The organism is Streptococcaceae bacterium ESL0729 (genome assembly GCA_029391995.1).
In the GTDB taxonomy this organism is placed as follows: domain Bacteria; phylum Bacillota; class Bacilli; order Lactobacillales; family Streptococcaceae; genus Floricoccus.
Window position 1 is genome coordinate 350,515 of sequence record CP113924.1, and the last position, 57,671, is coordinate 408,185.

Consider the following 57,671-nt stretch of genomic DNA (forward strand, 5'->3'; position numbering starts at 1 on the left):
TTCTCTCTTAACTATTAGAAGGGATCAAGCCCCAAAAAATTCACAACAAGCTAGTAAAAATCACCAAAAACCTGAGAATAAGGACCAAAGAAAGTCAGCTTATTCTTATGAGCACCAAAAAGATTTAAGAGAGCAGGGTAAATCTACTAAGGGGCAGGCCACAAGCTCAGCTAAATCTAGCAGCCAAAAAATCCAAGCAGGTGACTTTAAAACAAATAAAATGGAAGAAAAAGGTCGCTTTCACGGAATGAGTCGGGAAGAAAAATTTTCAAAAATTGCCATTAGAGAACCACGTGTTTACGGGGACATCATGGATATTGCAAGTCTTGTAAGAGATGATGAAAGTGTCGTAGTAAACTTCAAACTTATGGATGATGCTCAAGCTAGACGAAGCATCGACTTCTTTACAGGGGTGGTTTATACCCTGGACGGGGACATCCAAAACGTTGGTGGCCAAATCTTCCTTCTAACTCCAGCCAGTGTTTCAGTTGAAGCAAGTGCTGAATTAAGTTTACTGGCTCGCCAAAACTATGATGAGTTCAATTTATAGGAGTTCTGAATGATTATAAATTTATTGTACAGACTAATAAGCATTTATTCGCTGATTTTAGTAATTTATGCTATCATGAGCTGGATTCCAGGTCTTCGTGACAGCAAGCTTGGAGAGGTCATTGCTGATCTTTCTATGCCTTATTTGAATCTTTTTAAAAACTTGGATTTAACCTTTGGGAATTTTGACTTTACGGTCTGGGTTGCTGTCTTCTCCCTTCAGATTCTTCAAAGACTACTTATCTTTCTTTTTTAGATGAAGGATGTATACCAGCATTTTAAGCCTGAGGAAAGAGAATTCATTGATCGAAGTCAAGACAAGATAGACCGGGTTAATTTCAACTATGAGATTATAAGCAGTGATTTTTTAAATCCTAGGGAGTATATGATCTTGGAAAGTTTGGCTAAGGCTAGTAACGTTTGCATTTACTCAAGTGCTGGCCTGGCTGACACGGAGATGGTTAAGGCCATCTTGGCCCCTGATTTTTATGTCCTTGATGTCTCTGATTTTGATTTGGCCTTGGTTGACATAAGATTTCCTAGTAAATTTGCTAAAATTAGTCATTCGCAGATTCTTGGTACCCTTTTGGGTCAAACAGGCTTAAATAGGTCTAAAATTGGTGATATTATCGTTACTGATGACCGGGCTCAATTTTATGTTGATTCTAAGTTGCTTTCTTTTTTAGAGGAAAATATTAGTAAAATTGGCAAATTAGGTGTAAAATTACGGGGCATACCCCTTGATCAAGCAATAGGACTTGAGCAGGTTAGTGAGCCTTCGAAAATTAAGCTTTTGTCGGTTTCTAGCTTGCGTCTTGATAAACTTGTGGCCAGTAGCTTCAATCTTTCAAGGAAGATAGCTTCTGATTTGATTGAAAAAGGACTAGTAAAATTAAATTATTCAGTGGAAGATAAGAAGGAAAAACTTCTTGAGCTTGGTGATTTAATAAGCGTTAGGGGATATGGGAGATTCACTTTAATAAATGAACTTTCTTTGAGTAAAAAGGATAAGTTAAGGGTTGAGGTTGCAATTACAAAAAATAAATAATATCCTAGGGAGGTCGTATGGTTTTAAATAGTTTAGATATTCAGAATAAAGATTTTTCAACGCAGATGAGGGGTTATAATAAAAAAGAGGTTGAAGACTTCTTTGATATTATCGTACGCGACTATGATTATTATGCCCAAAAGGTTAAGGAATTAGAACGTGAGAACAAGAATCTTGCTGAGAAGGTTGAATACTTCGAAGAGATGAAAGATTCCCTCAACAAGTCGCTTATCATTGCCCAAGATACATCAGACAATGTTCGAGCTCAGGCTGATACGGAGGCTGAAAATATTTTAACAGATGCCCGTCAAAAGGCTAATGCAATCATTACAGCTTCTAAGAGTGAAGGACAAATCATTCTTGATACAGCTCGTGATGACGCTGTTCGCCTGGTCAGGGAAACTGATGAGTTGAAACGAAATCTTCGTTCATACCACCAAAGAATCCAAATGACTGTACAAGCTCAGCTTGATAGCATTAATGATGCTGAATGGGATGAAATCTTCAGGCCAGTTTCAACCTATATTCCTAACCAGGATGAGGTTCTTAGAAGGATTGTTGAAGAAACATTTGAAGGGGAGCAGTATACATCAAGAGTTCCACTTGCTGAGATTGCTGATGCAATTGATCAAGCTTCAAAGGAAGAAGAATAATAAAAAATTAAGGACAGGAAGATACATTCATATTTATAGCGACTGGGAGATGGTGGAAGCCCTGGAATCACTGAATGTATTTTTATCACCTACTTTATCTTTTACTGAAGGATGGGTCAGATCATCTGTTAAGTTGAGACGTTACTCGCGTTAAGAGATTAAGATGCAGCAGTTTTGCTGTAAATTAGGGTGGTACCACGGCTTTTCGTCCCTTGACGAGGAGCCTTTTTATATTTTTAAGAAAAGGATAAATAAAATGAAAGTAAAAGATACATTAAATCTTGGAAAAACTGCTTTTCCAATGCGTGCTGGTCTTCCAACCAAGGAGCCAATTTGGCAAGAAGGCTGGTACCAGGCTGACCTTTACAGTGCCCGTCTAAAACAAAATGAAGACAAACCATCATTCATGCTTCATGATGGCCCTCCCTACGCTAATGGAAACATCCACGTAGGACACGCCCTCAACAAGATTTCAAAAGATATCATTGTTCGCTATAAGAATATGACGGGCTTTCGTGCACCACTTGTTCCAGGTTGGGACACTCACGGTCTACCAATCGAGCAGGTTCTTGCTAAAAAAGGAATCAAGCGTAAGGAAATGGATCTTCTTGACTATCTTGAAGAGTGCCGCAAGTATGCCCTAAGTCAGGTTGATACACAACGTGAAGACTTCAAACGCCTTGGTGTTATGGCTGACTGGGAGCATCCATATGTAACCCTTGACCCGTCATATGAGGCAGCTCAAATTAAGGTCTTTGGGAAAATGGCTGAAAAAGGCTATATCTACAAGGGACAAAAACCAATCTACTGGTCACCATCAAGTGAATCAAGTCTAGCGGAAGCTGAGATTGAATACCAAGACGTTCGTTCTGCATCAATCTTTGTTGCCTTCAAGGCTGTTGATACTCGCGGTCTTCTTCCAGAAGATACTGAGTTCGTTATCTGGACAACTACACCTTGGACAATTCCTTCAAACCTTGGAATCTTTGCCCATCCAGATTATGACTATGTCCTAGTTTCAACGAATAACCGTAAGTTCCTAGTAGCAAGTGAGCTTGTTGATTCAGTAGCAAGTGAGCTTGGTTGGGAAGAATTCGAAATCATCCAAACAATCAAGGGTTCTGAACTTGACAACATGGTTGCCCGTCACCCATTCTACGACCGCGATACCCTTGTTATGAACGCTGAATACGTAACCCTTGATTCAGGTACAGGACTAGTACATGTGGCACCAGGACACGGGGAAGACGACTACTTCTTCAGCCGTAAGTACAAGCTTGATGTATTAAGCCCAATCGATGACCGTGGTTACTATACAGAAGAAGCACCAGGATTTGAAGGACTTTTCTACGACGAAGGTAACAAAAAAGTTTCTCAAATGCTTGAAGAATCAGGTGCCCTCCTAAAACTTAACTTCTTCACCCACAGCTACCCACACGACTGGCGTACTAAAAAACCAGTTATCTTCCGTGCGACACCACAATGGTTTGCCTCAATCGACAAGTTCCGTGGCGACATTTTAGATGCAATCGAAGGTGTTAACTGGATTATGCCTTGGGGTAAAACACGTCTTTACAACATGGTTCGCGACCGTGGTGACTGGGTAATCTCCCGCCAACGTGCCTGGGGTGTGCCACTTCCAATCTTCTATACGGAAAATGGGGAAGCGATTATTACACCAGAAACAACCAACCACATCTCTGATCTTTTCCGTGAACACGGATCTAAAATTTGGTGGGAACGTGATGCCAAAGACTTATTGCCAGTTGGATTCACTCACCCAGGTTCACCTAATGGGGTCTTCACTAAAGAGAGTGACATCATGGACGTTTGGTTTGACTCAGGATCTTCTCACGAAGCAGTCCTAAGACAACGCCCTGACCTAACATTTCCTGCTGACCTCTACCTTGAAGGTTCTGACCAATACCGTGGATGGTTCAACTCAAGTATCACAACAAGTGTTGCCATCAACGAAGAGTCACCTTACCGCGCTGTTCTTTCACAAGGTTTCGTCCTTGACGGAGAAGGCCGCAAGATGAGTAAGTCACTCGGAAACGTCATCACACCAGGTACTGTTGTTAAGCAGTACGGAGCTGACATCCTCCGCCTTTGGGTAGCAAGCGTTGACACTGAAAGCGACGTTCGTGTATCAATGGACATCCTTGGACAGGTTTCTGAAACCTACCGTAAGATCCGTAACACCCTTCGCTTTTTAATCGCAAACTCAAGCGACTACAAGAAGGCAGAAAATGAAGTGGCCTACACAGACCTTCACCCTTCAGACAAGTACATCCTTAACCGCCTAAATGAGGTTGTTGAAGCGTCACTTAAGTCTTACGAAGACTACGACTTTATGAACGTTTATAAGACAGTCTTCAACTTCCTAACAAACGATTTGTCTTCATTCTACCTTGACTTCGCTAAAGACGTAGTCTACATCGAAGCAGCTGATAGCCTTGCTCGCCGCAGCATGCAAACAGTCTTCTACGAAATCCTTGTAAAACTTACAAAACTTCTTGTTCCAATCATCCCGCACACTGCTGAGGAAATCTGGACCTACCTTGAAGACGAGGAAGCAGAATATGCCTACCTTGCTGAAATGCCAGAAGTAGAGTCTTACACAAATGTCGAAGAACTTACTGACACATGGGCTGCCTTCATGGACTTCCGTGACAAGGTCCTTAAGGCCCTTGAGGTAGCCCGTGACGAAAAAGTAATCGGTAAATCGCTTGAGGCAAAAGTTACTGTTCACCCAGACCAAGTGACACGTACCCTCCTTGCTTCAATGAACGAAGATATCGCAAAACTTCTTATCGTTTCAGACTTTGTCATTGCAGATCAAGAACTTGCTGGAGCTCAAGAGTTCGAAGGAGTATCAATCCTTGTTGAGCATGCACCAGGCCAAGTATGTGATCGCTGCCGTCGTTTGGATGAAACAGTTGGAACAAACGAAAATGAAAACCTACAAAATCTATGTGACCGTTGTGCTGCAATTGTAAGTGAGGAATTTCCTGAGGTTCTAGCCGAAGGTTTTGAAGCTAAATAAGTAAAAGCCAAGCTGATGCTTGGCTTTTTTTAATCCAAAATTCTTCTTATCTTCTTTCTAATTTCATCTTATCTTGCTTTTTTGGGAAAAATCCGATATTCTATAAAGAAAATCTTTTTTGGAGGCCAATGTGTTAACACCTGAAATAATCGAAAACTTACCCAAAACAGAACTTCACTGTCATCTGGATGGTTCCCTGTCCATGGATTTAATCAGACAGTTGGCAAGGAGTGAACAAATTGAAATTCCCCAGGAAGATGATGTTCTTAAGGGAAAAATTCATGCCTCAAAGGAGGTTAATTCTTTAGCCGATTACTTGCTTTGCTTTGATTTTGTTCTTCCCTTTTTACAGACCGCAGAAAATCTATCCCTGGCTGCCTATGATCTGGCTAGGCAGGCCAAGCTAGATAGGGTCAAATACATGGAAGTCCGCTTTGCTCCAAGACTCCATACCAAAAAAGGATTGAGTCTTAAGCAGGTAGTTGAAGCTGTTTGTCTTGGCTTTGAAAGGGCAGAAGCTGATTTTGACATCAAGATGGGTGGGATTATATGTGGCCTTCGCCATGAAAGGGAGGCTGATCTTATTAGTCTCTTAGATCTTTTTACAAGAAGGGGACTTTCGTCCAAGTATATTAACGGCTTTGATTTGGCAGGGGATGAAAAGAATTTTCCACCTAGCATGTTTACAAATCTTTTAAGGCGGATAAGGGAAGCGGGAATTAATTTGACCCTTCATGCAGGAGAATGTGGTTGCGGTCAAAATGTTCTTGAATCAATTGAGCTTGGGGCCAAAAGAATTGGCCACGGGGTAGCGATTGGAAGTTTTCCGCAAGAATTTGCTAGGCTAAAAGATCAGGGAATTGTTTTCGAAATGGCACCAACCAGTAATTTTCAGACCAGAGCCATTGATAGCCTTGAAAATTATCCCTTTAAAGATTTATATGATGCAGGTGTCTTAGTGACCATTAATACTGACAATCGAACAGTAAGTGATACTGATTTAAACCAGGAGTATCAAAAAATTGCTGACTGGTATGATTTTGAGCCCAAGGATTTTTTAAGGGTTAATTTGAATGCCCTTGAAGGAGCCTTTATTAGCGAAGAAGATAAAAAATGCTTAAAGGATGAGTTTATCAAAGATTATCAAGCCTTCCTCTAGTCACGGTCATCAGGGAAAATTTTTTCGAAATATGTTAGAATGCTTAACATATATAAGCTGAAAATTATTTTATGGATGGATTGGAAGAGTGAGCGTTTGATGAAAATATCGGTGGTTGTCCCTTGTTACAATGAGGAGGAAGTTCTTCCTCTTTTCTTTAAAGAGATGGAAAAGACTAGAAGGAATAGTGGTCTTGATTTTGAATATATCTTTGTAAATGATGGCAGTCGTGATTCCACCCTGAATATCTTGCGGGACCTGTCTAGGAGACATGAAAATGTCAGGTACTTGTCCTTTTCAAGGAATTTTGGTAAGGAATCGGCCCTTTATGCAGGCCTCAAGGCCTCTTCAGGAAATTATGTGACTGTGATGGATGCAGACCTCCAAGATCCACCAGCCCTTCTTTTGGATATGTATGACAGGATTCAAGATCCAGATATTGATTGTGTAGGTTGCAGGAGGACGACCAGAAAGGGTGAACCTCTCATTCGGTCAATCTTTGCCCATCTTTTTTATAAGCTAATAAATATGATTGGAGAAACTGAGATTGTTGATGGAGCCCGTGATTTTCGTCTGATGACCAGGCAGATGGTTGATGCCATCCTTGAACTCCATGAGTACAACCGTTTTTCCAAGGGAATTTTTACCTGGGTGGGATTTAATACCATCTATTTGGAATATGAAAATAGGGAACGGGTAGCTGGAAAAAGTAGTTGGAATTTTTGGAGCCTCCTTAGTTATTCACTAAAAGGCATTGTTAATTTTTCCGAAGTACCCCTAAATATTGCTACCTACGGGGGGATTCTATCAGTTTTTATATCTTTGATTGGGGCTATTTTTATCATTATAAGAACCCTGATTCTTGGGGATAAAACCCAAGGCTGGCCATCTCTGGTGGTAATCATTTTATTTTGCAGTGGGGTAAATCTCCTCATGCTTGGAATTATTGGTAAGTATATAAGTAAAATTTTTATGGAAACAAAAAAAAGACCCATCTATATTGTCAGGGAAACTGATGCTGATTTGAAGATAAAATAAAAGGAAGACCCAGGGGTCTTCTTTTTATTTGCTATAAGGGATTGAAAGAGAAGATTTTTCCAAATCAATCTCATAGCTAACGGGCCGATTGTCTCTTACAGTTAGCTCAAAGTCAGTGGAATAGAGGGCAATCCTTATGGTATCTCCTGCCTTCAATTGATAGATGGTTGGTTGTAAATCAACTTTTACATCCATCCAAGAATCCTTAGGAACTTGAGAAATTGTCATAAGTCCCTTCCTATTTTGCAAGTTGACCAGTGATTTACTGATTAGTTTATAGGGGCTGTCAGCTAGTTTAAGCTCCTTTAAGTCATCGTAGGTAAAATTGTGTCCTAAGTCAATGGCCTTGGGTTCAATCATACTAGCCAGGCTGTTCAATCTTTTTTTCTGACCAAATTCAATAACCTGGGCACAAAGAAGTCCCTTGCTATCATTAAGTTTGACCTTAAGATTTAGGGTCATTTTGCCATTGATAAGAAGGTCTTGATCAATTTGAAGGTCAATGTAGCTGGCGTGAGCCTTACCTTCATAGAGGTCTTTGATAAAAAGCTTATAGTCTTTGCTGTAACTTGTAAACTTGTCTTTTGGATAGCTGTTTTCAAATGTGCTGATATCATGACCCAGTTTAAAATCTTTTTGATTCTTGTCACCAAAAGTTTCAAGTTCTTTAAAGTGTCCTTCAAGATTATTTTCCTGCCAGATAACCTTTGGAAGTTTTAGATTAAGTTTGCGATTCAATAATTTGGCCGTAAAGTAGGTGTTGATGGTCTCAGAGAAGTCGAAACTTTGGAAATTATTGATATAGATATGTTCTCCCTGATGAAGGAAGCTGTGGCTTACGACATGTTCAGGCAGGCCATTTACATATTCATAGGCATGCTTGGGTTTAACATTCCAGTCTTGGAGACCGTGGACAGCTAAGATATCTGCACGAACCTTATCCAGATGGGGCAGATAATTCCTATCATGCCAGTACTGGTTGTAGTCACCAGATTTTCGGTCAATCTCAGCGGTCATCTTATCAAGTTCACGCTCGTAGAAGCTATTATTTTTAAGGTAGTCAGCTCCGTCCAAATTTTTAGAGTAAGTAAGGGCTGCAAGAACATCCAAATCTTCTCCAGGAAAACCACCGGGACTTGAAATGGCTCCGTTGTCCCTATAATAGTCATACCAGCTAGAAATTCCAGCCTCAGCAAGAATTACCTCAAGGCCTTCTACTCCAGTTGTTGCGGCCCCGTAGGCCAAGGTTCCCAGATAAGATTTACCAGTCATGGCAACCTTGCCATTTGCCCAGCTGGCTTCAACAAGCTCCTTTCTTGCGTGGCTTGCGTAAGCTGGTCTTCGTCCGTTTAGCCAGTCAATGACTGCTGTAACACTTGCCACCTGCTGGTAGTCGCCTGAGGTCATGAAACCTTCTGAACCACGCGTCCCAATTCCAGCCACGTAGATTGAAGCAAAACCACGAGCTAACAGGTAGTCATTTAAGGTGTAGGTCCAGCCATGGGTAAATTTTTCAGTTTCTTCAGTCCTTGTAAGGTCTGTTGGATAAGAATCTATTTCTAAAAACTTAGAAAAGTCCTGATTATAAACCTCAATTGTACCTTCTTCCTTCTCCAGTAGATCTATTTCCATGTTGTGTAAGCGGGCGTCATTTGCCTTGGTGTTTATGCCTAGATGATACGGACTTGCTGTCATAACACTAGGAAGTTTTCCTTCATAGTTTGGCCTAATAATCTCAACTTTCACCAAATCATTTTGGCCATCAAAGTTGCTGTCGACTGAACTTTCAACATAGACCACCTCTTTGATTAAATTTCTTGTATCAAAGGTCGCTAAACTTTTATCATTGAAGAAGTGATACTTATTATCCATGGGAAGAAAATCTTCAGCCACGAATTTTTCAATCAATATTGCTCCAAGCTTAGTCCTAGTGAGAAGAAGGGCATACCAGGCCTCAACCAAGCTTTCAGTAGACAACACCCCTTGGCTAATGCTTATTCCAAGCTCCTTGGCAAAATCTAAGGGCTTTTCAGGAGAAAAGTCAAAGAAGGCAGTAAATTCAAGTAATTGTAGCCCGATATTATAAAAGATATCCCAAGAAAGCTTTATCTGCTCATCAAGGAAGTCAAGATAGCCTTCCTTGTCACTGGCTAATAACCTTGATAGGTCATAGGGGATTTTTTCTAAAAAGGAGCTGAAAACTTCCTTACTGTCTGCTTGAAGATTGATTTCAAAGCCTAATTTTTCTAGTTCTGTGATTTTTTCTTCCATGCTTTTTTCAACAATGGAAAATTGGTTAAATTTCATTTACTCACCTTTCTTTTATAAAGTTTAAGACGATTATAACATAGCTAAAAATAATTAGTTCAATTAAGCGTTTACAATTCTGATAATGCTTTACAAATGGATGTTAACTTGTTAGAATAACTTGAATTTAAAAATTTTTGGAGGTTTTTTTTTATGGATGTAACATGGACAGTCAAGTACATCACTGAGTTCATTGGTACCGCTTTACTTATCATCTTAGGTAATGGAGCTGTAGCTAACGTGGACCTTAAAGGTACTAAAGGTTTTGCTTCAGGTTGGATGACTATCGCTTGGGGATATGGTATGGGTGTAATGATTCCAGCACTTATGTTTGGGAACGTTTCAGGTAACCACATTAACCCAGCTTTCACACTTGGTTTAGCAGTATCTGGCTTCTTCCCATGGGCACACGTTTTACCATATATCGTAGCTCAAGTTTTTGGAGCAATGTTTGGACAACTTGTACTAGTTTCAGTATACCGTCCTTACTTCCTTAAGACTGAAAACTCAAACCACGTTCTAGGAACTTTCTCAACTATTGACAACCTAGACAACGGTACAGTTGAATCTCGTCGTCCAGCACTTATCAACGGTTTCCTAAATGAGTTTGTTGGATCATTTGTTCTTTTCTTTGGAGCAATGGGTCTTACTAAAAACTTCTTTGGAGCTGAGGTTACTAAATCAGTAACTAACCTAATCGAAAGCCAAGGTCAAAAATTAAGTGAGATGAGCATTGACCAACAAGTACAATCAGGTATCGCAACTATCTTAGGTGGCGGACATGGTTCTGTAGCAGTAGCTCACATGGGACTTGGATTCCTAGTTATGGCACTTGTTGCAGCTCTTGGAGGACCTACTGGACCTGGACTTAACCCAGCACGTGACTTCGGACCTCGTTTGGTTCACTTCCTACTACCAAAATCAATCCTTGGTGAAGCTAAGGCTGATAGCAAATGGTGGTATGCATGGGCTCCAGTTGTAGCACCAATCCTTGCAAGTATTGCAGCAGTAGCACTATTCAAAATTCTATACATCTAATATCGAATTTTAACCAATCGCAAGATTGGTTTTTTTGTAGCAAAAAAACTCCTAAGAATCTAGGAGTTTTTGCCTAATTAATATAAAGGAGGGTTAAAAGGGTAACCATGGTGTTCCACAGGGCGTGAACACTCGCGTTAACGTAGAAATTACGATATTCATAGTAAAGCATGGTTAGGACAATCGACATTGAAAGATAGATAAGAAGACTTCCAAGGTCAGTTGGCCCGTGCATGAGGGTAAAGACGATGATTGCTAAAAGGGCAGCATGCTTAGAATTTTTAGGTGATAAAAGTTCAAAGAAGCCAACCCTGAAAACTAACTCTTCAAAGAAGCCAGCTGAAATAGTACAGATAGCAAAAATAAGGGCAGGTGAGCCTGCAAGAAGGGAATTTAGGTCAGCCTGGTTGGCAGTTTCTTGGGTCCCAAGAAGGCCAGCAAGATTATTAACAACCATGGAAACGAGGAAGAGGCAGATAAAGCCAATCCCAATTTTTTTGAAATCCAAGTAGGATTTGGAGAATTTTGGAATAATTTTAAGCCCCCTTGCATACAGATAGGTCGCCAAAAATAAAAGTCCAAAGATTACAAAAAAGATTAGGTAGTCAAGACCATCATAGCTAACATGACCACGGATTTTAGGGATTAAAATCATAAGTGGTAGTGGAACCTGACTTAGGATAAATAAGGGTATCCAATTTAATTTTTTCAAAAATATTTTCATTGTCCTATTCTATCAGAGATTAATTTTTTTGTATATGAAAAAGGTAATTGGATGAAAAAATAGGGGTAAATTATTATATTATCTAAATTTACTGATAATAGAAATATTTAGAAATATAATGTAAAACAAAAAATACATTAATTTCTTTGACAAAATGATTATTTATACATACAATGTATAAGGTATTTGTGTGCTTGTGCACATTCAATAGGATTTAACCTAACAATAAGGGGACATGATGAATAAGATAATAGATGAAATTAAGAATTTTATCCCAAGTGTGCGGGTAAATGATCGTGACTTAAATATTGACTTCTACCGTCAAATTTTGGGTCTAAAGAATCTTTATGAAGAAAATTCCATTGCTGTGTTCGGTGGATATGCTAATAAGAGCGAAAAATTAATCCTTGAAGAATCACCAAAAACACGGACAAGGGCAGTTTCAGATGGCGTAAAAAAATTAAAGAGATTAGTAATCAAGGCAGATCCTTGTGAAATTTCAGAACTTATAAAATTAAATTCCAATAAAATCTCAAAAATTTTTGCTGGTGACAAGGGTTATGCCTTTGAAGCTATTTCACCTGAAGATGACCTTGTTTTAATCCACGGGGAAGATAACCTAGCAAGCCTAAAGGAAGTTAGCTTGCAGGCTGAGGACTTTGGTAGGGTAAGCCCTGATTTTAAGGGACTTTCTGATTTTGAAATCAGTGAGATTGATTTGAATGTTCCAAACCTAGCTGAGGCTATGGCTTTTTATGGTAGCATCTTTGGAATTTGTAGTGAGGAAAATAGGATTGTTCTTCCTTTTGTAACCCTTAATTTCTTTGAAGCTAAAGGCAAGGACTTGCAGGCTGAATTTGATCAAACATGGGATTTAGAAATATTTGAATTCAAGGTCCCAACTGACTTTGATTTGAAGGAAGCTAGCAAGCGTTTTGAAGAGATGGGCTATGATTGCCACGTCAACAAGCAAGAAAGAATCCTTACCATGACTGACAAATCAGGGATTGAAAACTGGTTCATGAAGAACAAGGTAAAGGCCTAGATGAAGGAATCTATTAAATTAATTAAAGAATATATGGCGTCTGGCGTTTTTCCAGGCGCTTCTTTTGCAACTATAGATAGGGGAGAGGTCCACAGGTACTACTTGGGACACCAGCAATTTTTTCCTTATCCCAAGCTGACCAGAAAGAACCTTCTTTATGACCTAGCAAGCGTTAGTAAGGTTTTAGGAGTAGGTACCCTGATTATTAGAGATTATCTGGCAGGCTCTTTGAATATTGACAGGCCCTTAAAATTCTATTATCCAGACTTTCATGAGGAAAGTCTTACGGTTAGAGAATTTTTGACCCACACAACAGGAGTCGACCCCTTCATTAAGAATCGGAATCAGCTGGATGCAGAAGAGCTTAAAGAGGCCATGAATAAAATCAGGCTTACAGGGGATAAAAGCTTCAAGTATACCGATGTAAATTTCCTCCTTCTTGGTTTCATGCTTGAAGAAATTTATGGTGCTAGGTTGGCTGACTTAATTACTAGTCAGGTCTTTGAAAAGTTTTCCATGCCCACTGCAACTTTTTTCCCAGCTGATGAAAATCAGATAGTAATTACTGATAAGGATACACCAAGAGGGCTTGTCCATGACCCCAAGGCCAGGCTTTTAAGGGGTCACGCAGGAAGTGCTGGTATCTTTGCAAGTCTTCTTGATTTAGAAGCATTCTGTAAAAATTACTTCTATAACCAGGAATATTTTTCAAATCAGGCTAAAAGTTTGGATAAAAATTTTGCCCTAAATTCAGCCAACCGTAGTTTGGCTTGGGATTTACTGGGTGATTGGCTGATTCATACAGGCTATACGGGAACCTTTATCCTGCTCAATCTTAAAGAAGAGAAGGCCATTATTTTTTTAAGTAACCGAGTTCATGAAAAAGATGAAAGAAGTCAATGGATTAAGGACCGTAATCTTTTGATTGACCTCATGATTAGGGAGTTTTCATGAAAACAAGCAAAAAAGCTAGATTGACTAATCTAGCTTTTTAATATTCTCCTTGCAGGTGGAGATTGTTTTTTTTAGTCGCTCCTGGCTATCTTTTATGCCCTTCAAGTCTTCCTCGATGGCAGCTTGATAGTCCTTGTAGTCCCTTTTAAGTTGGAGACCAGCCACCTGAGCTTCAAAAATTTCCCTTTTAATCTTTTTCTTATTACGGCGGAGATCCTTTTGATCCTTAAAGAGATCTTGGCTGTCCTTAGACATCTTTAGTAGGTCATAAGTGAAATTTTCAAGTATTTTTTTCAAGCCTAGATCCATAAGCTTCCCTCCAATCCTTAAGCTTTAGATTACTGTATCTTCTTCACTATAGATGAGTTTTTCAGCAAGTTCCCCAAGGTCATAGACATCCATATTATTGGTAAATGAAATGGCCAAGCCATCGTCTTCCTTATAGCGAGGAATCAAATGAACATGGGTGTGAAAGACTGTTTGACCGGCAACTTCTTCATTATTTTGAAGGATATTCATCCCGCTTGCACTAAGTTTATCCTTCAAGTGCCTTGCAAGCCTTGGAATCCTTCTAAAGAGCCTTGCTGCATCCTCTTCTTCCATGGCAAGGAGGTTGCGGCTATGCTTTTTGGGAACAATCAAAGTATGCCCCTTGGTTGTTTGGGTAATATCCAAGAAGGCTAAAACCTCTTCATCCTCGTAAACCTTAAATGAGGGAATGTCACCACTAATTATCTTACAGAAAATACAATCATTCATATCTTTCTCCCCGAATTTGTTATAATTACATTATAGCAGAAGCCCTGAAATAAGTCTTGTTGGGGAGGGTATTTGCCCTATTTGTCATAAATAAGGGTCGACTAAAAATTTTAACCCAGCAAGATACTTATTAGAAAAGGTAGTAACTAGTAAAAGAGAGGATTATGTATGACTTTAAAAGTTGATAAGGTGTCAGGAGGATATTTTGGATCCAAGGTCCTAAAGGACATAAGTTTTCAGGTGGCAAGTGGTCAATTGGTTGGGCTGATCGGCCTAAATGGGGCAGGAAAATCAACAACCATCCAGGAGATTATGGGTCTTTTAACTCCCTATGAGGGAGTCATTAAAATAAACGATAAAAGTATCCGTGAGGGAGTCGATAGCTACCGCAAGCAAATTGGCTTTATTCCAGAAAGTCCAGCCCTCTATGAGGAGTTGACCTTAAGGGAACATATCGAGATTACGGCCATGGCCTATGATATTCCGCTTGATTTAGCCATGGAACGGGCAGGAAAATTACTGGAAACCTTTCGTCTTAAGGATAAGCTTGAGTGGTTTCCTAAGAATTTTTCCAAGGGGATGAAGCAGAAGGTTATGATTATTTGTGCCTTTTTAACCAAGCCCAGTCTTTATATTATTGATGAGCCCTTTCTAGGACTTGACCCCTTGGCCATCCAGGACTTGATTGAACTCATGTTTGAGATGAAGAGGCAGGGAGCTGCCATTCTTATGAGTACCCATATTCTTTCAACGGCAGAAAAATTTTGCGACAAGTTTGTCGTCCTTCATGATGGGCGTCTGGTAGCTGATGGAACCATCGATGATTTAAGGGACAAGTTTAAGATGCCCCAGGCAAGCCTTGATGATATTTACATAGCCTTGACGAAAGGTGATGAAAATTATGAATAACATAAGTCAAGTTTTTGAAAATCGCAGGCGTGATTTTCATAAAAAAAACATTAAGTACCTCAGGTATGTTTTCAATGACCACTTTGTTATTGTTATCTTCCTCCTCTTGGGATTTTTGATGATTCAATATGCCCAATTGGTTAAAAATATGCCTGACCACTGGAATTTAGGGAAAGTTCTTGTTGTCCTCCTATCTTTAATTAGTCTTTTTGCAGGACGGCTGGCAACATTTTTTGAAGAAGCAGACAGGCTCTTTCTCCTAGCCAAGGAAGAACAAATCAAAGATCAATTGATTGTTTCCATGAAAAAATCAATGATTTTTCCAAGCTTTCTTTTCATTTTACTTGCCCTAATCCTCTATCCTCTAACAGCCAAATCCTTCATGCTAGGCCTGTGGATACTTCCTGTTCAGGTCCTTAGCCTTATTTTCCTTAAAGTTCTACTGATGAAAAGGGAAATCAAATCCTACTATGATAAAGATGGGAATACCAGTGGGCAGGGTATTTTTTCCTGGGACCTAGCCATATCAAGAGAGGAGAAGAGGCAGGCCAGTATCTTGAAGCTTTATAGCCAATTTGTTGACATTCCTGGTATCAAACCAGCTGTTAAAAGGCGGAAATACTTGGATGGCCTACTTAAGCTTGTCAAAAAAGAGCACAAATATACCTATGCAAATCTTTATCTGAGACATTTTTTGAGAACGGGTGACTATCTGGGTCTTTACATGCGACTTGGCCTTCTCTCTCTTGCCCTTCTTGCTTTCGTTGACGGTCAAAGTCTAATTATTCCCCTGATCATTCTTTTGAACTTTATTTTAATCTTCCAGCTGATGACCCTCAAAAGTTCTTATGACTATCAGCTTTTAAGCAGGATTTATCCGGTTAGCCCTAGGATGCGTCAAAAAAATCTTTATGACCTTTTAAAGGGACTTCTTGTGGTTATTACTTGCCTCCAAACCCTACTTGCCTTTCTTGTCTTTTCTAATAAATTATTAGTCCTTCTAATTCCTCTTGGAAGCCTCCTTATTTTGACCCTTTATGTAAGAGCTAAGGTTGACTCAAGGGATTTAAAAAGGTAGAATAGTAAGAACTAGGTTAATTTTTAAATTGACCATATCATGAGAATCTAGGAAGTTTTTGTATGTTACAAACTGATGAAAATTGGCAGTTGACACCCATAAAAGGATCGACTGGTAATACTTTTTACGGCACTCTTGGATCTCAAAGGGCCTTTATAAAACGGAATTCAACCCCTCTTTTAGTGGCCGTAGCAAAAGAGGAGATTGCACCAAGACTTTTGTGGAGCAGAAGAACTCCCACAGGGGACACAATGAGTGCCCAGGAATGGATTAATGGTGGCGTTTTGACTGCTAAAGAGATGACCGATGGACAGATTAATCTTGTCCTAAGTAATCTTCATAGCAACAAAAGCCTGGTTGATACCTTTTTTAAGATGGGAAAAGTTGCCTATGGGCCAGAGGAATTATTAGATGAATGTTTGAATCTAACTTTAGCTGATGAGTCTTCTAATCAGTTTTTAGGGGAGGTTCTTGGGCAGATGAAGGACTCTATTCCAGCCTTTGATAAGGCTTTGGCCTTTGTGGTTCACGGAGATATCAACCATAAAAATTGGGTCAAATCAGATACTGGTAAAATCTATCTGGTTGACTGGGAGACCGCCATGTTGACCAATCCCTTGGTTGATGTAGCCCATATCTTATCCCATTATATTCCTGTTTCTGATTGGGAAGCTTGGTTAAATCATTCAGGTTATGTGCCGAGTCCTGATTTATTCAAGGAAATTCTATGGTATGGTCAATTATCCTTCTTACGTCAAATAGTCATTTATGAGGCAGATGGTCTTGATAAGAGGGTTGACCGAGAAATTTACGGCTTAAGGGAATTTATTAAAATTTTCAATAATTAAAGTTAAGAGGAAGTAAACATGCGTGTACGTAACCGTAAAGGTAGTGCAGAATATATCGAAAATAACCCCCAGTTTGTGGTAGCAGATCCCAAGTCTTTTAAAGGTCGTTGGCATGAGCGTTTTGGTAATGATAATCCCATCCACATTGAAGTGGGTTCTGGTAAGGGTGCCTTTGTTACTGGTATGGCAGCACAAAACCCTGATATCAACTATATCGGAATTGACATTCAGTTGAGCGTTTTAAGCTATGCCCTTGATAAGGTACTTGAGGCTAATCTGCCAAATGTTCAATTATTGCGAGTTGATGGAAGTGATTTGACTGATTATTTTGAAGATGGTGAGATTGATCTTCTTTACCTGAACTTCTCAGATCCATGGCCAAAAACTCGCCATGAAAAAAGAAGGTTGACCTACAAGTCATTTATTAAAACCTTTGAGCAAATCCTTGTTGACCAAGGTCAAATTCACTTTAAGACTGACAACCGTGGACTTTTTGAATATAGCCTATCAAGCATGAGCCAGTACGGTATGGTTTTAAATCAGGTTTGGCTTGACCTTCATGCTTCAGATTATGAGGGCAATGTCATGACCGAATATGAGGCAAAATTTTCTTCTAAGGGGCAGGTTATCTACCGCTTGGAAGCTCAGTTTAAGTAATAAGTAAAGCAAATAAGATGGAAAAGGTTGTGCTTGTCACGTAAAAGGTTAACTAATATGCGTTGTCCAAGATGCCAACATGAAAGCTCTAAAGTTATCGATTCTAGGCAGGCTGAGGATGGTAGAGCCATCCGCCGCCGCAGGGAATGTGAGAATTGTGGTAATCGTTTTACCACCTTTGAAAGAATTGAAGAGATGCCTCTTTTGGTTGTTAAAAAAGATAACAGCCGGGAGGTCTTTAATCGTGATAAGATTTTAACGGGGATTATCCGGAGTGCCCAGAAACGTCCCGTCTCAATTGAGGACATGGAAAATGCGGTTGAGCGTGTGGAACAAAAAGTTCGTTTGCTGGGTGAAAATGAGGTTAAGACTGACGTCATTGGAGCTTATGTAATGGATGAACTTGCAGACCTTGATGAAATAACCTATGTCCGCTTTGCTAGTGTTTATAGGAGCTTTAAGGATGTAAGTGAACTTGAAGAGTTACTTAGAAACATAACCAATAAGGGACTTGGGTCCGACAAACTTTAGGAGGAGAGGCATGCATCTTAGACCAGTTGAGCAATTTACTTTGATTAATAAAAATCGATTGTCTTGGTCAGCAGACTCTTTGGTCCGCTTTTACCTGCCCATAGTTGGCCATACGGCCATTGTCCTTTATCAATACTTGACAACATCTGACTCCAACCGCGTTTCAGATGTTTTAAATCACTTGAATATAGGCCTTGTCGACTTCAATAACTCCCTAGACAAACTTTCTGCCATGGGTTTACTGGATATCTTTACCGATAAAAAAACCTACCAGTTTGAGTTAAAAAGTCCAAAATCCCCTGCGGATTTCTTGGCAGATGATTTTTACTCTCGCCTGCTTTTAAGTAAGCTTGGAGATCAGGCCTTCAATCGGCTGGCCAAGTTAGAGGATCGATTTGAACACAAGCTATCTAAAAAATTTTCTGAGGTCTTTAAGGTTAATTTTTCAGGAAGTTTTGAATCTCTAGCCGAGCAAGTTCCATCAGAGCAGTTTGATCTGGCAAGCTTTAAAAATATCATGAAGCAGCAGCAAATATCTTTCACCAATGAAAGTGCTGAGGTTTTAAGGCTTTATGAGATAGCTGAAAAGTACAGCTACAATTGGTATGAACTTTTTAAGCTGGCTGAAAAAACCATGAATGCCAATCGCACCTTGAATCTTGAGGGCTTAATTGCAAGCCTTAATTCCCAAAATCAGGATCAGATTGACATGGATTCCTTTACCAGTGATGAAAAAAGCTTGGTCCTAATTGCCAAGACCATGACTTCCTTGGAGTTTTTGACGGCCCTAAAAAATCAAGAGAATCTTTTCATTACTAATGATGAAAGAAAGCTTTTGATTGACCTATCTCGTAATGGACTAGCTGATGAGGTACAAAATATCCTCATTCATTATTCCCTCATTCAAAGCGGCATGGCCAGTCTGAATGAAAAATTCTTAGAAAAGGTTGTAGCCGATTGGAACAAACATCGAGTTATTAGTGCCGAAGGTGCCATGAGGCGAATTATTGACTTTAGAAATGAGATGGGCGAAAGGGCAAATGGCCCCAAGGGCCCTGATCAGACCAAGTCAAGTGCCAAGGTGCCTGACTGGCATGAGGGAGTCCAGGATAAGACTTCTGAAAAAGTTTATAGTGACGAGCAGGTCGAAAAACTTAAAAAATTAGAAGAATTGCGACAGGAAGCTTTAAAAAGGAAGAGGGAGGCCAGTAACTGATGGAAAAAATCGGCAATATCATAGATGAAAATCCAAAGATGCGAGCCAATTATGACCGTTTGGTCGAAGGTCTCATGGAAAATGAGGAGATTAAATCCTTTATTTTAGAGCACAAGATGACTCCCCAGGAAGTTTCTAGGTCTTATTCAAATTTTTACAAGTACCTTAAGGAGGTTCATGACTTTAAAACAGGTGCTTCAAGCTATGCCTCAAAGGGCTATGAGCCCATATTAATCATGAATTATGGCTATGCTGATATTTCCTACAAACCTACGGCTGAACTTGAAAGTAAAAAAAAGGAAGTTGGCCGCAGAAGACGGGTGAGACTTGTTGGCTTACCCAAGTCATTTAAGGACTTGGAGTGGGATGATGTAAGTCTTGATATTGAGCGTGTCGACTGTCTCATGGTTCTCAATGATTTTATTAGTAATTTTACCCTTCATTCAAAGGGCTATTACATCTATGGGGACTTTGGAGTTGGTAAGTCCTACCTCATGGCAGCTATGGCTTGTGAGTTGGCTAAAAAGGGAGTAGCTACAACAATCATCCATTATCCAACCTTTGCCATTGATATTAGAAATTCCATCAAAACCGATGGGGTCAAGGCCATGCTTGATGAGACTAAGAAGGTTGATGTCCTAGTAATTGATGATATCGGGGCAGAACAAGCAAGCTCTTGGCTAAGAGATGAGGTCTTACAGGTCATTCTTCAGTACAGGATGCAGGAGGATTTACCAACCTTCTTTACCTCAAATCTTGATTATTTAGGCCTTGAAAAACATCTAGCTGAAACGAAGAATGCCAATGAAGTTTGGCCAGCTAAGAGGGTGATGGAGCGGGTTCGCTATCTAACTCAGGAATTGAGACTTGAGGGAGAAAATAGGCGGTACTAAAAAATTTGCCTATACAAATTAGTAATGACAAGTGTAGTTGGCTAACAACTGTGCATAAATTTTATTTCAGAGATGAAATACTTAGTAGATATAAGGAGGGTAAGCATGTCTTTACCTACAGTAGCCATCGTTGGGCGTCCAAATGTTGGAAAATCAACGATTTTCAACCGTATCGCAAGAGAACGTATCTCAATTGTTGAGGATACTCCTGGAGTAACCCGTGACCGTATTTATGCAGTCAGCGAGTGGCTCAATAAAAAATTCTCCCTAATCGATACAGGGGGGATTGAACTTTCAAATGAACCTTTCATGACTCAGATTAAGGCTCAAGCTGAAATCGCTATGGACGAAGCAGATGTTATCATTCATGTTGTGGACGGAGAAGCTGGTGTGACTGACGCTGATGAATATGTGGCTCAGATTCTTTACCGAACTGATAAACCAGTCATTCTTGTCGTAAACAAGGTTGACAACCCAGAACGTCGTCTTGATATCTTTGACTTTTACTCACTTGGTTTGGGTGAGCCTTATCCAGTATCAGCTGCCCACGGGATTGGTACAGGGGATGTTCTTGATGCCATCGTTGAAAACCTTCCAGTCGAAGAAGAGGAAGAAAATGAAGATGTGATTAAATTCTCTCTTATTGGACGTCCAAATGTTGGTAAATCAAGTCTGATTAATGCTATTCTAGGTGAAGAGCGTGTTATCGCAAGCCCTGTAGCAGGAACAACTCGTGACGCTATTGATACTCATTTTGTTGATCCAGAAGGTCAAGAGTACTTAATGATTGATACTGCGGGAATGCGTAAGAGTGGTAAGGTTTATGAGTCAACTGAGAAATATTCAGTCATGCGTGCCATGCGTGCCATTGACCGCTCTGATATCGTTCTTATGGTATTAAATGCTGAAGAGGGAATCCGTGAGTATGACAAACGTATTGCAGGATTTGCCCATGAGGCTGGAAAAGGTGTGATTATTGTTGTTAACAAGTGGGATACCCTTGAAAAAGACAACAAGACCCTGCAAAATTTTGAGGCAGATATTAGGGATCAATTCCAATACCTATCATATGCTCCGATTGTTTTTGTATCAGCTAAGACCAAGCAACGTCTTCATAAGCTGCCTGAGATGATTAAGGAAGTTTCAGCTTCACAAAACTTACGTATCCCGTCATCAGTTTTAAATGATGTAATCATGGATGCGATAGCAATCAATCCAACTCCTACAGACAAGGGACGTCGTCTTAAAATCTTCTACGGAACCCAGGTGGCCGTTAAGCCACCAACATTTGTAATCTTTGTAAACGAAGAAGAACTCATGCACTTCTCATATGTTCGTTTCCTAGAAAATCAGATTCGTAAGGCCTTTGTCTTTGAGGGAACTCCAATTAAGATTATTGCCCGCAAACGTAAATAATCATCCATTAATAAAAAAGGTTGATTAAAGATATTAAGTAGCCAGCTAGTCACTATCAGGAACAATTTGCTTCCTGATAGTGGTCTGGCTATTTATGTGGAAAAAAATAAAGGATTAAATATTATGGAAAATAAAAAATGGCTGGGTTTACTGTTGGTCATCAGTGGAGCAATTCTTTGGGGGACGTCAGGCCCTGTTGCCGAATACATGTTCGCAAGTCAAGATGTTTCACCCTTATGGATAGTCTGTGTCCGCCTTATGGTAGCAGGAGTCTTATTACTAGCTAGCTATAAGGTAATCAATAAGGGTTCCATCTTGTCCATCTGGTCTGACCGACATTTTAGAAAAGAGTTACTCTTATTCAGCTTTTTGGGGATGATGCCCATGCAGCTGCTCTATTTTTTGGCCATTAAGTTTTCAAATGCCTCAACGGCTACGGTCTTACAATTTACAAGCCCTGTTTTTATTATCTTATATCTGGCCATGAAAAATCATAAGTTACCCGGTCGATTTGCGATTTTCTCGGTAGCTCTTGCCATGCTTGGCACCTTTCTTTTGGCTACGGGAGGCAATATTAACAATCTTTCACTTTCACTAGTGGGTCTTCTTTTGGGTCTCTCTTGTGGATTGGTTAATGCCCTTTATACCTTGCTTCCCGTTCGACTTCTCAAGCACTATGACGCTAAATTAGTCTGTGGCTGGGCCATGCTTATTGGTAGTCTTCCTTTAACGCCTGCTCTAGTTTTAGCTCATCCGCAAACCATAAATTCTAGTTTTATGATGGAGCTTGGTTATGTTGTCATTGTCGGCACCATGCTTGCCCACTTGTTTTATGTTACTAGCCTAAGCTATCTAAGTCCCTATGTTACTAATGTTTTGGGCTCCTTTGAGCCAGTGACTGCAACCCTTTTGTCCCTTATTTTTCTAAACCTAAGATTAAATCTGCCACAAGCACTTGGTATCATCTTGATTTTACTTATGGCAGGTCTACAATCTCTTCCTCAAAAATATAAGGGAGAAGACAGCTAGCTAGGGCAAAAGTAAGCCAAAGTGAATTAAGGGTGTACATTATGCCTGGAATATTTGCTAAAAAAAATATTTTGTGGTACTATGTAATAAAATACGTGAAGGGAGCGAACTTGTTTCGCTCTTTGTGTTTATTTTTTCACTTTTTAAAGAAAAGGAGGTCTTATGTTAGAAATTATTGATATTGTGAGTAACCATATCACGCCCCTTCTTCCTGAACCTTATGAACTTGTAGATGTCGAGTGGGAAAAACTTGGAGCAGACTTTGTTCTACGTATCCTGATTGATAAACCTGGAGGGATTGCCCTACAAGACACGGTTGATATGACGGAGATTATTAGTCCAGCCCTTGATGAAATCAAGCCAGATCCTTTCCCAAGTGAATACATGCTTGAGGTGGCAAGTCCTGGAGCCGAGCGTCCACTTAAGAAAGCTTCTGATTTTGAAGGAGCTGTTGGCAAGTACATTTTTGTAAGTCTTTATGCCAAAGTTGACAAGGAAAAAGAATTTGTTGGTGATTTAGTAGCCTTTGACGGTGAAAAATTAACAATTGATTACCTAAACAAGGGTCAACACAAAACTGTAGAAATTGATGTGAAAAATATCGCTAAAGCTCGTACTTCTGTAAAGTTTTAGGATACCAGAAAGGAAAAAAAGTTGAGCAAGGAAATGCTAAGTGCCCTGACTATTCTTGAAGAAGAAAAGGGAATTAAAAGAGAAGTAGTCGTTGAGGCCATTGAACAGGCTTTGACAGCTGCCTACAAAAAACAATTTGGACAGTCACAAAGTGTCGAAGTTGATTTTGATGAGAAAAAAGGAGACTTCCAAGTCTTTACAGTTCGTGAAGTGGTCGATGAGGTTTTTGACAGCCGCCTTGAAATTTCACTAGAAGATGCCTTACTTCTAAACCCCCACTATGAGATTGGTGACCGTCTTCGTTTTGAAGAAAAGACAGCTGATTTCGCCCGTACTGCTGCAGGAGCTGCCAAACAGGTAATCATGCAAAAGATGCGTGAAGAAGAGCGAACAATCATCTACAACGAGTACTCACGTTATGAAAATGAGATCATGACTGGTACTGTAGAGCGTTTTGACAACCGTTTCATCTTCGTAAACCTTGGTAAAATTGAAGCACAGCTTTCAAAGCGTGATCAAATTCCAGGGGAAAAATACGAGGCTCACGACCGGATTAAAGTTTATGTCTACAAGGTTGAGATGACTTCTAAGGGAACTCAGGTCTTTGTAAGCCGTAGCCACCCAGAGCTCCTTAAACGCCTCTTTGAACAAGAGATTCCTGAAGTTTATGATGGAACTGTTGAAATCATGGGCATCGCCCGTGAAGCTGGCGACCGTGCAAAAGTTGTTGTTCGCAGCAACAAGGAAAATGTTGACGCCATTGGTACTATCGTCGGTGTGGGCGGAGCCCGCATTCAAGAAGTTGTTAAGGAACTTCACGGAGAAAACATGGACATTATCGAGTGGGATGCTGAACCAGAAGTCCTAATCGCAAATGCCCTTAAACCAGCAAGCGTTGAACGTGTAATCCTTGATCCAGAAAATCCCAAACAAGCAGTTGTAGTCGTTCCTGATGACCAACTAAGTCTTGCCATTGGTAAACGCGGACAAAACGTGCGTCTTGCAGCCCACGTTACCAACCACAAACTAGATATTAAATCAGTAAGTGACTTTGAAGCAGAAGCTCAAGAAGTTTTAGCCGAAGAAGCCATTGAAGATTTAGATAATGAAGTTCTAGACTAAGGAGTTCACATGAAGACACGTAAGCAGCCAATGAGAAAATCAGTTGTTTCCAATGAGCAGTTCCCTAAAAAAGATCTTTTGAGAATTGCCTTTGACAAAGAAGGTAATATTTCAATTGATCCAACAGGAAAGGCTCATGGACGTGGAGCTTATCTTGCCCTTTCAAATGAAGAGGCAGCGATGGCTAAGAAAAAAAGAGTTTTTGACCGTGTTTTTCAGACCAACCTTTCAGATGACTTTTATGAGGAACTCATTAAATATGTTGATCATAGGGTTGCCCGTCGTGATCTAGGACTCGAATAAAAATGAATGATAAAGTACTAAATTTACTAGGCCTTGCCAAAAGAGCTGGCAAGCTTACAAGTGGTGAGGATCTAGTAGTTAAAAGCATCCAAAATGGCAAGGCAAAACTTGTTTTTCTAGGCCATGATGCTTCTAAGAATTTAATTAAAAAAATAACAGATAAAACAAGCTATTACGAAGTAAGCATGACAGATATTTTTAGTACCCTGGAACTTAGTCAAGCAGTTGGTGAACCACGCAAGGTTATTGCTGTGACTGATCGAGGTTTTGCTAAAAAGATGGGAGAACTTATGGAGAAATAGAGATAAGCTAGATGACAAGCTAGATTGAATTAGCTTTTCATCAGTTAGTTAGGAGGACACGATTTGTCTAATAAAAAACGTATCAATGAAATAGCCCGTGAAAGTGGGTTAGCTAATAAGGATTTGGTCGAACATGCTAAAAAATTAGGCTTTGATGTAAAAACCCACTCAAGTAGTGTAGATACAGAGCAGGAGAAAAAACTTCTAGCAAGTTTTAAAAAGAATCCGCAAGGGTCAGCTCCTAGCCAGGCAAAGCCACAGACCAAAAAAGTTGATAACAATAGCAAAGCTCAAGGAGTAAAAGGTCCTAAAACAGGTAACCAGTCTACTCAAGCTCACCAAGGGAATAAAAAACAAAATCATTTGAATACTAAGACACAAAACAACCAAACAAACAATCAAGGTCAAAAACCTACTACTAACCGCAATGGGCAAAAGCCTAATAACAACAACCAAAACCGTCCAGGCCAAGCTAATGGCGGTGGTCAAGGATTTGGTGGCAATAACAATAACCGCAACCGTAATAACGGTGGCCGTAACCAGGTTCGTAACGCCCGCAACAGTAACTGGAACTCTAAGAAAAAAGGAAAACGTGGTAACAACAACCAAGCACCAGCTGTACCACAACGTAAGTTCCATGAACTACCAGAAACACTTGTCTACTCAGACGGGATGACTATTGCGGATATCGCAAAAAAAATCAAACGCGAGCCAGCTGAAATCGTTAAAAAACTGTTCATGATGGGTATCATGGCGACACAAAACCAGTCGCTTGACGCTGATACAATTGAGCTTCTTCTTATGGACTACGGAATTGCTCCAGAGAAAAAAGTTGAAGTCGATACAGCTGATATCGAACGTCTCTTCATCGAAGATGACTACCTTGATCCAACTAAGCTTGAAGAACGTCCACCAGTTGTAACAATTATGGGGCACGTTGACCACGGTAAAACCACCCTTCTTGATACCCTTCGTAACTCACGCGTAACAAGCGGGGAAGCTGGAGGAATCACCCAGCATATCGGAGCTTACCAAATCGAAGCTGAAGGCAAGAAGATTACCTTCCTTGATACACCAGGACACGAAGCCTTCACAAGCATGCGTGCACGTGGAGCATCAGTAACTGATATTACCATCCTAGTTGTAGCAGCTGATGATGGTGTTATGCCTCAAACAATTGAAGCCATCAACCACTCAAAAGCCGCTGGTGTACCAATCATCGTAGCCATCAACAAGATTGATAAACCAGGAGCTAATCCTGACCGTGTTATCCAAGAACTTGCTGAGCACAACGTTATGTCAACAGCCTGGGGTGGTGAATCTGAATTTGTTCAAATTTCAGCCAAGTTCAACCAAAATATCGATGAACTTTTAGAAACGGTCCTTCTAGTTGCTGAAATGCAGGAACTTAAGGCAGACCCAACAGTTAAAGCCATCGGTACAGTCGTTGAAGCTCGTCTTGACAAAGGAAAGGGTGCCATCGCAACTCTTTTAGTTCAACAGGGAACTCTTCGCCAACAAGATCCAATCGTAGTTGGTAATACCTTTGGTCGTGTTCGTGCCATGGTTAATGACCTTGGCCGCCGTGAAAAAGCTGCTGGACCAAGCTCACCAGTTGAGATTACAGGTCTAAATGATGTACCACAAGCGGGAGACCACTTCGCCGTATTTGAAGATGAAAAATCAGCCCGTGCAGTTGGGGAAGAGCGTGCCAAACGTGCTCAACTTGTTCAACGTCAAAGCTCACAACGTGTAAGCCTTGAAAACCTCTTTGATACCCTTAAAGAAGGTCAAGTTAAGTCAGTTAACCTAATCATCAAGGCAGACGTGCAAGGTAGTGCTGAAGCACTTGCTGCAAGCCTTCAAAAAATTGATGTTGAAGGTGTTAAAATTGACATCGTCCACTCTGCCGTTGGTGCCATCAGTGAATCAGATGTGTCTCTTGCTGAAGCAAGTAATGCCATCATCATTGGATTTAACGTACGTCCTACACCACTTGCTCGCCTTCAAGCTGAGCAAGACGATGTTGATATCCGCCTCCACAGCATTATCTACAAGGTAATTGACGAAGTCGAAACTGCGATGAAAGGTCTTCTTGATCCTGAATTCGAAGAAAAAGTTATCGGTGAAGCCATGGTTCGTGAAACATTTGTGGTCTCAAAAATTGGTACAATCGCAGGATTCATGGTAGTATCAGGTACTGTTAAACGCGGAGCAAGCATCCGTGTTATCCGTGGCGGTGTTGTCATCCATGACGGTCAAATCGCAAGCCTTAAACACCTTAAAGACGACGTAAAAGAAGTTAAAAAAGGTAATGAGGGTGGACTGATGATTGAAAACTTCAATGATATCAAAGTTGACGATACATTTGAAATCTACGAAATGGTTGAAATCAAACGCTAGTCGTATGACAAGGAGGAAATATGGCAAACTTTCGTTCTGATAGGGTATCAACAGAGATAAAACGCGATATCAACGATATCATGCGTAATAAAATCCGTGACCCAAGACTTGAAGATGTAAATGTTACTGACGTAAAAGTCACAGGAGATCTTAGCCAGGCAACTGTCTACTACACCCTCCTAAGTGATCTTGCCAGTGATAATGAAAAGGCTCAAAAGGGACTTAAAAAGGCAAGTGGACTTATTAGAAGTGAACTTGCCCGTCGTATGACCATGTTTAAGGTTCCAGAACTTATCTTTGTTAAGGATGAGTCTGTTGAATATGGAAATAAAATCGATGAGCTTTTAAGAAATCTTAACAAAAACTAAGAAAAAGACTTCCCTTGGGGAAGTCTTTTTTATTTCCTATTCACTAATAAGATTTAAGAAACTTTGACTGTTATGACCGTAGGCCACGCGAACCCTATTAAGGGCAAAAAGTCCATCATCAATGCTTGCAAGTCCTGGGTTGGTTGTAAGTCCCATCTTGTAACCTGCATCTTTTGCAATAATTCCAGTATCATCATTGTAACGACCAGATGGGTAGCAAATAACACTTGTGTCTTGATTGAGGAGCTTATCAAGTCCTTTCTTAGACTCGACCAACTGATAGCTTGCCTCTTCATCGCTAGCCTGTCCTAGGTCAATGTGGTCAACCGTGTGACTTTCGATGGTAATTAGAGGGTCCTTGTTGATTTGAAGAAGCTGCTCATCTGTCATCTTGTCAAGACCATCTTTCATATTCCAAATGGACATGATAGTAGCCTTCATTTTAAGTTGATCAAGGACAGGTTGGGCATTTTTCATGTTGTCAACATAGCCATCATCAAGGGTTACCCAAACAATTTTGTCAGCTGGTTTTTCATTTTTAGTCAAGACTCTGTAGGCTTCATCAGGGCTTAGGGTATAGTATCCCGCATCCTTTAGGGCCTTCATCTCCATTTCAAATTCAGCTGGTGGCACAAATAAGGTGTTCCCGTCAACAACCTCTGAAATGTGATGGTACATAAGGATTGGAAACTTGATTGTTGTATCATATTTTTTCCAGCTTACCTGACTTGTATCCGTGCTACTTGCTTGGGTAGAAGACGCCTTCTTAGTGCTTGCCTGCTTTTGGCCGCTCTCACTCGTTTGGGGCTGATTTTTGGTGCTTGCGGTAAATTTTTGGTAACCAAAACCAATAATCAGACCAAGAGTTAGTCCTAAAAGGACATACTTTAAAAGATTTTTCATTTTCATAATCACATTATAGCATTAAAAAGTTTAAATATTAAGTATTTTTGTAGGCCCTTTAGTGGGTTCCTTAGCGGATTATATAGTAAAATGGAGGCAGGTGAATGAATATATGAAAAATTTATTATTAAAAATGGTTTATTTCTATCAAAGGAGGATTTCCCCTTTGACGGGCCCAACTTGTAGGTATCACCCTACTTGCTCAAACTATATGGTTGAAGCCCTTAAAAGTCACGGAGCTTTTTTAGGAACAATCATGGGTCTTGCTAGAATTCTAAGGTGTAATCCCCTTGTAAGGGGAGGGATTGATTATGTTCCTGAAAAGTTTAGCCTAAGACGCAATAAGGATAAAAGGTAGTTTAAAAGCAAAGATTAATTTTTTATGGTCAATCTTAAAAATATCATCAAGGTGCCTATTAATTTATCGAATTAGCTAAATATGGTATAATCAGTTAATTCTTAATTGAGAACAGGAGGCACTTATGGCCCAAGAAAATATTGTTGTACGCGGAGCACGTGTGCATAATTTAAAAAATATAGATGTTACCATGCCAAGAAATAAGCTTGTGGTGGTAACAGGCCTTTCAGGTTCTGGAAAGTCAAGCCTTGCCTTTGACACCATCTATGCCGAAGGACAGAGGCGATATGTTGAAAGCCTCTCGGCCTATGCCAGGCAGTTTTTGGGAAATATGGACAAGCCAGATGTTGATAGCATCGATGGTCTAAGTCCAGCTATTTCTATCGATCAAAAGACAACCAGTAAGAACCCAAGATCAACTGTGGGGACGGTGACTGAAATTAATGACTACCTGCGTCTTCTTTATGCAAGAGTTGGTATACCTATGTGCCCTAATGGACATGGCCCGATTACGGCCCAGTCGCCAGAGCAAATCGTTGACCATGTTTTGGAGCTTCCGGAAAGATCGAGGCTGCAAATCCTAGCCCCAGTTGTTAGGGATAAAAAGGGCCAGCACAAGAAGACCTTTGAAAAAATTCAAAAGGAGGGGTATGTCCGCCTGAGAGTCGATGGTGAGGTCTATGACATTGATCAGCTACCAGAATTAGATAAAAATAAGAAGCATAAGATTGAAATTATTGTTGATAGGATTGTTCTAAAAGAAGGCATTCGCAGTCGCTTATTTGAGTCTGTTGAAAGTGCCCTTCACTTGGCTGAGGGCTATGTAATCATTGATAAGATGGATGGGACTGAGCTTCTTTTTAGTGAACATTATGCCTGTCCTATCTGTGGCTTTACAGTGCCAGAACTTGAACCGCGATTATTCTCTTTCAATGCACCCTTTGGATCTTGTCCTGACTGCGATGGTCTGGGGATAAAGCTTGAAGTGGACATTGATTTGGTGGTTCCAGATCCAAGCAAAAGCTTGAGGGATGGAGCCCTTCTTCCTTGGAATCCAATTTCATCAAACTATTATCCGCAAATGCTTGAGCAGGCCATGGCTACCTTTGAAATTGACATGGACCTTCCCTTTGAGGCCTTGAGTGAGGAGCAAAGAAGATTAATTCTTTACGGGTCAGAGGGCAAAATCTTCCATTTCCACTACAAAAATGAATTCAATGGTGTTCGTGATATTGATATTCCCTTTGAGGGCATAATCAATAACATCGAAAGACGTTACCATGAGACAAATAGTGATTTTACCAGGGAGCAGATGAAGGGCTACATGACTGAGCTTACCTGTGCCAGCTGTCATGGTTTAAGATTAAATCTCCAGGCCCTATCTGTAGAGATTGATGGGAAGAATATAGGTGAGGTATCCAAGCTTTCAATCGGAGAACACCTAGATTTCATCAATAACCTTGTTTTAAATGAAAATCGGGAGAAGATAGCAGGCCCAATCGTAAAAGAAATAGGTGACCGTTTAAGCTTCTTAAATAATGTAGGTCTTGATTATCTAACCCTAGCCAGGGCTTCTGCGACCTTGTCAGGTGGGGAGAGTCAAAGGATTCGTCTTGCCACCCAGATTGGATCTAACCTAAGTGGAGTTCTTTATGTTTTAGATGAACCATCAATTGGTCTTCACCAAAGGGATAATGACCGCCTGATTGCAAGTCTTAAGAAAATGCGAGATTTGGGTAATACTCTAATTGTTGTGGAGCATGATGAGGATACCATGATGGCGGCTGACTATTTGATTGATGTGGGGCCTGGAGCTGGAAGCCTTGGTGGGGAGATTATTGCCAGTGGGACACCAAAGCAGGTGGCCCGTAGTCGGAAGTCCATAACTGGCCAGTATCTATCAGGTAAAAAGAAAATTCCCCTACCAGAAAAACGTCGTTCTTATGACAAGGACCGGGTTATAGAGGTCAGGGGAGCTTCTGAAAATAACCTTAGGGATATTGATGTAGATTTTCCTTTGGGTATTATGACCGCTGTAACCGGGGTATCTGGTTCAGGGAAGTCAACCTTGGTCAATCAAATTCTTAAGAAGGCTTTAGCCCAAAAGATAAATAAAAATTCTGCTAAACCAGGCAAGCACAAGTCAGTCTCAGGTTATGAGGGCCTTGAAAAATTAATTGATATCGACCAAAGTCCCATCGGTAGAACTCCCAGGTCAAATCCTGCTACTTATACTAGCGTTTTTGATGACATAAGAGACTTATTTGCCCAAACCAATGAAGCTAAAATTCGTGGTTATAAAAAGGGTCGTTTCTCCTTTAATGTCAAAGGTGGACGCTGTGAAAACTGTAAGGGTGATGGAATTATAAAAATTGAGATGCACTTCTTGCCTGATGTCTATGTGGCCTGTGAGGTTTGTAGGGGCAGAAGGTATAATAGCGAAACCCTTGAGGTTCACTATAAGGACAAGAATATTTCTGAAATTCTTGACATGCGTGTGTCAGATGCCCTTGAATTCTTCCGTCACATTCCAAAGATTGAACGAAAGCTTCAAACAATCGTTGATGTGGGTCTTGGCTATGTTACCTTGGGGCAACCAGCTACTACCTTATCAGGTGGGGAGGCACAAAGGATGAAGCTTGCCAGTGAGCTCCAAAAGCGTTCGACTGGTAAAAATATCTATATTCTTGATGAGCCAACAACAGGTCTTCATACTGAGGATATCTATCATCTCTTAAAAGTTTTAGACCGCCTGGCTGATGCAGGTAATACCATTATTGTTATCGAGCATAATCTTGATGTCATAAAGACAGCAGACTATGTTATCGATTTGGGTCCTGAAGGTGGTGCTAGGGGAGGAAATCTCCTATGTGCTGGAAGGCCTGAAGAAATTGCCGCCTGTGAAGAGAGTTATACAGGAAAATACTTGAAAGGAAAATTAGAAAATGAGCCAAAATAAAAAAGAAGAAGCAAAAGAAGAATTAATTGAAAAATTACAGGAAAAAGGGACTACCAATGTTCCAGCAGACCTTGATTCTAAGGACGATTTAGTCCACGGAACAACCAATATTGGGGATGATTCAGAACCCAAAAATTATATTGACCGAGGAACAACAAACATCCCAACAGAAGAAGGTATTGAGGCTGACATTGAGGAAGAAAAAGCTAGGACGACCAATGTTCCAGAAGATTTAACACAAGACAAATAAGGGAGGTTTTCGTGAAAAGAATTGATCGATTAAGAAATTTGATGAAGAAGCAAGGGGTTTCTGCCCTGGTGGTTAACAATTTAAAAAATATTTACTACCTTGCTAATTTTTCAGGGACTGAAGCAACAATCCTTGTGACAGAAAAAAATCAGTATTTCTTTACTGATGCTAGATATACTTTGATAGCAAAAAATCTTGTTAAGGATTTTGAGATTATTGAGAGCCGCACCCCCTTGAAGCAGATTTCTGATATTCTTGTTTCAGAAGGGATAAAGGATCTACAATTTGAAAGTCAAATTTCTTATGGTCAGTTTCTAGCCATGAAAGAGGAACTTAGGACTATAAACCTTACCCCATCTAAGAATCTGATTGAAGAGCTTAGGATTATTAAGGATGCAAGTGAGATTGAAACCATCCGCACGGCCTGCTCAATTTCTGATAGAGCCTTTGATGAACTTCTAAACTATCTTAAACCTGGCCTTAGTGAGCTTGATCTAGCAAACTTTCTTGATTTTAAAATGAGGGAATTTGGGGCTTCATCTGTAAGTTTTGAGACAATTGTGGCCAGTGGTGCTAGATCAAGTATGCCTCACGGGGTTGCATCTAATAAAATCATTGAGGCAGGTGACACCATAACTCTTGATTTTGGCTGCTACTACAAGCACTATGTCAGTGATATGACTAGAACCATCTTCCTAGGTCAGCCAAGTGACAAGATGATTGAAATCTATAATACAGTCCTTGACAGTAATAACACCTTGATTTCTGAAACCCGTGCTGGTCTAGCTTACTCTGACTATGATTTAATTGCTAGAAAAGTTATCGAAGGGGCAGGTTATGGGGACAATTTTACCCACGGAATCGGCCACGGGATTGGTCTTGATATTCATGAGGACCCCTTCTTTGGTAAAAATTCAAAAGGTCTTATTAAGGCTGGGATGACTATTACTGATGAGCCTGGGATTTATATCGATAACTACGGTGGCGTTCGAATTGAAGATGATTTACTGGTTACAGAAGAAGGTTGTGAACTTTTAACGCTTGCTAGCAAGGATTTAATAATTCTTTAGTTGATATGCTTTAAATCCTCTTTGATAAAAGGGGTGCTAAAAGCCCATAAATATGTTAAAATATGAAAGAAATTTAGATTAGGAGATTTTTAATAAAATGGTAGCAGCAAATGAATTAAAAGCAGGAATGACCTTTGAATCAGATGGTAAACTTCTGCGTGTTATTGAAGCAAGTCACCACAAACCAGGTAAAGGAAACACAATCATGCGTATGAAACTTCGTGATGTCCGTACTGGTGCAACAACTGAAACATCATTCCGCCCAGAGGAAAAATTTGAGCAAGCAATCATCGAAACTCGCCCAGCTCAATACCTTTACCAAATGGATGACACAGCCTTCTTCATGGACGTTGAAACTTTCGACCAATATGAAATTCCAGTCGCTCAAGTTGCTGAAGAACTTAAATATGTTCTTGAAAATGAAGAAATCAAAATTCAATTCTTTGGTACAGAAGTTATCGGTCTTACACTGCCAACAACAGTAGTTCTTACAGTTGCTGAAACTCAACCTTCAATCAAGGGAGCAACAGTTACTGGATCAGGTAAACCGGCAACTATGGAAACAGGACTTGTAGTAAACGTTCCTGACTTCATTGAAGCTGGTGAAAAACTAGAAATCAATACTCAAACTGGTGCCTACCTAAAACGTGCTAACTAATTTAGCTTAAGTTTTTAGGCCTAAGAAGGGATTAATATGAAGGATATACATGTTGAAAACCTAGGAACAGTGGTTATTTCACCTAGGGTCATTGAAACAATTGTAAATATCACAGCTTCACACATCGAAGGACTTTACTCTCTAAGAAATAAGAGCTTTTCTGATATTTTAGGGAAGAAGGCTGAAGGACGTGGTGTCTATATTAGCCAGGACGAAGAAGGTGTGGTTGATGTTGATATTTATGCATTCATGATTTATGGCGTGAATGTGCCAAATGTTGCCATGAAGATGCAAGAAGAGGTTAAAGAAGTCGTTTATAATATGACAGGTATTGAAATCAACGATATCAATATCCATGTTTCAGGAATTGTACCTGAGAAGACTCCAAAACCAAAACGTACAGATTTATTTGATGGAGGAGATTTTCTAGATGGCGAATAAAAAGATGAGTCAGCATGAGATTCGTATGAGTGCTGTACAAGCTCTTTATTCTCTAGAACTGCAAGAAGAAGCGTCAGTTAGTGATGTGATGGATTTTGTCATGTCATACGATGAATTTCCAGAGAGCACTCCAAGATACTTGGAAACTTTAGTCCGCGGGGTGCAGATAAACAAACACACGCTAGATGAGAAGATAGCTGAGTTTATCAAGAGTCCTTGGACATTTGAGAGGCTTACAAATATTGAACGTGTGATTTTACGTCTTGGAGCTTACGAAATCTTATATGCTGAAACACCAAATGTTGTTGCAGTTAACGAAGCAATTGAGCTTGCAAAAGATTTCAATGATGAAAAGGCGGCTAAATTCATAAACGGAGTACTAACCAATTTAGTATAGCAAGAAGACGGTTTTTATCGTCTTTTTTTGTTATAATTAAAGGCAATATGGAACCCTTATGATTTACTAGTAGGAAAAAGGAGGATAAAGATGCTTGATTTAGTTATCGTAACAGGAATGAGTGGGGCGGGTAAGACAGTTGCCATCCAGTCCTTTGAAGATATGGGATATTTTACAATTGACAACATGCCCCCAAATCTCATTGAAAAATTTATTGGTTTACTTGCGACTGACAAGGAAGCAAATATTAGTAAGCTTGCCATGGTCGTTGATATGAGATCAAGAAGCTTCTTTGATGAGCTCCAGGAAGTTATCAATGATTTAAGTGACTTGCCTTCTGTTAATTTTAGAATTTTATTTTTAGATGCTAGTGACACTGAGCTTGTGGCCCGTTATAAGGAGACTAGAAGGAGTCATCCCCTTGCCAGTGAGGGCAGGGTTTTGGATGGTATTTTAAAGGAGCGTGAACTTTTAGCTCCCCTTAAATCATTTGCTCAAAATGTTTTTGATACAAGCAAGATGTCACCAAGAAACTTACGTAGTCAGATTCTTGCTGATTTTTCAGATGATACAGTGCAACCTTTTAGGATTGAGGTTATGAGCTTTGGCTTTAAATACGGCCTGCCTCTTGATGCAGACCTGGTCTTTGATGTCCGCTTCCTGCCCAATCCCCACTATGTTCCTGATCTTCGTAATAAGACAGGAATGGATGATGAGGTCTATAACTATGTCATGTCGGCTCCTGAATCAGACGATTTTTTCAAAAATCTTGAAAACCTGCTTTTACCGATTATCCCAGGCTATGAAAAGGAAGGAAAGTCAGTCCTTACCATTGCCATTGGTTGTACAGGTGGTCAACATCGGTCAGTATCCTTTGCCAGAAGACTTGCCAGCAGCCTGAAAAATGAGGGCTGGAAGGTGAATGAAGTTCACAGGGATATGGCCAAGAGAAAAGAGACAGTTAATAGATCATGAGAAAGAAGAAGATTGTAATAATTGGTGGAGGGACTGGGATTCCAGTTCTTTTACGCAGCTTAAGAAATGAAAATGTTGACCTAACAGCCATTGTGACTGTGGCTGATGACGGAGGCAGCAGTGGCGAGATTATCAACTCGATTGGCATGGCACCACCTGGGGACTTGCGAAATGTCTTGGTTGCCATGAGTGATATGCCAAAGTTCTATGAACGGGTATTTCAGTACCGCTTTAATGAATCAGATGGTCCCCTTGCGGGTCATCCCCTGGGGAATTTAATTATTGCTGGAATTAGTGAGATGCAAAGTTCGACCTACAATGCTGTTCAAATTCTTGCCAAATTCCTTCATATTGATGGCAATGTCTTCCCTTCTAGCGAGCAAGGTTTAACCCTTCATGCGGTCTTTGAAGACGGCCATGAGGTAGTGGGTGAAAGTAAGATTGCGGACTATAAGGGACAAATTGACCATGTTTATGTGACCAATACTTTCGACGGGAAAAAAGCTCATGCCAGCCGCAAGGTGGTCAAGGCCATCATGGAAGCAGATACCATTGTTGTAGGGCCTGGTAGTCTCTTTACGAGCATTTTACCCAACATGGTAATTGATGAAATTGGTCAGGCCCTTCTTGATACCCCTGCTCAAATCGTCTACGTATGTAATATCATGACCCAAAGGGGGGAGACTGAGCACTTTACAGACGCTGAACACGTTAGGGTCCTTCATAAGCACCTGGGTCAAAAATTTATTGATACAGTTCTGGTCAATATTGAAGAAGTTCCAAAGGAGTACATGAATACTCATAAGTTTGATGAGTATCTGGTCCAGGTTGACCATGATTTTAAAGGTTTGAGTCAGGAGGTAAAAAGGATTATTTCTGCCAACTTCCTAAAGCTTGAACGGGGTGGAGCCTTCCATGATGGGGACGGTGTAGCCAAAGAAATCCTAAAGATTAGTGAAAGGGTCTTGCCATGAGTTTTTCAACGGAAGTAAAAAAGGAATTAACTTCCTTGGACAATAGCCCAGTTGTTTTGATGGCTTTGATTAGGATGAATGGCTCCCTTGGTTTGGCAAGGGAGCTTACCCTTTCAATCAGCACAGAGAATGCCACAACTGCCCGCTATACCTACAATCTTTTCATGAAACTCTATCAAATTAAATCAGAGATTAAAACCCAGCAGAAGACAACCCTATCTAAAAACCGGATTTACACCGTCTATATTGATAAAAATGTAAATTCCCTCCTAGATGACCTTGATTTAGCAGATGGACTTTTACTGGACAATGGAATTCCAGGGTCAATTAAATATGACGACAAGAAAAGTATCCTTTATTTAAGGGGCGTCTTTTTGTCAAATGGTAATATCAGTGATCCAGAAAGTGGTAAATATCACTTGGAACTAAGCTCTGTTTACCAGGAGCATGCTGAGGATTTAAAGGAGGTTCTTGAAAATCTTGGCTTTAATGCAAGGCTTCATGAGAGGAAGAATCGCTATATTGTCTATCTGACGAGTTCTGAGCAGATTATGGATTTTTTAACCATGATTGGAGCCATTAGTGCAAGACTTAGGTATGAAAATGCTAAAATTATTAAGGAGATGAGAAATCAGGCCAACAGGCGGGCTAATTTTGAGACGGCAAATCTAGGGAAGACTGTCAATGCTTCCTATGACATGATTGAAAAGATTGAATTACTCGATGAAAAACTAGGACTTGATCAGCTTCCTGACAATTTGTCAGAAGTTGCAAGAATCAGGCTCAAGCATCCAGATCTTACCATCAAGGAGCTTGGAGAGATTATGTCACCTCCCTTGGGGAAAAGTGGGGTAAATCATAGACTAAGAAAAATTAGTCAGCTGGCCCAGACCTATATTGATGATAAAAAACCTGACTAATAAGAAATGAAAGATTATGATTTTTTTTGATTGACTTTGAGCGATTATGGTGTATAATTGAGATGGAAACGGTTTCCATAAGGAGAAAATATGCTTGCCAATGATCGAAAAAAAGTAATCCTATCAGAATTAAGTTCTAGGGGAAGCGTAACCATTGAATATTTGTGTGGCCTTACTGGTGCCTCCGTTTCAACCTTGAGGCGGGATTTGACTGGCCTTGAGCGGCAGGGCAAACTTGTCCGCGTTCATGGTGGAGCTGAGCCGATTAAAAGTTTATCTGGTGAAGCCAGTATTAGTGAAAAAACGGTCAAAAACGTTCAAAAAAAGGAAATGATTGCTGATATGGCACTGACCCATCTAAGCGATGGCGACGTCATTTTTTTGGATGCTGGTAGTACGACTGGTATGATGATTGAAGGTCTGCAAAGGTTCAATGGTAGTCTAACGATTGTAACCAACAGTGTTACCCACGCTTCAAAATTGATCAAAGATCATATAACCATTTACATTCTAGGTGGATTTATTAAAAATTTAACTGACGCAGTTATTGGGTCAGATGCCGTCCAGCAAATGGAGCAGTTTAATTTTACCAAGGCCTTCTTGGGGGCTAATGCCATCGGTGATGAGTACATAAGTACTCCCGACATGGAAGAGGCAAATATTAAGCAGGCAGCCCTTAAAAGGGCACAAGAAACTTACGTACTAGCTGATAGGAGCAAGTTTAACAAGTTGAATTTGATAAACTTTGCTAAAGTATCAGAGGTAATAATATTAACTAATAGCTAGGAGATTAAGATGATTTACACAGTAACTTTAAATCCTTCTATCGATTATATTGTTCGCTTACCACAAGTTGTGGTGGGAGAAGTCAATCGAATGGATAGTGATGACAAATATGCTGGTGGAAAGGGAATTAATGTCAGTCGAGTTTTAGCAAGGCTTTCAAAAAATTCAACAGCATTGGGTTTTCTAGGAGGATTTACAGGGGAGTTCATTGAAAAGACTCTCTTGGAAGAAAAAATCAACACGGCCTTCGTTGCTGTTGATCAAGATACCCGTATCAATGTAAAGATTAAGGCTGACCAGGAAACGGAAATTAATGGGCAAGGTCCAGCAATTACCTCTGAGCAGCTTGATGAATTACTTGGTGGTTTAGCAAAATTAACAGACCAGGATACGGTTGTTTTTGCAGGAAGTGCTCCAGCCTCTTTAGGTAATGAAGTTTATAAAAAATTAATTTCAACTGCCAAAGAATCAGGAGCAGAGGTTGTTTGTGACTTTGAAGGACAAACCCTTTTAGATGCTTTAGAGCACAAGCCCCTTCTTGTTAAACCAAACAATCATGAACTTGGAGCCATCTTTGATGTTAAGTTTGAGTCAACTGAGGAAATCATCCCTTACGCTCAAAAGGTTCTTGAAATGGGTGCCCAAAATGTAATCATTTCAATGGCTGGAGATGGAGCCCTTCTTGTAAATAAGGAAGGTAGCTATTTTGCAAAACCAATCAAGGGAGTGGTTAAAAATTCAGTTGGTGCTGGAGATTCAATGGTTGCAGGATTTACTGGTAAGTATGAAGAAAGCCAAAATGCAGTTGAAGCCTTTGCCCTTGGAGTGGCATGTGGAACGGCTACAGCTTTCTCAGATGACCTGGCTACAGCCGACTTTATTGAGGAAACACTGAAAAAAGTAGAAATTACAAAACTATAGGAGAAAAATTATGGAAATTACAGACTTACTTGTAAAAAATGCCATGATCATGGACCTTCAAGCTACAGATAAGCTTGGGGCAATTGATGAAATGGTTGACAAACTTTACCAAACAGGCCGCATCACAGATAAGGAAGTCTTCAAGCAAGGTATCCTAAACCGTGAAGCTCAAACTTCAACAGGTCTTGGTGACGGAGTAGCAATGCCTCATGCCAAGAATGAAGCAGTAAAAGAAGCAACTATCCTTTTTGCTAAATCAAATAAGGGTGTTGACTATGAAGCCCTTGATGGACAACCTACATATGTGTTCTTTATGATTGCAGCACCTGCTGGAGCAAATGATACTCACTTAGCAGCTCTTGCAAGCCTTTCTAAGTACCTTATGCAAGCAGGATTTATTGATAAACTTCGTAAGACTACTACACCTGACCAAGTAATTGCTCTTTTCAAACAAGAAGGTGAAGAAGTTAAGGCCGAAGCAGCTCAAGAGTCAAAAGAAGATAAAACTCCATCAACTGGAAAATTTGTTGTAGCTGTTACAGCATGTACAACAGGTATCGCCCACACTTACATGGCCGAAGAAGCTCTTAAGAAAAAAGCAGCTGAAATGGGTGTTGGAATCAAGGTTGAAACTAACGGAGCCGGTGGTGTTGGTAACAAACTTACTGCTGAGGACATTAAGCGTGCTGATGGTGTAATCATTGCAGCTGACAAGGCTGTTGACATGGGACGTTTTGATGGTAAACCTTTAATCAACCGCCCAGTTAAAGATGGTATTACTAATTCTGAAAACCTAATTGAAGAAGCAGCTAGTGGTAAACTTCCAGTCTACCATGCAGCTGAAGGAAGTGGTTCATCTGATGAATCTGGCGATGATGTAGGTCTTGGTAAGAAATTCTACAAACACCTAATGAGTGGGGTTTCATCAATGCTTCCATTCGTAATCGGTGGAGGAATTGCCATTGCCATTGCCTTCTTGATTGATAATGCTATGGGTGTGCCAAAGGATCAATTATCAAACCTTGGTACCTACAATGAGCTTGCTAGTCTCTTTAAACACATCGGTGGAGCAGCCTTTGACTTCATGCTACCAGTTCTAGCTGGATATATTGCTTACTCAATCGCTGAAAAACCAGGTATGGTTGCTGGTTTCGTAGCTGGATACGTTGCTCAATCTGGACTTGCTTGGGGACATGTTCCATTTGCTAAGGATGCAAGCATTGCCCTAGGTACACCTTCAGGATTCCTAGGAGCCTTGGTTGGTGGTTTCGTAGCCGGTGGAGTAATCATCTTACTTAAGAAAGCTCTAGTCGTTCTTCCACGTGCCCTTGATGGTATCAAAGCAATCCTACTTTACCCAGTTCTTGGTGTAATTATCACAGGATTTGCAATGCTTCTAATCAATGTACCAATGAGTGCTATCAACACAGGTCTTAATGACTTCCTAACTAACATGAGCGGAACATCAGCAGTCCTTATGGGAGCTTTAGTTGGTGGAATGATGTCAGTTGATATGGGTGGACCAGTTAATAAGGCAGCTTACGTCTTTGCGACAGGTACACTTGCAGCAACAGTTGCAACAGGTGGTAGTGAAGTAATGGCTGCTACTATGGCTGGTGGTATGGTTCCACCTCTTGCAGTATTCGTAGCAACTATGATCTTCAAAGATAAATTCACTAAAGATGAACGTCAAGCAGGTGTTACAAACATTGTAACAGGTCTTTCATTCATCACAGAGGGAGCTATTCCATTTGGAGCAGCTGACCCAGCTCGTGCTATCCCATCATTCGTTGTAGGTTCAGCAATCACAGGTGCCCTAGTAGGATTCTCACACATCAAACTTATGGCTCCTCACGGAGGAATCTTCGTACTTGCCCTAACAAGCAACCCACTTCTTTACCTAGTATACATTGCAATTGGTGCAGTTATCGGTGGTGTTATGTTTGGAGCACTTCGTAAGAAAAAATAATTTTTAAAAAGAAAGAGTAAACTTGCTTTACTCTTTTTCTTTTGGATGAAATATTACGTTTAAATTACATTTTTAGTTTTTAGGGGAAGGAACATGCTATAATGAGATATCTTATTTGAGCTTATTAAAAAATTCAATAAAGAAGATTAATATTTTTAAGGAGAAGGCATGCAAGAGCGTGGTTTATTAATTGTATTTTCAGGCCCTTCAGGAGTTGGTAAGGGAACTGTACGCAAGGAAATTTTTGATGGTAAGGGACATGATTTTGACTATTCAGTTTCAATGACCACCCGTCCTAAACGTCCAGGTGAGGTTGATGGTGTGGATTATTTCTTTAGAACTCGTGAAGAATTTGAAGAGATGATTAAGAATGGACAAATGCTTGAGTATGCTGAATATGTAGGCAACTACTACGGTACTCCATTAACTTATGTTAATGAGACGCTTGATAGCGGTAAGGATGTCTTTTTAGAGATTGAGGTTCAAGGAGCCTTACAGGTTAAGGAGAAGGTGCCAGATGGAGTTTTCATTTTCTTAACACCACCAGATCTTGATGAACTTCGCGAACGAATTGTTGGTCGTGGTACTGATAGTATTGATGTTATCGACAAACGAATGGAGAAGGCCCGTGAGGAGATTCTTCTTATGAGTGAATATGATTATGCGGTCGTTAATGACGAGGTCAGCAAGGCTGCCCTAAGGGTTAAAAAGATTGTTGAAGCTGAACACTTCCGTGTGGACCGCGTGATTGGAAAATACCGCGCTATGATTGATTAGGACTAAAGGAGAAATAATATTATGATGTTAAAACCATCTATCGACAAACTACTAGACAAGGTTGATTCAAAATACTCACTAGTGATTCTTGAGAGTAAACGTGCCCATGAATTAAATGAAGGAGCTCAGGCTACAACCGACTTTAAGTCAGTTAAGCCTACCCTTAAAGCCTTAGAAGAAATTGAAGCAGGAACTGTAACAATTCACCCAGATCCAGAGGGTAAAAGAGAAGCACGCAGGCTTGCAGCTGAAGCTGAGGTAGCCCGCTTGCAAGAAGAAGAAAGACAAATCAAGGAACGTATTGCACAAGAGCAAGAAGTTGAAGCTAATAAAGGTAAATAAGTTCTAGTATGTGGAATGGAGATTGGGGGATTCCCAGTCTCTACTTTTGTTTTAGGAAGGATTTTATTTTAATGAAGCTAGCTAAAGTAATTGTTGATATCCCGCTTATGCAGACGGATCATCCCTTCTCCTACCAGATTCCCAGTGGGTTAGAAGACTTGCTTGAGGAGGGAATGCGGGTTCATGTCCCTTTTGGTAAGGCAGACCGCCTGGTTCAAGCAATTGTTGTGGAAGTAGTTGATGATTCAAATCCACAAGAAGGCCTCAAAAAAATTAAGGAACTCCTAGACTTTGAACCAGTCCTTAATGAGGAACAGCTGGCCATGGCTGATGATATGAGAAAGAGGGTTTTTTCCTATAAGATTACCTGTCTTAAGGCCATGCTGCCAAATTTGCTTAATTCAAACTATGACAAGTATGTTATCCCTATAGAAGAAATTTCAGTCAACCAAAATGAAAGCTTGCTTTTTAAGCTGGGACAAAGGGCTAAATTTTCAAGCTTATCAGAGGCTGAGCAGGTACAGATTTTAAGGCTCAAAAAAGATGGTAAAGTAAAATTTGAATATGAGGCCAAAAGCCGTGAAAATATCAGCTATGAAAGCTTTCTTTACCCTGAAAATATAGACAAGTTAGCAAATTATGAGCTTTCAGCCAGGGCTAAAAAAAAGCAGGAGCTTAAGGATTACCTCTTAAAAAATCCCCATAAAATATCCCTAAAGGAGCTAGGCAAGCATTTCTCAAGACCAGTTATTAATTTTTTCATTGAGCAAAAATTTCTTAAATTAGAAAAAGTTGAGGTCAGAAGAACTAGAAAGCTATTTGATAAAATTAAAAGAGACCAAGCTTTAACTTTAAATGATGATCAAAAACAGGCCTATGACCTGATTACGGCAAGTGAAAATCCCAATCCTTTCTTACTGGAAGGAGTGACGGGAAGTGGTAAGACAGAGCTTTACTTGCAGGTGATTGCCAAGGTTTTAGAGGACGGGAAGACCGCCATTATGCTGGTACCTGAAATTTCTTTGACCCCGCAAATTACCAACCGCTTTATTGCAAGATTTGGTGACCAGGTGGCCATCATGCACAGTCGTTTGTCTGATGGGGAAAAGTATGATGAATGGCGGAGAATTGAAGAAGGTAAGGCCCGGGTCGTTGTAGGAGCTCGCAGTGCCATTTTTGCTCCCCTTAAGGATATTGGGGTTATAATAATAGATGAGGAGCATGAGGCTAGCTACAAGCAGGATTCAAGTCCCAGGTATCACGCAAGGGATATAGCTCTTTTTAGGAGTAATTGGCACGGAGCAAAACTTATTTTGGGCAGTGCAACTCCAAGTCTTGAATCAAGGGCTCGTGCCTCTAAGGGAGTTTATGAATTTATTGAACTTCCAAGGCGGGCTAATCCCAAGGCTCGGATTCCTAAGGTTGAGATAGTTGATTTCAGGGAAAATATGAGCCAGGAATCAGCTAATTTCACCCCTCCTCTCCTTGCTAAAATCAGGGAAAAGCTTGAACGTAAGGAGCAGGTTGTTTTAATGCTTAACCGCAGGGGATATTCAAGTTTTATCATGTGCCGCGATTGCGGATATGTCGAAGAATGTAAAAATTGTGACATAAGTTTAACTTTACATATGGATACAAAAACCTTAGACTGTCATTATTGTGGGTTCAAAGAAGCCATACCTCGTTTTTGCCCAAGTTGTCGGAGTAAAAACTTTAGGTATTATGGTTCTGGAACCCAAAAAATCGAAGAAGAGCTTAAGGAATTATTCCTCCAAGCTAAAATTCTTAGAATGGACGTTGATACCACCAGGAAAAAAGGGGCCCATGAAAGAATTTTAGATCAATTTGAGAATCAAGAGGCCGATATCCTTCTTGGCACCCAGATGATAGCAAAGGGTTTAGATTTTCCAAATGTTACCCTGGTTGGGGTCATCAATGCAGACACAGCCCTAAATCTACCTGATTTTAGAAGTAGCGAAAAAACCTTCCAGCTTCTGACCCAGGTGGCAGGTCGTGCTGGGCGAGCTGACAAGGAAGGTGAGGTCATCATCCAGACCTTTAACCCAGATCACTATGTAATAAAGCTTGCCAAGGAGCATGATTACGAAGGCTTTTATCAAAAGGAAATGGAGTATCGAAGAAGTCTTGGTTATCCGCCTTATTTTTATACAAGTCAGATAATTGTTAGCCATAAGAAGGAAGATGAAGCTATTAAAAAAAGTTATGAGATTATGAGCCATTTATCTAAAAATTTATCCCAGCAGGCGATAATTTTGGGGCCGACACCAAAGCCCATAGCTCGTACCCATAACCTCTACCACTACCAAATTTTAATTAAATATCGTTTTGAGGACCACTTAAGTGAAGCTTTGAATCAAGTTCTTGAAATGACTCAAGACAGGAGCAACAAGGATTTAAGGATTATTATCGATAGTGAACCACAGAATTTTATATAGGAGATAGACATTGACAAAAATAATATTTATGGGAACCCCTGGATTTTCAGTTCCAGTTCTTGAAGGCTTAATTGCTGATGACCGCTATGAACTTTTAGCAGTCGTAACCCAGCCTGACCGAGCTGTTGGTCGTAAAAAAGAAATCAAGATGACTCCAGTTAAGGAAGCTGCCCTAAGGCATGGACTCAAGGTTCTTCAACCCGAAAAAATATCGGGTAGTCCTGAGATGGACGAACTTCTAGCCATGGGTGCAGACCTTATTGTGACAGCGGCCTTTGGTCAGTTTTTACCTGACAAACTTTTAAAGGGTGTAGGAAAAGCTGTAAATGTTCATGCAAGCCTTCTACCTAAGTACCGAGGAGGTGCACCGGTCCATTATTCGATCATCAACGGAGACGCAAAAACTGGTGTGACCATTATGGAGATGGTTAAAAAGATGGATGCTGGAGATATTATCAGTCAGGTTGAGCTAGCAATCACAGATGCTGATAATGTTGGGACTATGTTTGACAAACTGAGCCTTGCCGGTCGTGACCTTCTTCTTGAAACCCTTCCTGGTTACCTGGACGGAAGTATTCAGCCACGTCCCCAAGATGAGGAGCTCGTAAGTTACAGTCCAAATATTACACCAGAGGAAGAAAAAATTGACTGGAACAAGTCAGCTCGTGCCATCTTCAATCAAGTCCGCGGTATGTATCCATGGCCTGTGGCCCATACCTTCTTAAATGGCAATCGCTTTAAGATTTATGAAGCAAAAGCTGTCGAAGGATCAGGCAAACCTGGTGAAGTTTTAAGCCGCACCAAGAATTCTCTTCTTGTTGGAACGGGTGAGGGAGCCCTTGAGTTGATTACTGTTCAACCGGCAGGAAAACCTAAGATGCAGGTTAATGACTTCTTAAACGGGGTAGGACGAGAAATCAAGGAGGGAGATTACTTTGGCCAAGAATAATAATCCAAGGGAGTTAGCCCTTCGCGTTTTAAATCAGGTTTTTAATGAGGAGGCTTATGCTAATATTGCCTTAAACGAGGCCCTTAAAAATTCCCAGTTGTCAGTCCTTGATAAGGCTCTTGTGACCAACTTAGTTTACGGGACTATTAGCCACAAGCTAACACTTGAGTGGTACCTGAAGCCCTTTATTAAGCGAACCAAAAAATGGGTCAAAAATCTGCTCCTTCTTTCCCTTTATCAGATTGTTTATATGGACAAAATTCCTGATTCGGCAGCAGTTGATGAGGCTGTAAAACTTGCCAAAGGTCAAGGAGATAAGCGTTTATCTGGTTTTGTAAATGGGGTCTTAAGGAACTTCCTGCGTACACCGCGAGCTCAATTTTCAGATATCAAGAAGGAAGCTGACCGTTTGTCAATTGAGTATAGCCTACCAGTCTTTCTAATTAAAAAACTTCAAGAGCAATTTGGCCAAGAGCGTACCCAAAATATCTTAGAAAGCCTGAATACTCCAAGTAAAAATAGCCTGCGAGTTAACCTAGCCAAGGTTGATTTTAACCGAGAATTTGACAGTTTATCTAAGTTTTTTGAGCTTGAAAAAAGTAAGCTTGCAGCAACTGCCCTTTTGGCTAAGGGTGGAAATCTTGCGGCCAGTAAGGACTTTAAAGAGGGTAAAATTACCATTCAGGATGAATCCAGCCAATTGGTTGCACCAACCCTTGAAATTGAAGGCGGTGAAAAAATTCTTGATGCCTGTGCAGCCCCAGGAGGCAAGACTGTCCACATGGCTGAGTACCTAAAAGACGGTCATATTACAGCCCTTGACCTTTACGACCACAAGCTTAAATTAATCAATGATAATGCTGAGCGTCTGGGTCTAACTGATAAGATTACCACTCAAAAGCTTGATGCCAGCAAGGCCTTTGAAGAATTTGGTTCTGAGGTCTTTGATAAGGCCTTGGTTGACGCTCCTTGTAGTGGGATAGGTCTTATCAGAAGAAAGCCTGATATTAAGTATCGCAAGGAGCTTGAAGACTTCACAAGCCTTCAGGAGATCCAAGTGGCCATTTTGTCAAATGTTGGAAAAACCCTTAAAAAGAATGGTATAATGGTCTACAGTACATGTACTATTTTCGATGAGGAGAACTTCCAGGTGGTGGATAGATTCTTACAGGAAAATCAGGACTTTGAACAGGTGTTAATCGATAGTGACAATACTAATATTGTTAAGGACGGGTGTATTTTGCTTACACCAGAACTTTATCATACAGATGGTTTCTTTATTGCGAAATTTAGAAAAAAATAAATCATCTAAGTCTGAAAGGAAAACTAATGAAATTTACAGTACTTACGGATGTTGGCATTAAGCGTGTTACCAATCAAGATTTTGCTGACGTTTATACTAATAAGCAAGGACAGAAGATTTTTATACTAGCTGATGGGATGGGAGGACACGCCGCAGGTAACGTGGCCAGCCGTCTTGCTGTTGAGGATTTAGGTAAATTATGGCAGGATACTAATTTTTCTAGTAGTCATGCTAGAGATGAGATTTCAGATTGGCTAGTTGAAAAGATATCAGTTGAAAATCAAAATATTGCAGACCTTGGTCGCCTAGATGACTTTAGGGGGATGGGAACAACCCTTGAAATTGTCATTGTTCTTGGCTCTGATTTAATATCAGCCCATGTAGGGGACAGTAGAACTCAAATCATTCGTGACAACCACTTGATTAAGGTGACACGCGATCATTCTCTCGTTCAAGAACTTTTGGATGCTGGGGAATTGACTGAAGAAGAGGCTGAAAATCACCCCAATAAAAATATTGTGACCAAAAGTATTGGTCAGCAAACCTTCCTTGAGCCTGATATTAATATCGTAGCCATTGAAGCTGGGGATTACATTCTTTTAAGCAGTGATGGTTTGACCAATATGGTAGCAAAAGATGAGATTGTTCAGGTGGTTGAAGGTCCTAGAACCATTGAAGATAAGGCAGAGCATTTAATTGAGCTGGCAAACAATTACGGGGGGCATGATAATGTAACTGTTATCCTGCTTGAGATTGATAAGGAGGCCTGTTAGATGATTCAAGTAGGCAAATTATTTGCTGAGCGTTATTTAGTGATGAAGGAAATCGGCCGTGGAGGGATGGCAAATGTCTACCTGGCGGAAGATACCTTTTTAGACAATCGACTTGTGGCTATCAAGGTCTTAAGGTCGAATCTTGAAAATGATAGCATAGCCATTGCCCGCTTTCAAAGGGAAGCTTATGCTATGTCTGAATTAAATCACCCAAATATTGTTGGAATTAGTGATGTTGGCGATGTTGATAACCAGCAGTATATCGTCATGGAATATATTGACGGGGTAACCCTCAAGCAATATATTAAGGAACACGCTCCTCTATCAAATGATGAGGCCATCCACTATATCAGCCAAATTCTATCAGCCATGAAACTTGCTCATGAGCGTGGGATTATCCACCGGGACCTTAAGCCTCAAAATATTTTAATCAGTAAAAGTGGTGATGCTAAGGTAACAGACTTTGGTATTGCCATGGCCTTTGCTGAGACAAGTCTGACCCAGACCAATAGCATGTTTGGAAGTATCCACTACCTGTCACCAGAGCAGGCTCGTGGAGCCAAGGCAACGGTCCAAAGTGATATCTATGCCATGGGTATTATTCTGTATGAAATGCTTACAGGAGATGTGCCCTTTGATGGTGATAGTGCAGTTACCATTGCCCTCCAGCACTTTCAAAAGCCCCTTCCATCTATCATAAATATCAATAAAAATGTACCCCAAGCCTTAGAAAATGTTGTCATTAAAGCTACAGCCAAGGATTTATCAGACCGTTATCAAAATGTTTCTGAAATGCTTAAAGATGTAGCTACATCAACTTCTTTAGACCGCAAGGACGAAAAGAAATTAGTCTTTACTAAGGACAAGGAAGATGAGAATGAGACCAAGGTTCTGCCGAAGATGGTTCTTGATAAGAGTGACACCGAAGAATTGGTCAAAAAGGTCAGTACTGATACCAACAAGATCAAGGAGGAGGAAGAAGCAAAGCCTAATTCAAGGGCTAAGGGTAAGAAAAAAACAGGTTGGATTATTGGCTCAGTTGCAGCTGCCATTTTAGCTCTGATTATTGCCCTTGTTATCTTCACGACTCCTAAGGATATTAAGATTCCCCAGGTCAGTGGTATGACTATTGACCAGGCCAAGGAAGCTATAAGTAAGTCGGGTCTAAAGGTGGGAAATGTCAAGGAAGAGCCAAGTGATACCTATGACAAGGACCAGGTCATAAGGACCAACCCAGCTATTGGTACCACTAAAAAAGAAGGCTCATCGATTGACCTTTACGTATCCCTAGGCAAGGGAGTTATTGAAATGCCTGATTATGTTTCAAAAGGCTTTACTTACGAAGATGCCGTGGCAGACCTTGTTCGTCTAGGAATCTCTGAATTAAGGATTATCAAAACATCCGTAACCAGTGACAAGGATGAGGACGTGATTATCGGTCAAAATCCTTCTAAGGGGGGTTACCTTGATAAAAATTCAAGTGATCCAATAACTCTTGAAGTAAGTAATGGTGGTAAGACTGGAAGCATGAGTAGTCTTGTTGGACTTTCAGTTTCTGAGGCTAAAAAACGCCTTAAGAATATGGGGGTTTCAGAAAACAATATTAGCTTGGTTGAAAATAAAACCATTAATCCAAATGACAGCTCAAATCCTGTTACCGACCAAAGTATTGATGTAGGAACACCTTTCAATCCGAAGAAGGTTAAGATTGAGCTTCATTACAATAGCTATGACGCCCAAGCCGCAGCAGAAGCTGAGAAAAAGGCCCAGGAAGAAGCAGCTAAAAAAGAGCTTGAAACTGCTAAAGAATCAGCCAAGACTACTATAAATGGCCTAAGCAATTTAAGTGATGTGGAAAAAAATAACTTTATTTCTTCAGTCGACAAGGCAACAACAACCAAGGACGTTGAAAGTGCTGTTAGTGATGCTAAATCAAAAGATGACGAATATAAGAAAAAAGATGATGATGCAAAACTTGCAAGTGCCAAGGAAGCAGCTAAAGTTGTAATTGATGGATTAAACAATTTACCTGCTTCTGAAAAATCAGCATTTAAAGAATTAATCAAAAAAGCATCAAGTATCGATTCAATAAATTCTATAGTAAGTGATGCCCAAGCAGCTAATGCCAAGGCAAATACTCCGACAGGTTCAGGAACAAATACCAATAATTAGTCAAAAAAAGGTGTGATTTTAAATCACACCTTTTTTTGAGTGTAAAAAAGACAGGCCCTAAGGTCTGTCTGATTTTATTAACGCATTGTTGGGAATAGAAGTACGTCACGGATTGATGCAGCATCTGTAAAGAACATTACAAGACGATCGATACCGATTCCTAGTCCACCTGTTGGCGGCATACCGTATTCAAGGGCCTCAACATAGTCGTAGTCGATTCCAGTTGCTTCGTCATCACCAAGTTCTTTGGCAGCGGCTTGGGCTTTGAAACGTTCAAGTTGGTCGATTGGATCATTTAGCTCAGTGAAGGCATTAGCGAATTCTTTACCAGTGATGAAGAGCTCAAAACGGTCAGTGAAGCGTGGGTCACGAGCATTTTTCTTAGCAAGTGGTGAGATTTCGACTGGGTGACCAAAAACAAATGTTGGTTGAACAAGAGTTTCTTCAACGAAGTCTTCAAAGAAGGCGTTGATGATGTGGCCAACTGTGAAGTGTTTTTCAACAGTAACATGATGTTTTTTAGCCACTTCAGTAGCTTCTTCAAGGGTCATTGGGGCAAAGAAGTCAACTCCAGTTTGCTCTTTGATGGCTTCAACCATGTGGATACGGTTGAAGGCTTTACCAATGTTAATCTCTTGACCTTGATAGTTAACGATATCTGAGTCAATAACTGTTTTTCCAAGGTGTCTAAATATTCCTTCAGTAAGATCCATGATGTCCTCAAAGTCAGCATAGGCAGAATAAGCTTCAAGCATGGTAAACTCAGGATTGTGGGTAGTGTCCACTCCTTCATTACGGAAAACACGACCAATTTCGTAAACATTTTCCATACCACCAACGATTAGACGTTTAAGGTGGAGTTCAAGGGCAATACGAAGGACCATGTCCATGTCAAGGGCATTATGGTGGGTTTCAAAGGGACGAGCACTTGCTCCACCAGCTTCATTATGAAGGGTTGGAGTTTCAACTTCAAGGAAGTTTTGGCTGTCCATGTAGCGACGGATTTCTGAAATAATACGGCTACGAGTAGTGAAACGGTTGAAGCTTTCACGATTAGAAATAAGATCTAGGTAACGTTTACGGTAGATTGTTTCAACGTCAGTAAGACCGTGGTACTTCTCAGGAAGTGGACGAAGTGACTTAGAAAGCATAGTAAGCTTTTCAGCCTTGATTGAAAGCTCACCCATGTCAGTTTTCATGATTTGACCAGTAACCCCGTAGAAGTCACCAAGGTCAGCTTTTTTGAAGATTTCATAGTCTTCGTCTCCAACAGCATCCTTACGCACGTAAATTTGAATTTGTCCCTTACGGTCTTGTAAGTGGGCAAATGATACCTTACCTTTACCACGTTTGGTCATCAAACGACCTGCAACAGTTGCTGTAAGATTTTTTTCGTTAAGCTCTTCCTTAGTAAGCTCACCAAACTCAGCGTGCAAGTCACCTGATAGATGTGTGCGGTCAAAACGTTGCCCAAAAGGATCAAGTCCAGCTTCACGTAAGCCTTCCATCTTTTCACGGCGGACAAGCATTTGGTCATTTAATTCTTCTTTGATATTTTCAGCCAAAATAGTTCTCCTAAATTTAGTATTATTCGTTATATTTTATCATGAATAAGGGAATTATTAAAGGATATTTGGGCAAGTGACCTCCTTAAATTACTTAAGTAAGAATAAAGATAATTTTCTAAAAATTGTTGACAATAACAAATATTTATTATATTATTGGAAAAAATAAATTTAGAGGAAAATTCAAATGACTAAGCCAAATTTCAATTTATTATTATTAAACGAGGACTCGCAGTGTACTTTTTTCAAAGTATAATATGTGCGGGTCCTGTTTGGCGTAAGTCAAGATGGGACTAAGACGTCCCATCATTTGGGACGTTTTTCTTTTAAAAAAATCTTTTAAAAAAATTAAGGAGAGTTTTATGAAAAAAATTGAATTTCTTGATACAAGTCTTAGGGACGGAGAGCAGACACCAGGGGTAAATTTCTCGATTGAAGAAAAGGTTAATATAGCCAAGCAACTTGAAAAATGGGGTATTTCAGCTATTGAGGCTGGTTTTCCAGCAGCCAGCCCTGATAGTTTTGAGGCTGTTTCGCAAATCGCAAAAATCATGACCAAGACAGCTGTTACAGGTCTTGCTCGCTGCGTTAAAGGAGATATTGACCGAGCCTTTGAAGCCCTAAAGGATGCCAAATATCCACAAGTCCATGTTTTTATTGCCACAAGTCCTGTTCACATGGAATATAAGCTTAAGATGACAGAAGATGAGGTTATAAAAAGTATTGCCCACCATGTAAGTTATGCGAGAACCCTCTTTGATGTTGTGGAATTCTCTCCAGAGGATGCGACAAGAACAGAGAGAGCTTTCCTTCTAAAGGCTGTTCAAACGGCAGTTGATAATGGAGCAACCTACATTAATATTCCAGATACCGTTGGCTATACTGTGCCAGAAGAATTTGGTGAAATTTTTAAATACTTGATTGAAAATATCAAGTCTGACCGCAAAATCATCTTTAGTCCCCATTGTCATGATGACCTTGGAATGGCTACAGCCAATACACTTGCGGCGGTTAAGAACGGGGCAGGTCGCGTTGAGGGAACAGTCAATGGTATTGGCGAGAGGGCAGGAAATGCAGCCCTTGAGGAGGTGGCAGTAGCCCTTCATATCAGATCAGACTATTATCAGGCTACCAGTGATATCGTCCTAAGCAGGACCAAGGCTACTAGTGACATGGTCGCAAGTTATTCAGGCCTTTCAGTTCCTAAGAATAAGGCTGTAATTGGTGGTAATGCCTTTGCCCATGAAAGTGGTATCCACCAGGACGGAGTCCTAAAAAATCCTGAAACTTATGAAATCATCACTCCAGAACTTGTTGGAATTAAATTTAATTCCCTACCACTTGGAAAATTGTCAGGTCGTCATGCCTTTAAGGAAAAACTTAAGGAACTTGAATTTGACTTTACTGAAGAAGAACTAACAGGATATTTTTCAGACTTTAAAAAGCTTGCTGACAAGAAAAAAGAAATTACTGATGAAGACATAAGAGCCCTAATCCTTGGTCAAAGTCTAGCTGACAGTGAGATTATTCTTGAAGACATTGAGCTAAACTATGAATCAAATGGAAGACAGGATGTTAAGATTCATCTGTTTGACCGGGAAAATCAAGAAAAGGCCCAGGTTCAAGCTCACGGTCTAGGTAGTATTGAAGCCATCTTTAATGCCATTGACAAGTACTTTGGTCAAAAAATGTTCCTTGAATCTTATGAAATTGAAGCCATCACAAGTGGACGTGATGCCCAGGCTGAGGTTCAGGTTCATGTGAAAAATCCTAAAACAGGAGTTAATTTCTCATCTAAGGGAATTGACTATGATGTCTTGAAGGCTAGTGCCCAAGCCTATATCAGAGCTAGCTCTTTTGTAAGGGATGAAAAAGTTAAGGGGGCCTAGGAAGATGACAAAAAAAATAGCAGTTTTAGCAGGTGATGGAATTGGCCCTGAAATCATGGCCGCAGGCCTTGCGGTTTTACAAGTAGCAGCCCAAAAAAGTGATTTTGACTACCAGCTTGAAGAGCTTGATTTTGGGGGAGTAGCCATTGATAAGACTGGGAACCCTCTCCCCCAGGAAACCCTTGATAGTCTAAAGGAGTCAGATGCGATATTACTTGCAGCCATCGGCCACCCCAAATACAATGAGGCAAAAATTCGGCCAGAACAGGGACTTTTAAAGCTCAGACAGGAGCTTGGTTTATTTGCTAATATCAGGCCAGTTAAAATTTTTGAGGAACTTAAAAGACTATCACCTCTGAAGGCTGAAATTATTGAGGGCGTTAATTTCACAGTAGTTAGAGAGCTGACCGGAGGCATCTACTTTGGCGAGCACAAGCTTGAAAAGGAAGAGGCACGTGATGTCAATGAATATACGGCCGATGAAATTAGAAGAATCATGAAGGTAGCCTTTGAAATGGCTGAAAAGCGTGATGGCCTTGTGACTAGCGTTGACAAGCAAAATGTGCTAGCAACCAGCAAGCTGTGGCGGAGTGTTGCAACAGAGGTAGCCCTTGATTATCCACAGGTAAGATTAGAGCATCAATTGGTAGATAGCCTTGCCATGCTGATGATTACAAATCCGCGTAAGTTTGATGTTATTGTAACGGAAAATCTTTTTGGAGATATCTTATCTGACGAGGCGAGTGTCCTTCCAGGAAGTCTTGGTGTTATGCCTTCAGCCAGCCACTCTGAGTCTGGGCCAAGCCTTTATGAGCCGATACATGGAAGTGCACCAGATATTGCAGGTTTGGGACTTGCAAATCCAGTAAGTATGATTTTATCGGTCGCTATGATGCTTGATGAGTCCTTTGGTCTTAAGAGCGTAGCAGCTGATATTGAAAGAGCAGTTGAAAAAACCTTCGCTCAAGGTATTTTTACAAGAGACTTGGGCGGAGAAGCTTCGACAGAAGAGATGACAAGAGCAATTATTAGTAATTTGTGAGGTAGAGATATGGGACAGGCAATATTTGATAAACTATGGGACAGACATGTGATTACAGGAGAGATTGGTCAACCTCAGCTTATGTATGTGGACCAGCATTTCATCCATGAGGTTACAAGTCCTCAGGCCTTTTCAGGAATGAGGGAAAATGGACGCAGGCTAAGAAGGCCAGAGTTGACCTTTGGAACAACCGACCATAATGTACCAACAGTTGATATTTTTAACATTCAGGATTTGATTTCAAAAAATCAGATTGAGACTTTTGCTGAGAATGTTGAAGATTTTAAGGTCGATGCGGCTGTCCATGGTAGTAAGCTTCAGGGAATTGTCCACATGGTGGGACCTGAAACAGGCCGCAGCCAGCCAGGAAAGATAGTGGTTTGCGGGGATTCACATACGGCCACTCATGGGGCCTTTGGAGCTATTGCCTTTGGTATTGGTACCAGTGAGGTTGAGCATGTCTTTGCCACTCAAACCATCTGGCAGGTGAAACCTAAGAAGATGAAGATTGAGTTTACCGGAAAGGCTCCTAAAGGGATTTATGCCAAGGACTATATCCTAGCTCTTATTGCTCGTTACGGGGTTGATGCTGGTGTTGGTTATGCTGTTGAATTTGCAGGAGAAGCCATTTCAGACCTTGAAATGGAGGAGCGGATGACCATTTGTAATATGGCCATTGAGTTTGGAGCAAAGATTGGGCTCATGAATCCTGATGCTAAGACCTATGCTTATGTAGCTGGTAGAGAAAAGGCACCTAAAGATATGGAGGCAGCCATTGCTGATTGGGAAACTCTAGTTAGTGATCAAGATGCAAGCTATGACAAGGTGATTACCATTGAGGTTGATAAGCTTGCTCCTATGGTGACTTGGGGTACAAATCCTGAGATGGCTGTTGAATATACAGAGTCCCTACCTGAGGTTCTTGACTTTAATGATGAGCGTGCTTATTCATATATGGACCTAAATCCTGGACAGATGGTAAGTGACATTGACCTTGGTTATGTATTTATTGGCTCATGTACCAATGCCCGCTTGTCAGATTTGATCCTTGCCGCAAACATTGTCAAGGGTAAGAAGGTGGCTGATAAGCTGACAGCCATTGTGGTACCAGGAAGTCGTCCTGTTAAGAAGGCTGCAGAAGAGATGGGACTTGATAAGATTTTTATGGATGCAGGCTTTGAGTGGAGGGAACCAGGTTGTTCCATGTGTCTTGGAATGAATCCTGACCATGTTCCCCAGGGAGTACACTGTGCAAGTACCAGTAACCGGAACTTTGAAGGCCGTCAGGGCCACGGGGCAAGGACTCACCTTTGTAGTCCAGCCATGGCAGCTCTAGCTGCCCTTAACGGAAAATTTGTTGATGCAAGGGAGGCAATCTAATGGATAAGTTTACAGTCTACACGGGAAAAACAGTTCCTTTGATGAATGATAATATTGATACTGACCAGATTATTCCCAAGCAGTTTTTGAAGGCTACAGATAAGATTGGTTTTGGTAAAAATATGTTCTTTGAATGGCGATATCTCGAGGGAGGTAAGAAGGAAAATCCAGATTTCATCCTGAATCATCCCAACTACAAGGAAGCAAGCATTCTAATCACAGGAGACAACTTTGGCTCAGGGTCAAGCCGTGAACATGCGGCCTGGGCCATTATGGACTACGGATTTAAGGTGATTGTAGCGGGGTCTTATTCGGATATTTTTTATAATAATGCCCTTAAAAACGGAATCTTGCCCATTGTCTTAGACCTTGAAAGCCGCAAGGAATTGGCTGAGATTGCAAGTTCAACAGAGCTTGTAGTAGACTTGCCCCAGCAAAAAATCATTCTAGGAGATAAGGAATTTAACTTTGAGATTGACTCTGAGTGGAAGAGGAAGCTTGTTAATGGCCTAGATGATATTGGCCTAACCCTTGAATACGAAGACCTAATTAGTCAGTATGAAAGAAATAGGCCAAGTTACTGGGTTGAAGCAGGTATTTAGTCACTTATTTTATGGAAGTAAAAGATCAGCTGGGCTGGTCTTTTTTTACTTGATATTGTTAAACGTATGACAATATTTTTCACAATTATAACATTACAAGTACATTACATATTGCTAGCTTTATTTTTAAAGGATTTTATTTTAGTAAACGTTTGACATTTTTATAAAATATTGTATTATACTAGTAGAGATGTGGAAATCGTTTTCATAATAAAAAAAGGAGATATGTATGGATTACAAAAAAGTTGCGGAAGAGATAAATCTTGCCCTCGGTGAGAATAATATTCAGGCCCTGGCCCACTGTGCAACCAGGCTTAGGATAGTCCTTAAGGACCCGTCAAAGGTAGACCAGGAGGCCCTTGACAATAATGATGATATTAAGGGAACTTTCAAGGCCAATGGCCAGTTTCAGATAATTATTGGCCCTGGGGATGTTAACAATGTTTATGATGAGCTCTTAAAGGTTGCAAATATCAGTGCAGCTACCAAGGAAGAACTTAAGGAGCTTTCAGAAGGTGGCAAGAAAAACCCACTGATGGATTTGGTTAAGGTGCTTTCAGACATCTTTGTTCCTATGCTTCCAGCCCTAGTTGCTGGTGGTCTTCTCATGGCCCTTAATAATGTTTTGACGGCTGAAGATCTGTTTGGTCCCCAGTCAATTATTGAAAGATTTCCAGTCCTTGCAGACTTTGCAAGCATTGTAAATCTTTTGGCGACAGCACCATTTGCCTTCCTACCAATTTTAGTTGGTTTCTCAGCGACCAAACGTTTTGGTGGTAATGCCTATCTAGGTGCTGCCATGGGTATGGCCA

The 57,671-nt window shown here is 40.4% G+C and carries 56 protein-coding genes (2 of these 56 only partly in view); 50 read left to right on the forward strand and 6 right to left on the reverse strand.

Features of this window, described 5'->3' with window-relative positions:
* The 7 genes from sepF to OZX68_01850 form a co-directional block, all read left to right on the forward strand.
* Positions 1–550: the 3' portion of a cell division protein SepF gene (gene sepF / locus OZX68_01820; protein ID WEV61006.1), read on the forward strand. 113 nt of this gene lie to the left of the window's left edge; 550 of the gene's 663 nt are visible here — the last part of the coding sequence; its start codon lies off the left edge, out of view; the stop codon is at positions 548–550.
* A gap of 9 nt (positions 551–559) precedes the next feature.
* On the forward strand, positions 560–805 hold the full coding sequence (locus OZX68_01825; GenBank protein WEV61007.1) for a YggT family protein: 246 nt from the start codon (positions 560–562) through the stop codon (positions 803–805).
* On the forward strand, positions 806–1,597 hold the full coding sequence (locus OZX68_01830) for a YlmH/Sll1252 family protein (protein WEV61008.1): 792 nt from the start codon (positions 806–808) through the stop codon (positions 1,595–1,597).
* A gap of 17 nt (positions 1,598–1,614) precedes the next feature.
* Positions 1,615–2,250, forward strand: coding sequence for a DivIVA domain-containing protein (locus OZX68_01835; protein WEV61009.1), 636 nt, complete (start codon positions 1,615–1,617; stop codon positions 2,248–2,250).
* Between the two features lie 256 nt (positions 2,251–2,506).
* Complete coding sequence (gene ileS / locus OZX68_01840) at positions 2,507–5,296, forward strand: isoleucine--tRNA ligase (protein ID WEV61010.1); 2,790 nt, start codon at positions 2,507–2,509, stop codon at positions 5,294–5,296.
* A gap of 130 nt (positions 5,297–5,426) precedes the next feature.
* Positions 5,427–6,455 carry an adenosine deaminase gene (gene add, locus OZX68_01845; GenBank protein ID WEV61011.1) on the forward strand — a complete coding sequence of 343 codons (1,029 nt, stop codon included), beginning with the start codon at positions 5,427–5,429 and terminating at the stop codon, positions 6,453–6,455.
* A gap of 99 nt (positions 6,456–6,554) precedes the next feature.
* Positions 6,555–7,493, forward strand: coding sequence for a glycosyltransferase family 2 protein (locus OZX68_01850; GenBank protein ID WEV61356.1), 939 nt, complete (start codon positions 6,555–6,557; stop codon positions 7,491–7,493).
* Between the two features lie 24 nt (positions 7,494–7,517).
* Here the strand turns inward: OZX68_01850 and OZX68_01855 are convergent, their stop codons facing one another.
* On the reverse strand, positions 7,518–9,800 hold the full coding sequence (locus OZX68_01855; GenBank protein ID WEV61012.1) for a Xaa-Pro dipeptidyl-peptidase: 2,283 nt from the start codon (positions 9,798–9,800) through the stop codon (positions 7,518–7,520).
* A 153-nt stretch (positions 9,801–9,953) separates the two neighbouring features.
* Here OZX68_01855 and OZX68_01860 point away from each other — a divergent pair, with 153 nt between their 5' ends.
* Positions 9,954–10,838, forward strand: coding sequence for an aquaporin family protein (locus tag OZX68_01860; protein ID WEV61013.1), 885 nt, complete (start codon positions 9,954–9,956; stop codon positions 10,836–10,838).
* A 73-nt stretch (positions 10,839–10,911) separates the two neighbouring features.
* Here the strand turns inward: OZX68_01860 and OZX68_01865 are convergent, their stop codons facing one another.
* Positions 10,912–11,550 carry a type II CAAX endopeptidase family protein gene (locus OZX68_01865; protein WEV61014.1) on the reverse strand — a complete coding sequence of 213 codons (639 nt, stop codon included), beginning with the start codon at positions 11,548–11,550 and terminating at the stop codon, positions 10,912–10,914.
* Between the two features lie 250 nt (positions 11,551–11,800).
* On the opposite strand from OZX68_01865, the gene OZX68_01870 reads away from it, so the two are divergent.
* Together OZX68_01870 and OZX68_01875 are read left to right on the forward strand one after the other, a co-directional pair.
* Positions 11,801–12,607, forward strand: coding sequence for a peptidase (locus OZX68_01870; protein ID WEV61015.1), 807 nt, complete (start codon positions 11,801–11,803; stop codon positions 12,605–12,607).
* Positions 12,608–13,561: a serine hydrolase gene (locus OZX68_01875; protein WEV61016.1), complete on the forward strand. Its 954-nt coding sequence runs from the start codon at positions 12,608–12,610 to the stop codon at positions 13,559–13,561.
* A 24-nt stretch (positions 13,562–13,585) separates the two neighbouring features.
* Here OZX68_01875 and OZX68_01880 read toward each other — a convergent pair whose 3' ends face one another.
* Positions 13,586–13,858 (reverse strand): hypothetical protein, encoded by a 273-nt coding sequence (locus OZX68_01880; protein ID WEV61017.1) that lies wholly within the window; start codon positions 13,856–13,858, stop codon positions 13,586–13,588.
* Positions 13,859–13,894: 36 nt separating this feature from the next.
* On the reverse strand, positions 13,895–14,320 hold the full coding sequence (locus tag OZX68_01885; GenBank protein ID WEV61018.1) for an HIT family protein: 426 nt from the start codon (positions 14,318–14,320) through the stop codon (positions 13,895–13,897).
* A 168-nt stretch (positions 14,321–14,488) separates the two neighbouring features.
* Here OZX68_01885 and OZX68_01890 point away from each other — a divergent pair, with 168 nt between their 5' ends.
* The 15 genes from OZX68_01890 (at position 14,489) to rbfA (ending at position 28,028) form a co-directional block, all read left to right on the forward strand.
* Entirely contained in the window at positions 14,489–15,229 is a 741-nt protein-coding gene (locus tag OZX68_01890; GenBank protein WEV61019.1) for an ABC transporter ATP-binding protein, read from the forward strand.
* A complete protein-coding gene (locus OZX68_01895) occupies positions 15,222–16,307 on the forward strand; it encodes an ABC transporter permease (GenBank protein ID WEV61020.1) in 1,086 nt (361 codons plus the stop codon). The genes OZX68_01890 and OZX68_01895 overlap by 8 nt, the downstream gene beginning before the upstream one ends.
* Positions 16,308–16,369: 62 nt before the next feature.
* Positions 16,370–17,155, forward strand: a complete 786-nt coding sequence (locus tag OZX68_01900; protein ID WEV61021.1) for a phosphotransferase family protein — start codon at positions 16,370–16,372, stop codon at positions 17,153–17,155.
* 18 nt (positions 17,156–17,173) lie between these two features.
* Positions 17,174–17,812, forward strand: coding sequence for a tRNA (guanosine(46)-N7)-methyltransferase TrmB (gene trmB / locus OZX68_01905; protein ID WEV61022.1), 639 nt, complete (start codon positions 17,174–17,176; stop codon positions 17,810–17,812).
* 57 nt (positions 17,813–17,869) lie between these two features.
* The gene (gene nrdR / locus OZX68_01910) at positions 17,870–18,343 is read left to right on the forward strand and encodes a transcriptional regulator NrdR (GenBank protein ID WEV61023.1); all 474 of its coding nucleotides are present in this window, start codon (positions 17,870–17,872) and stop codon (positions 18,341–18,343) included.
* 10 nt (positions 18,344–18,353) lie between these two features.
* Entirely contained in the window at positions 18,354–19,559 is a 1,206-nt protein-coding gene (locus OZX68_01915) for a DnaD domain protein (protein ID WEV61024.1), read from the forward strand.
* The gene (dnaI, locus tag OZX68_01920) at positions 19,559–20,452 is read left to right on the forward strand and encodes a primosomal protein DnaI (GenBank protein ID WEV61025.1); all 894 of its coding nucleotides are present in this window, start codon (positions 19,559–19,561) and stop codon (positions 20,450–20,452) included. Before OZX68_01915 ends, dnaI begins: the two co-directional genes overlap by 1 nt.
* 105 nt (positions 20,453–20,557) lie before the next feature.
* A complete protein-coding gene (gene der, locus OZX68_01925) occupies positions 20,558–21,868 on the forward strand; it encodes a ribosome biogenesis GTPase Der (protein WEV61026.1) in 1,311 nt (436 codons plus the stop codon).
* Positions 21,869–21,991: 123 nt separating this feature from the next.
* On the forward strand, positions 21,992–22,897 hold the full coding sequence (locus OZX68_01930; GenBank protein ID WEV61027.1) for a DMT family transporter: 906 nt from the start codon (positions 21,992–21,994) through the stop codon (positions 22,895–22,897).
* A 162-nt stretch (positions 22,898–23,059) separates the two neighbouring features.
* Entirely contained in the window at positions 23,060–23,530 is a 471-nt protein-coding gene (rimP, locus tag OZX68_01935) for a ribosome maturation factor RimP (protein WEV61028.1), read from the forward strand.
* A gap of 21 nt (positions 23,531–23,551) precedes the next feature.
* The gene (nusA, locus tag OZX68_01940; GenBank protein ID WEV61029.1) at positions 23,552–24,652 is read left to right on the forward strand and encodes a transcription termination factor NusA; all 1,101 of its coding nucleotides are present in this window, start codon (positions 23,552–23,554) and stop codon (positions 24,650–24,652) included.
* A 9-nt stretch (positions 24,653–24,661) separates the two neighbouring features.
* The gene (locus tag OZX68_01945; protein ID WEV61030.1) at positions 24,662–24,955 is read left to right on the forward strand and encodes a YlxR family protein; all 294 of its coding nucleotides are present in this window, start codon (positions 24,662–24,664) and stop codon (positions 24,953–24,955) included.
* Between the two features lie 2 nt (positions 24,956–24,957).
* Complete coding sequence (locus tag OZX68_01950) at positions 24,958–25,257, forward strand: YlxQ-related RNA-binding protein (GenBank protein WEV61031.1); 300 nt, start codon at positions 24,958–24,960, stop codon at positions 25,255–25,257.
* A gap of 63 nt (positions 25,258–25,320) precedes the next feature.
* A complete protein-coding gene (infB, locus tag OZX68_01955) occupies positions 25,321–27,660 on the forward strand; it encodes a translation initiation factor IF-2 (protein WEV61032.1) in 2,340 nt (779 codons plus the stop codon).
* A gap of 20 nt (positions 27,661–27,680) precedes the next feature.
* Positions 27,681–28,028, forward strand: a complete 348-nt coding sequence (gene rbfA, locus OZX68_01960) for a 30S ribosome-binding factor RbfA (GenBank protein ID WEV61033.1) — start codon at positions 27,681–27,683, stop codon at positions 28,026–28,028.
* A gap of 36 nt (positions 28,029–28,064) precedes the next feature.
* On the opposite strand, the gene OZX68_01965 is transcribed toward rbfA, so the two are convergent.
* Complete coding sequence (locus tag OZX68_01965; protein WEV61034.1) at positions 28,065–28,931, reverse strand: polysaccharide deacetylase family protein; 867 nt, start codon at positions 28,929–28,931, stop codon at positions 28,065–28,067.
* 112 nt (positions 28,932–29,043) lie between these two features.
* Here OZX68_01965 and yidD point away from each other — a divergent pair, with 112 nt between their 5' ends.
* The 20 genes from yidD (at position 29,044) to pknB (ending at position 50,381) form a co-directional block, all read left to right on the forward strand.
* Positions 29,044–29,289, forward strand: coding sequence for a membrane protein insertion efficiency factor YidD (gene yidD / locus OZX68_01970; protein ID WEV61035.1), 246 nt, complete (start codon positions 29,044–29,046; stop codon positions 29,287–29,289).
* A 124-nt stretch (positions 29,290–29,413) separates the two neighbouring features.
* Positions 29,414–32,248, forward strand: coding sequence for an excinuclease ABC subunit UvrA (uvrA, locus tag OZX68_01975; protein ID WEV61036.1), 2,835 nt, complete (start codon positions 29,414–29,416; stop codon positions 32,246–32,248).
* Positions 32,235–32,498, forward strand: a complete 264-nt coding sequence (locus OZX68_01980) for a hypothetical protein (protein WEV61037.1) — start codon at positions 32,235–32,237, stop codon at positions 32,496–32,498. Before uvrA ends, OZX68_01980 begins: the two co-directional genes overlap by 14 nt.
* 11 nt (positions 32,499–32,509) lie before the next feature.
* Complete coding sequence (locus OZX68_01985) at positions 32,510–33,568, forward strand: Xaa-Pro peptidase family protein (GenBank protein ID WEV61038.1); 1,059 nt, start codon at positions 32,510–32,512, stop codon at positions 33,566–33,568.
* 97 nt (positions 33,569–33,665) lie between these two features.
* Positions 33,666–34,226 (forward strand): elongation factor P, encoded by a 561-nt coding sequence (gene efp, locus OZX68_01990; GenBank protein ID WEV61039.1) that lies wholly within the window; start codon positions 33,666–33,668, stop codon positions 34,224–34,226.
* A gap of 45 nt (positions 34,227–34,271) precedes the next feature.
* On the forward strand, positions 34,272–34,667 hold the full coding sequence (locus OZX68_01995; GenBank protein WEV61357.1) for an Asp23/Gls24 family envelope stress response protein: 396 nt from the start codon (positions 34,272–34,274) through the stop codon (positions 34,665–34,667).
* On the forward strand, positions 34,657–35,064 hold the full coding sequence (gene nusB / locus OZX68_02000) for a transcription antitermination factor NusB (GenBank protein WEV61040.1): 408 nt from the start codon (positions 34,657–34,659) through the stop codon (positions 35,062–35,064). The genes OZX68_01995 and nusB overlap by 11 nt, the downstream gene beginning before the upstream one ends.
* A gap of 90 nt (positions 35,065–35,154) precedes the next feature.
* The gene (gene rapZ, locus OZX68_02005; GenBank protein ID WEV61041.1) at positions 35,155–36,039 is read left to right on the forward strand and encodes an RNase adapter RapZ; all 885 of its coding nucleotides are present in this window, start codon (positions 35,155–35,157) and stop codon (positions 36,037–36,039) included.
* Positions 36,036–37,013, forward strand: coding sequence for a YvcK family protein (locus OZX68_02010; GenBank protein ID WEV61042.1), 978 nt, complete (start codon positions 36,036–36,038; stop codon positions 37,011–37,013). The genes rapZ and OZX68_02010 overlap by 4 nt, the downstream gene beginning before the upstream one ends.
* A complete protein-coding gene (gene whiA / locus OZX68_02015; GenBank protein ID WEV61043.1) occupies positions 37,010–37,933 on the forward strand; it encodes a DNA-binding protein WhiA in 924 nt (307 codons plus the stop codon). The genes OZX68_02010 and whiA overlap by 4 nt, the downstream gene beginning before the upstream one ends.
* A gap of 90 nt (positions 37,934–38,023) precedes the next feature.
* The gene (locus OZX68_02020; GenBank protein WEV61044.1) at positions 38,024–38,719 is read left to right on the forward strand and encodes a DeoR/GlpR family DNA-binding transcription regulator; all 696 of its coding nucleotides are present in this window, start codon (positions 38,024–38,026) and stop codon (positions 38,717–38,719) included.
* A 9-nt stretch (positions 38,720–38,728) separates the two neighbouring features.
* Entirely contained in the window at positions 38,729–39,640 is a 912-nt protein-coding gene (gene pfkB, locus OZX68_02025; GenBank protein ID WEV61045.1) for a 1-phosphofructokinase, read from the forward strand.
* Between the two features lie 10 nt (positions 39,641–39,650).
* A complete protein-coding gene (locus OZX68_02030) occupies positions 39,651–41,609 on the forward strand; it encodes a fructose-specific PTS transporter subunit EIIC (GenBank protein ID WEV61046.1) in 1,959 nt (652 codons plus the stop codon).
* Positions 41,610–41,777: 168 nt separating this feature from the next.
* Complete coding sequence (gene gmk, locus OZX68_02035) at positions 41,778–42,386, forward strand: guanylate kinase (GenBank protein ID WEV61047.1); 609 nt, start codon at positions 41,778–41,780, stop codon at positions 42,384–42,386.
* 21 nt (positions 42,387–42,407) lie between these two features.
* Complete coding sequence (gene rpoZ, locus OZX68_02040) at positions 42,408–42,728, forward strand: DNA-directed RNA polymerase subunit omega (GenBank protein ID WEV61048.1); 321 nt, start codon at positions 42,408–42,410, stop codon at positions 42,726–42,728.
* Between the two features lie 71 nt (positions 42,729–42,799).
* Positions 42,800–45,184: a primosomal protein N' gene (locus OZX68_02045; protein ID WEV61049.1), complete on the forward strand. Its 2,385-nt coding sequence runs from the start codon at positions 42,800–42,802 to the stop codon at positions 45,182–45,184.
* A gap of 10 nt (positions 45,185–45,194) precedes the next feature.
* Entirely contained in the window at positions 45,195–46,133 is a 939-nt protein-coding gene (gene fmt / locus OZX68_02050; protein WEV61050.1) for a methionyl-tRNA formyltransferase, read from the forward strand.
* A complete protein-coding gene (rsmB, locus tag OZX68_02055; GenBank protein WEV61051.1) occupies positions 46,120–47,436 on the forward strand; it encodes a 16S rRNA (cytosine(967)-C(5))-methyltransferase RsmB in 1,317 nt (438 codons plus the stop codon). Before fmt ends, rsmB begins: the two co-directional genes overlap by 14 nt.
* A gap of 26 nt (positions 47,437–47,462) precedes the next feature.
* The gene (locus OZX68_02060) at positions 47,463–48,209 is read left to right on the forward strand and encodes a Stp1/IreP family PP2C-type Ser/Thr phosphatase (protein ID WEV61052.1); all 747 of its coding nucleotides are present in this window, start codon (positions 47,463–47,465) and stop codon (positions 48,207–48,209) included.
* On the forward strand, positions 48,210–50,381 hold the full coding sequence (gene pknB, locus OZX68_02065; protein WEV61053.1) for a Stk1 family PASTA domain-containing Ser/Thr kinase: 2,172 nt from the start codon (positions 48,210–48,212) through the stop codon (positions 50,379–50,381).
* Between the two features lie 77 nt (positions 50,382–50,458).
* Here pknB and lysS read toward each other — a convergent pair whose 3' ends face one another.
* Positions 50,459–51,946: a lysine--tRNA ligase gene (gene lysS / locus OZX68_02070; GenBank protein WEV61054.1), complete on the reverse strand. Its 1,488-nt coding sequence runs from the start codon at positions 51,944–51,946 to the stop codon at positions 50,459–50,461.
* A gap of 362 nt (positions 51,947–52,308) precedes the next feature.
* Between lysS and OZX68_02075 the strand changes: the two genes are divergently transcribed.
* The 5 genes from OZX68_02075 to OZX68_02095 all read left to right on the forward strand — a co-directional run.
* Positions 52,309–53,835, forward strand: a complete 1,527-nt coding sequence (locus tag OZX68_02075; protein ID WEV61055.1) for a 2-isopropylmalate synthase — start codon at positions 52,309–52,311, stop codon at positions 53,833–53,835.
* 4 nt (positions 53,836–53,839) lie between these two features.
* Positions 53,840–54,877 carry a 3-isopropylmalate dehydrogenase gene (leuB, locus tag OZX68_02080; protein WEV61056.1) on the forward strand — a complete coding sequence of 346 codons (1,038 nt, stop codon included), beginning with the start codon at positions 53,840–53,842 and terminating at the stop codon, positions 54,875–54,877.
* A gap of 9 nt (positions 54,878–54,886) precedes the next feature.
* Entirely contained in the window at positions 54,887–56,257 is a 1,371-nt protein-coding gene (gene leuC, locus OZX68_02085) for a 3-isopropylmalate dehydratase large subunit (protein WEV61057.1), read from the forward strand.
* On the forward strand, positions 56,257–56,859 hold the full coding sequence (gene leuD / locus OZX68_02090; GenBank protein WEV61058.1) for a 3-isopropylmalate dehydratase small subunit: 603 nt from the start codon (positions 56,257–56,259) through the stop codon (positions 56,857–56,859). Before leuC ends, leuD begins: the two co-directional genes overlap by 1 nt.
* A gap of 229 nt (positions 56,860–57,088) precedes the next feature.
* Positions 57,089–57,671, forward strand: the 5' portion of a protein-coding gene (locus OZX68_02095; protein WEV61059.1) for a sucrose-specific PTS transporter subunit IIBC. Its footprint extends 1,382 nt past the window's final position; the window shows 583 of its 1,965 coding nt (coding positions 1–583); the start codon lies at positions 57,089–57,091; its stop codon lies off the right edge, out of view.

What these genes read in the sequence shown, in the direction of transcription:
- rpoZ (WEV61048.1), top strand. Translation starts at nt 42,408, where the DNA reads ATGATGTTAAAACCATCTATCGACAAACTACTAGACAAGGTTGATTCA.
- OZX68_01850 (WEV61356.1), top strand. Translation starts at nt 6,555, where the DNA reads ATGAAAATATCGGTGGTTGTCCCTTGTTACAATGAGGAGGAAGTTCTT.
- pfkB (WEV61045.1), top strand. Translation starts at nt 38,729, where the DNA reads ATGATTTACACAGTAACTTTAAATCCTTCTATCGATTATATTGTTCGC.
- OZX68_01870 (WEV61015.1), top strand. Translation starts at nt 11,801, where the DNA reads ATGAATAAGATAATAGATGAAATTAAGAATTTTATCCCAAGTGTGCGG.
- OZX68_02020 (WEV61044.1), top strand. Translation starts at nt 38,024, where the DNA reads ATGCTTGCCAATGATCGAAAAAAAGTAATCCTATCAGAATTAAGTTCT.
- gmk (WEV61047.1), top strand. Translation starts at nt 41,778, where the DNA reads ATGCAAGAGCGTGGTTTATTAATTGTATTTTCAGGCCCTTCAGGAGTT.
- OZX68_01965 (WEV61034.1), bottom strand. Translation starts at nt 28,931, where the DNA reads ATGAAAAATCTTTTAAAGTATGTCCTTTTAGGACTAACTCTTGGTCTG.
- efp (WEV61039.1), top strand. Translation starts at nt 33,666, where the DNA reads ATGGTAGCAGCAAATGAATTAAAAGCAGGAATGACCTTTGAATCAGAT.
- OZX68_01950 (WEV61031.1), top strand. Translation starts at nt 24,958, where the DNA reads ATGAATGATAAAGTACTAAATTTACTAGGCCTTGCCAAAAGAGCTGGC.
- OZX68_01825 (WEV61007.1), top strand. Translation starts at nt 560, where the DNA reads ATGATTATAAATTTATTGTACAGACTAATAAGCATTTATTCGCTGATT.
- OZX68_01980 (WEV61037.1), top strand. Translation starts at nt 32,235, where the DNA reads ATGAGCCAAAATAAAAAAGAAGAAGCAAAAGAAGAATTAATTGAAAAA.
- OZX68_01915 (WEV61024.1), top strand. Translation starts at nt 18,354, where the DNA reads ATGCATCTTAGACCAGTTGAGCAATTTACTTTGATTAATAAAAATCGA.
- dnaI (WEV61025.1), top strand. Translation starts at nt 19,559, where the DNA reads ATGGAAAAAATCGGCAATATCATAGATGAAAATCCAAAGATGCGAGCC.
- OZX68_01860 (WEV61013.1), top strand. Translation starts at nt 9,954, where the DNA reads ATGGATGTAACATGGACAGTCAAGTACATCACTGAGTTCATTGGTACC.
- OZX68_02010 (WEV61042.1), top strand. Translation starts at nt 36,036, where the DNA reads ATGAGAAAGAAGAAGATTGTAATAATTGGTGGAGGGACTGGGATTCCA.
- leuB (WEV61056.1), top strand. Translation starts at nt 53,840, where the DNA reads ATGACAAAAAAAATAGCAGTTTTAGCAGGTGATGGAATTGGCCCTGAA.
- rapZ (WEV61041.1), top strand. Translation starts at nt 35,155, where the DNA reads ATGCTTGATTTAGTTATCGTAACAGGAATGAGTGGGGCGGGTAAGACA.
- OZX68_01830 (WEV61008.1), top strand. Translation starts at nt 806, where the DNA reads ATGAAGGATGTATACCAGCATTTTAAGCCTGAGGAAAGAGAATTCATT.
- yidD (WEV61035.1), top strand. Translation starts at nt 29,044, where the DNA reads ATGAAAAATTTATTATTAAAAATGGTTTATTTCTATCAAAGGAGGATT.
- OZX68_02045 (WEV61049.1), top strand. Translation starts at nt 42,800, where the DNA reads ATGAAGCTAGCTAAAGTAATTGTTGATATCCCGCTTATGCAGACGGAT.
- OZX68_01895 (WEV61020.1), top strand. Translation starts at nt 15,222, where the DNA reads ATGAATAACATAAGTCAAGTTTTTGAAAATCGCAGGCGTGATTTTCAT.
- OZX68_02060 (WEV61052.1), top strand. Translation starts at nt 47,463, where the DNA reads ATGAAATTTACAGTACTTACGGATGTTGGCATTAAGCGTGTTACCAAT.
- OZX68_01945 (WEV61030.1), top strand. Translation starts at nt 24,662, where the DNA reads ATGAAGACACGTAAGCAGCCAATGAGAAAATCAGTTGTTTCCAATGAG.
- OZX68_01855 (WEV61012.1), bottom strand. Translation starts at nt 9,800, where the DNA reads ATGAAATTTAACCAATTTTCCATTGTTGAAAAAAGCATGGAAGAAAAA.
- ileS (WEV61010.1), top strand. Translation starts at nt 2,507, where the DNA reads ATGAAAGTAAAAGATACATTAAATCTTGGAAAAACTGCTTTTCCAATG.
- leuD (WEV61058.1), top strand. Translation starts at nt 56,257, where the DNA reads ATGGATAAGTTTACAGTCTACACGGGAAAAACAGTTCCTTTGATGAAT.
- OZX68_01930 (WEV61027.1), top strand. Translation starts at nt 21,992, where the DNA reads ATGGAAAATAAAAAATGGCTGGGTTTACTGTTGGTCATCAGTGGAGCA.
- whiA (WEV61043.1), top strand. Translation starts at nt 37,010, where the DNA reads ATGAGTTTTTCAACGGAAGTAAAAAAGGAATTAACTTCCTTGGACAAT.
- nusB (WEV61040.1), top strand. Translation starts at nt 34,657, where the DNA reads ATGGCGAATAAAAAGATGAGTCAGCATGAGATTCGTATGAGTGCTGTA.
- pknB (WEV61053.1), top strand. Translation starts at nt 48,210, where the DNA reads ATGATTCAAGTAGGCAAATTATTTGCTGAGCGTTATTTAGTGATGAAG.
- rimP (WEV61028.1), top strand. Translation starts at nt 23,060, where the DNA reads ATGTTAGAAATTATTGATATTGTGAGTAACCATATCACGCCCCTTCTT.
- OZX68_01835 (WEV61009.1), top strand. Translation starts at nt 1,615, where the DNA reads ATGGTTTTAAATAGTTTAGATATTCAGAATAAAGATTTTTCAACGCAG.
- uvrA (WEV61036.1), top strand. Translation starts at nt 29,414, where the DNA reads ATGGCCCAAGAAAATATTGTTGTACGCGGAGCACGTGTGCATAATTTA.
- OZX68_02030 (WEV61046.1), top strand. Translation starts at nt 39,651, where the DNA reads ATGGAAATTACAGACTTACTTGTAAAAAATGCCATGATCATGGACCTT.
- OZX68_01875 (WEV61016.1), top strand. Translation starts at nt 12,608, where the DNA reads ATGAAGGAATCTATTAAATTAATTAAAGAATATATGGCGTCTGGCGTT.
- OZX68_01885 (WEV61018.1), bottom strand. Translation starts at nt 14,320, where the DNA reads ATGAATGATTGTATTTTCTGTAAGATAATTAGTGGTGACATTCCCTCA.
- trmB (WEV61022.1), top strand. Translation starts at nt 17,174, where the DNA reads ATGCGTGTACGTAACCGTAAAGGTAGTGCAGAATATATCGAAAATAAC.
- OZX68_02075 (WEV61055.1), top strand. Translation starts at nt 52,309, where the DNA reads ATGAAAAAAATTGAATTTCTTGATACAAGTCTTAGGGACGGAGAGCAG.
- der (WEV61026.1), top strand. Translation starts at nt 20,558, where the DNA reads ATGTCTTTACCTACAGTAGCCATCGTTGGGCGTCCAAATGTTGGAAAA.
- OZX68_01890 (WEV61019.1), top strand. Translation starts at nt 14,489, where the DNA reads ATGACTTTAAAAGTTGATAAGGTGTCAGGAGGATATTTTGGATCCAAG.
- OZX68_01900 (WEV61021.1), top strand. Translation starts at nt 16,370, where the DNA reads ATGTTACAAACTGATGAAAATTGGCAGTTGACACCCATAAAAGGATCG.
- rbfA (WEV61033.1), top strand. Translation starts at nt 27,681, where the DNA reads ATGGCAAACTTTCGTTCTGATAGGGTATCAACAGAGATAAAACGCGAT.
- leuC (WEV61057.1), top strand. Translation starts at nt 54,887, where the DNA reads ATGGGACAGGCAATATTTGATAAACTATGGGACAGACATGTGATTACA.
- nrdR (WEV61023.1), top strand. Translation starts at nt 17,870, where the DNA reads ATGCGTTGTCCAAGATGCCAACATGAAAGCTCTAAAGTTATCGATTCT.